The following is a 50,456-nucleotide window of genomic DNA, read 5'->3' as shown; positions in this document are numbered from 1 at the left end:
CGCCCGGCCTTCGGCCCCCTCCTCCGCACCTGCGGTGCTCAAATTCCTTCCCCGAAGGGGAAGTCGTTCCCCACCCCGAGGGGCGGGGGCAGTGCGTGGCGATACCCCCACGAAATCCGTACACGGGATATAGCAGGTAACAAGCACCACCGGCCCTACATGCCGATAACGTCCCCGGAAACAACCCTATGTTATTAGCAAGGGCGCGGCGAAGCCGCCGGATGGAGTGGGTCCAGCCAGAAAATGAGACTACCCCCCTCCCCCACCGGCACGGAACGGGCAGAAACTCCTGAGTGCATACAGCAGTCCCCCGTAGCCGAGGCTGACCGCGATGACCTGGACGATCGCCCCGAGCAGCGGAATGAAGGTGAGGATCTGCAGGATCACGAACCCCAGGACGAAGGTCCACGAACGCCCCGGCTTCCACCCTGCCCGGGAGGCGATGACGTCCCCGAGGGCGTATGCGACAAAGAGCGACGAGAGCATCAGGGCAACGATCAAGAGCAGCCCGCCGACGAGCGCGAGAGGGAGACCGATGATCGTGATTGCGACGATGACGAGGATGATCGCCGATACGATGATCGCAACGAACCCCACGATCGTCAGGACGACCGGGCTCTTTTCGACCTGCCGGACCACCGCCGCGAACGGGTCCGGGAATACCCTGATGAGGAGAAGCCCGAGGATGAGGAACCCGATGGCGGCGAGCACCGAGAAGAGGCCGGGTAACAGCAGTCCCGGCTCCTCGGGCTCCTCATAGGTCACGTTCCCGGCCGTGCCGGCGTTGTTGAAGGTTTCGCTCGAAACCGTCAGGTTGCGGAGAACCGATCCCGCGTTGGTGACCTCCCCCGCCGAGATGAACGCGTCGCGCTCGATGACGGCATCCTCCCCGATCCTGACCGTGCCCCCGGTAATGAGGGCGTTCGTCGCGTTCCCGTTCAACTCGATCTCGCCCCCGGCGGCAAGCACCTTCCCGCCGACATCGCCGTTGACGATCAGGGTGCCCCCCGCGGCGATGATGTCGCCGGCGACCGGCGCATCTACCGTCACCATGCCTCCGGCAACCGTCAGGCTGTCGACGGGGGCGCTGACGGTCACGGACCCGCCCGAGGCGACCACATCGTCGGGGATGGGGGTGTCGATCACCTGCTGATCCCCGCCGAGGAAGGTGAGCGCCTGGGCTCCGGACGGGATGAGCAGCAGACCGAGGATGATTATTGCCAGATGCTTCATACGGCCCGGATAGATCACTTCCCCTCAAAAAAGTTCGTGCTGGGCCCAAAGTGATCCCGGGGCGACATTGTTCACAGCCGGTATGGAAGCCGTCCCGGTGGTGTGCAAACGGTGAGGCGGCAGCCGGGATCGGCCCGACGGGCTTCCCGGCAAAAAATGCGTGGTGGACCTGCGCCTGCTACACCAGATTCTTAAGGCGGTTCTTGAGCTCGGCGATCGCCTCGTCCTTCCCGGAAATATCCGACTCCTGGAGCAGGCGAATGTTCTCCTCGACCGATGTAGCGAGCCACTCGTTCGGGACGCCGGATACGGGGAAGAGTTCCTGCCACTCAACGGAGCCGAACGGGATCACCTTGACCAGTTTTCCGAGGATGTTCCAGTCAACGACCCGGTAGTCCTCTCCGGTGCTGGTATCCGCGACCTGTATCGACCGGTCCTCGTTGCACCTGAGGACCCGGCCATGGATGACGTAGACGCTCACCTCATCCTTATCGGTGAAGGAGATCTGGACCACGTCGTCCGGCTGCGGACTCTCGGGCACCATGTAGAGGGCGATATCTCCCGGATACATCAGGTCAGGCTCGTAACGGTCTGCAATACCGATGTACCCGGTATCGGAGACATAGAGCCGGAGATATTCCTGATAAAACTTCCGGATGATCCAGTAGACCGCGCCCGGGTGCGTCTCCGCCAGTTTCAGGAGGAGATTGTGGATGGCGCTCGGAATGCTCTCCGGTCGCTCCAGCACCTCACGGGCCAGCCTCTCATATGCTTCTACAACACCGGCCTCTGTCTGCGTTGCTTCTGCCATTATCAACAACCCCGGTGCATAATACCGGTGGTAGAATAAAAGTGTTCCTCCGGTCATTTACGGTGCTCCGTCCCACCCGGGTTCCGTGCCCATCCTCCTGCTGTCCCGGGAGGGACGAGATCGCCGGTCGCCGCCGGGTTCGGATGGGACTGCCGGAGGCGAAGAGAACTATAACGCTTATATTCGACCGTGACAATACAGTAAAGCAGAGGAATTGATATGGGTGGCATAAAGGATTCTACGTATCTTGATGTCCAGAAGACCCTTGCCCGGCGGTTCTCTCCCCAGGAAGGGTGGCAGTTCGCATGGTCTCCCGCCGGCAGTGTGCAGCCGGAGTGCATGCTCTCCCGCCGGGTTGCCGGCAGGACGGAACGGGTGCTCGTGAACGTGAAGATGGCTCCCGAGGTCCCGGCAGGTGCCATCGAGGCGCTCGAGGCTGCCGCAAGCGCCGGCAAAGTCGATAAGGCCGTTCTCGTCGTACCCGGCGGGGCGAACGTCCCGGCGGTTCCCGAGGGGATCGATGTCCTGGAGATGGGTAACTGGCAGATCGTCGGCGGCCGCATCGCCTGGGCGAAGAACATCGAACGCACTGCGCTCCTCGAAGAAGAGCGCGCGAAAAGGGGTCTCGCGTAACGCGGCCCTCAAAACTTTTCTTACATTCCGAAATCAAAGAGCGTCGTCCGTGACGGGTCGACATCGTGCCAGTCCCACCCGAGCGGCTCTATGATTCGCGAGAGTGGACCTTTGAGCGTCTTTTCAAGCATCGTCTCCCAGTCGACGACGAACTCCGGCGGCACCTGGTCGGCGTACTCGAAGCAGACCACGTCTGTGCGCGGGTACTTCGCCGTGACGGTCTTGATGTAGACGCGTTTGGGCTTGCTGCCCCGCTTGAAGTCGGTCCCGAGGTACATGTTCGAATACTTGGCGCCCCGGATATGAGCGTCGTCGTTCTCGTAGTTCTCCAGGTTCTTCCCGATCCCGCCGGGAATACCTGCCTCGTCGAGGGAGTACTCCCCGCGGCGGTACTTCCTGATGACGTCGCGCAGGTATGCCTGCACGTCGCTGAAGGCGTCCCCGCGGAGGATCATCTCGAGGACGGCGCGCTGCACCTCCCGCGTGATCTGCGGGGAGTCGCTGCGCCGGATCTCGAAGCCGACGACGTCCACCTCGTCGACGTCCTTGCCCTCCTTCCAGATCAGGTGCCCGGCGTAGCGCTTCTTTTTGCCGGCCTGGAAGAAGCGGCGGTAGACCTTCTCGAACTTGATGGAGAAGTAGTGCGTATCGGCGTTCAGTTCGGCTTTCGCGAAGTCGCCGTAACTCGCGTTCAGCCGCGCCTCGATCTCCCTCGCCCGCGCGATGGTCTCCTCGAGACCCGCCGGGGGAACCTCGACCATGCAGGAGTCGGTGTCGCCGTAGATGACCGTGTAGCCGAGATCAGTGATGACGTCGCGGGTGTGCCGGATGATCGCCCGGCCGACCGACGTGACCGCCGACCCGATCTCGCGGTCGTAGAGCCTGAACCGGGTGTAGCCCGAGACCCCGTAGTAGGAGTTCATAAGCACCTTCAGGACGTTCTGCTGGAGATCGTAGAGGACGTACTCCGACGATCCGAAGGGGTACCGGTTACGAAGCCGCTTGCGTTCGTCGCGCTCCTCGAGAAGTTCGGCGATGATGCTCCTCGTTAACCCGTCCGGCTCCCGGGCGAACCGGATGCCGTTCGGTGCCCGCAGTTCGCCGTCGGGGTTCTTCGTCTCGGGCGAGGCGTTGATCGTCATCATCGCCATCGGGTAGAGCGATTTCAGGTCGAGGACCACCACATTCTCCCGGAGGCCCGTCGCGGGCTCAAAGACGGTCGCCCCCTCGAACTCGTCTCCGGCGGCAAGCCCTTTTGAGGGGAGGACGAACGTGCCCGACGCCTTCCGGAGAACGAAGATGTCGATGACGTTCGAGGAGTTCAGCGTCCGGTCGAGCGGGCACCCGACGTACCGGGCGATCTCCCGGTAGAACTCGATGATGTTGTTCTTTTGATCGATCCCGACGCAGAGCTCGACGTCGCGGTAGTTGTACTCCACGAGCCGGGCCGGGTCGGACCGCCAGAGGTCGGTGATCGTCCCGGTGTAGCGGACTTTCGTCTCTCCGAGTTCCTCCACGGCGATCGCATCGAGCCGGTAGGACTCCTTCTGGGCCTGGTGCATCTTCCGGTAGGCGGAAAGAAGGTCGAATACCGCCCTCCCGCGGACGGCGTTCCGTTCGGTCTGCCCCGGCAGGCGCGCGAGGTCCTCGGGCCGGAGACCGAGCGCCGCCATCCGCTTCAGGATGTAGGGAATATCGAACTCCACGAAGTTCCAGCCCGAGAGGATATCGGGGTCGCGCTCCCTGACGTAGGCGATAAGCCCGCGGAGCATCGAGACCTCGTCGGGGTACCCGACGACCCGGTGCCGCTCGTTGATACGGAGGTCGGGTGCGTCGCCCGGCGCCGCGCCGGGCTGCCAGAGGAGAGTCGTGTAGTCGTTGTCGAACGAGTCCCAGCAGGTGACGCAGATGATCGGGTCCCGCTCGGGCTCGGGGAACCCCTGCTCGTCCACGCACTCGATATCCATGATGCAGGTGCGCGCGGGAGCCGCAACATCGGACGGTGCGAGTTCGCGATAGTCGATCACGGAGGCGCCGGCGGGGAGCTCCACGCCGGCACGGAGGCCGCAGTCTATCATGAACCGGGTGGCAAACGGGATATCGGCCTCGTAGTGCTGCCGGAACAGGTCGCGGGCGTCACGGACGTCGCCGGGGCGCCGGGTGTAGAGGCGGCGGAGCGGCTCGCCGCGAATGGAGCGGTAGGCCGTCCCGGGCTCCGGTTCGACCACCTGCGGGAGGGATCTGCCGTCCACCTGATCGGCGGGCGCGTAGAAGTAGGGCCGAAATCCGGTCACGTCGATCTTGACCGCTCTCCCTACGGCGTCCCGGCCGAAGATGTGGATGACCGGGATATCGGCGCCGACGCTGTATTCCACCTGGTGAATGCCGACCCGGACCTTCCCGAAGTCCTCCAGGGTGGCCGGGGTGCTTATGCGAGACGCCAGCACCTGATCAGACATCGAATCTCCTGCAGAGAGCCCGGACGAACGCTCCCGCCTCCGCCATCTTCGCACCCTCCCACTCATCGAGTTCCCACTCCTCGATGCCGAGGATTCCTTCGCGGCCGATCCGGGCAGGAACACCGAGGGAGCAGCCGGAAAGACCGTATTCCCCGTCAAGCACGCACGAGCAGGGGAGGATCTCGCGCCGGTCGTCGAGGACGGCGCGAATCAGCATGGCGATGTGGTATGCGGGGCCAAAGACCGTCCCCCCTTTGCCGCTGATCACCTCCATGCTCGCCCCCCGCATCCGGGAGAGGCTTGCTTCGCGCTCTTCGAGGCCGAGATCGGCGCCGGTCTTCGAGAAGACCGGCACCTGGTGCTCGCCGTGCTCGCCGAGCACCCAGGCGGGACCCGTGACCCCCGCCTCGCCGAGGAAGCGGGCAAAGCGGGCGCTGTCGAGCTGGCCGCCGAAACCGATGCACCGTTGCCGGCCGATGCCCATCATCTTCCAGAGGCCGTAGTTGTTCGCGTCCATGGGGTTGGTGACGGTGATGACGACCCCGGGGAACCCTCGCAGGAGCTCGCTGCAACGCTTCGCCACGGGGATATTGGCCTCGAGGAGGTCCGCCCGTGTCTTGATCCCGGGCGTCCTCGGGGTGCCTGCCGCAAAGACGAAGATATCGGCATCCCGCATCGCCGCCGTATCGGTGGAGACCGTGACATCGATGCCCGTGTGCTGCAGGTCGAGCACCTGTGCCCGGAGAAGGGGCTGGTATACGTCGTAGACAACGATCTCGTCGACGAGACCGAGCGCGGCGGAGATAAATGCCGTCTCGCCCCCCACCTTTCCTACACCTAAGATTGCGAGCGAGGTCATGGTATCGGTCCTGTGCAAATATCGGTGAATATTGTGCGCGTGAAGAGGCTCCTGCTCGCACGGAGAATAATGATCCGGCAGGAAAAGCGACATCTTGCCTCTTTCCGTACCGGAATCCGGGCTCCGGAGAGCGGATCTCAACTGTCCCTCACCAGTACACTTGGCGCGAGAGTATAATAATACTCTACTCCCACCTTTTTTCAATGGTTGCGCTTTATCCAGGCCCCATCGAGGTCGGCGGCATCCGGTTGAAGAACCATCTTCTGCTGGCGGCCGGCATCCTCGGAACCACCGGGGCGTCGCTCGCGCGCATCCTGCACAACGGTGCAGGCGGCGTGGTCACGAAATCCATCGGGCCGAGCCCGAAAGAGGGGCACCCCGGACCCTGCCTGATCGTCGTCGACGGCGGTATCATCAACGCCATGGGCCTGCCGAACCCCTCGGCCGCGTTCGCGGATGAACTGGCCGCCCTTCAAGGGGAGCCGGTGATCGCGAGCATCTTCGGGGGGACGCCGGAGGAGTTCCGGACGGTCGCCGGATGGTTCGCCGGCAGGGCCTCAGGGCTCGAGCTGAACCTCTCCTGCCCCCACGCGGAGGGCTACGGGGCGGCGATCGGGAGCGACCCGGCTCTCGTGGAGGAATGCACGAGGGCGGTGGCCTCCCTCGGGGTCCCGACCTGGGTGAAACTCACACCGAACGTCGCCGATATCGCCGATATCGGGGCGGCCGCAGAGCGCGGCGGGGCGGATGCGATCGTTGCGGTCAACACCCTGAAGGCGATGCGGATCTCGACGGCTCTCCGCCGGCCGGTACTCGGGAACCGGTTCGGCGGGCTCTCGGGAAAGGCCATCTTCCCCGTCGCGGTCCGATGCGTCTACGACCTCTACGAGGCATGCTCCATCCCCATCGTCGGGTGCGGCGGAATCTCCACCGCCGACAACGTCGTCGAGATGATGATGGCGGGAGCGAGCGCCGTCGAGATCGGGAGCGCCGTCATCGACGATATCGGCATCTTTGGAGCAATTGCAAACGATCTTTACAGCCACGACGGCATCGACGCACGCGAGATCGTGGGGTGCGCCCATGCATGAGCAGATGCCCGCCGCCGTTACGATAACGGAGATAGTGGAGGAGACGCCGTCGATCAGGACGTTCGTCTTCGACCGCGAGATCGCCGCACGGCCGGGCCAGTTCGTGATGGTCTGGGTGCCGGGGGTGGACGAGATCCCGATGGCCCTCTCTTCCCCGTCCTCGATCACCGTCCAGAAGGTGGGGGACGCGACCGCCGCCCTTTTTTCGATGCACGAGGACGACCGGATCGGTATCCGGGGTCCGTACGGGAACGGGTTTACGGTCTCCGGGCGGACGCTTGCCGTCGCCGGCGGCGTCGGCACCTCGCCGCTGCTGCCGCTCATCACGGCCGGGCAGGTGGACACCTTCCTCCTCGGCGCCCGGACGGCCTCCGAGCTCCTCTTCGCCGACCGGATACGCGACGCGGCAACACTGATGATCGCGACCGACGACGGGACCGCCGGCCACCACGGGTTCGTGACCCAGCTCTTATCAAGGGTGGATCTCGCCGACTTCAACCACATCTGCGTCTGCGGTCCCGAAGTCATGATGGCGGCGGTGCTCGCCGTCCTTGACCGGGAAGGGTGTGCGGAGCGGGGACAGTTCTCCCTGCACCGCTACATGAAGTGCGGGGTCGGCCTCTGCGGCTCGTGCTGCACCGACCCGCACGGCCTGCGGGTCTGCAGGGACGGCCCCGTATTCTCCGGCGACGTCCTGCTCGGGAGCGAATTCGGGCGCTACACGCGCGACGCGAGCGGGAGCAGGCACCGGGTCTAATGGACCATTTCATCTTATTTTGCGCTATCTGGTGTTGGTCGTCGCTCCAGGATCACGGGTAGCCTTTTTTGCGCGAAACCATGTGAATGGAGTGGGGTGCGGTCATGCTGCACGGATGAAGACGACCTCTTCTCTGTCAGGCTCGTCCCCACCCCGCCCGCGCTCCGCGCTCCTCAGACGCACCTGCGGTGCTTGAACTCCTGCCGTTCGCTACGCTCCCGGCAGTCGTTCCCCGCCCCGAGGGGCGGGGGCAGTGCATGGAGATATCCGGTGGGAAGCCGTGCATGGTTCTTCTCCGGGATCGCCTCCATGAAGTGGACCGTGGGGATATCGCCATTGGGGGAGGGGCTGACGGGGAGGGGGCATGCCCCCTCCCCTGTCTCCACCTCACAGGTTGCTACCTGTAACCCCCACTCGAAGGCCTTCGGCCCCCCCCTTCCTGAGGGGGCGGGGGCAGTGCGTGGCGATAACCGGAGGTGAGCCGTATCCCAGGAGCAAGCCGGGACCCTGTTCTTCTTCGGGGTCCCCCGCTGATGGATACCCGCACACTTCTCTCCGCCCCCTGACAGAGCAAAACCGGGGCATTCGTGGCAACGCGAAAGGCAACAGCCAGGTAAAAATCTAGGTATAATGCTCCGCTAGCGCCCTGCCCCGCTCAAAAAGGGTTCAGGCGAGGAAGCCTTCCTGGGGTTCAAAGAGGAGAGAGACGATGTTCTCCACCCACCCGAGCACCCGCGTGGTGATCGGAACCTCCTCGGCCCGGGCCCGGGCGTTCGTTTCCGCAACCGTATCCGTGCTGTCGTCCGGAGAGGACGGGTTGACGGTCGCTTCGCTCGCGGTCTGGTTCAGGGGTTCGACTTCGTCCAACTCGGCCTCTATCGGCTCCTGGTTTCCGATCAGGGCTGCATCGTCCGTGAAGAGACGGATGGACCGGTCGCCCTCGCCGCCCCCGACGACGAGGAACGAACCGTCGGGGGTCACGGCAACGGACTCCGCACGCCCGTTGAGGCCGATCTTCTGGAGCTCGGCTCCCGCACGATCGAGGACATAGATCGTCCTGCCGGATGCGGCGAAGACCCTGTTCGCCTCGTTTGTCAGGGCCGTCGAGAGGACGGCATTTTCTGTGGGGTATTTCCAGAGGTGCTCACCCTCCCCTGTGGAGAGGTAGACGCACCGGTCGAGCGACCCGGCCGCCACGAACCGCCCGTCGAGGGTGAGGGCAATGCCTTCCACGCATTTGCCGGTCCCGTAACTCCAGGACTCTCCCTCCCTGCTGTTGAGAAGGTAGACCCCCTGGTCATCGCAGCCGATCGCGATCCTGCGACCGTTCTCCGATATTGCAATGCCGTAGCTGTCGGTCCCCATGTCGTAGTCCCAGAGTTGCTTCTTGTTCCGGTCAAAGATGTAGACCGCACCATTGTCGCAGCCTGTGGCTACATACATGCCGTTTGACGAGAGAGCCACACTCCGGTAGATGAAGGTCGTCTTCTCGGCCCAGAGCAGGTTTCCTTCCCGGTCGAAGAGATAGAGCTTGTCTGCAGCGACGCCGATGCGCGACCCTTCGGGCGATATCCCGACATCCTGCACCCGGGACCCGACAGCGGTCTTCCAGAGGACATCCCCCTGCCGGTCCAGAAGGTATACCGTCGAGCCCGCACAGGCAGCGATCGTGGAGCCGTCCTGCGTCACTGCCACAGAACTGACGGCATCGTTGGCCCCCAGCTCCCAGAGAGGAGCATAATCCCCCTCATCCGCGGAGACGGTCCCGCACAGGGCAGCGATAAGACAGCAGAACAGAAGGAGCGACGTTATGATGCGGCCGGCTCGAGGCATCCGGGTTTCACGGCAGGAGTGCGCTGCCTGCACGATTCCGAGAGCCGCCCGATCTTCGGCGGTAGAATTGGATGAAGTCACTTCCCCCGATGACATCAGGCCCTGACTTCTCGGAGAACCCATATAAATGTTGTGGAGGGCGGACCTGCCTCGTTCCCCGGGACGGTTCGCCGGCTCCTCCCCGACCCCAACCAGGGGCTGCACGGGGCCGCCGGGGTTCCGGGAATGCGTATGGGATTTTTAGAAGATCAGGGAATCCCGGGCAGGAAACGGGTGGGACCGACCCGCGATGCGGCAGGCGGGGTGGGATCCCGCCCGCTTAGGGATCGGGGATTTCGCGTGAACAATGGCCGGCGGCCGGCGAGTGTCAGGACGACTCCTGCCCGGGCCCACGCACGTCGTCCCGGCCCCGCCCTGCCGACGTGTCGATCAACTCCAGGTCTTCCAGGTTGTTGATGTTTGTAAACGTCATCAGGCCCGGATCGATCTTGCGGATCTCCTCCATATTCACGTAACGGGTATCCAGGCTCCATATCATCGCCCGGAGCGAGAGCGACTCGTGCTCCTCCAGGTAGCCGAGCAACGCGCTCCTCCGGTAGACCGCATGGAGCGGTTCGAGCATATCGGCGTTCCAGCAGGGAATGGCGGCATCGTATCCGGCAACGGTGTCGAAGAGCAGCCGGACCACCCCCGGGTGAATGCAGGGCATGTCGCAGGCGGCAACGAAGACGTACTCGCCGTGCACCGCGAGCGCCCCCGCGTGCAGGCCGCCGATCGGCCCAAGATCCCTCCTGATATCCGGTATGCACCTGATGTCGTCGAGATGGCCGAACCGTTCGCACTGTTCGGGGTCCCGCGCGACGACCACGATCTCGTCTGCCACCTCCCGCAGGGTATCGATGAGGCGGTCGATGAAGGTCTTGCCCCGGAACGTAAAGAAGTATTTCTCCCGCCCGCCGGCACGCCGTGCCGCTCCGCCAACGAGGACAATCGCAGACCTCATACTTCTCTCTCCGGCCGTCAAAGCTGCTCCCGGAAACGGATCAGTTCGGCGATGCAGGTGTTGTAAGGCGCATCGATGCCGTGTTTCCGGGCAAGCTCCGCCACCGCGCCGTTCAGGAAGTCGATCTCGGTCTTCCGCCCCAGAGTAAGGTCCTGGAGCATCGACGAATGGTGGGCGGCCGTCGCCGGGAGTTGTTCGGTCCGGAGATACTCCAGGTATGCCTCCGGCGTCTCCCAGGGGAGGGCGACGCCCTCGGCCTCCGCCACCCGGCAGGCCTCCTCTACAATCGCGGTGACGACCGCCCAGGCATGCGGATCGGTGAGCGCGCCGTAAGGAACGTTCATGAGAGCGCCGAGCGGATTTAACGCGCAGTTGTAGAGGGTCTTACTCCAGATATCGGTCCTGATCCCGGCGGTCGCTTCCGCCCGGATACCGGCCTCCCGCACGAGGGCGGCGAGAACTTCGACCGCGTCGTCCGTACCGGACGGGAACCGCCCGAGTTTCATGGGCGCCGCCTCCACCGAGACGTGGACTGATGCGTCGCCCCGCCACTCGAACCCGGTGATGATCATCCCGCCAATGACCCGATCGGTGAACCGCGCGATGATCTCCTCGTTTCCAATGCCGTTCTGGAGGCTCATCACCTCGCGCCCCCTGATGACGTCGGCAAACTGGCGGCAGACCGCCTCCGTGTCGGTGGACTTTGCGGCGATGATGTAGTAGTCGGCCTCCTGCCAGGCTTCGGGGAGAGCCTCGGAGCAGCTGAACCGGTATGCATCCTCTCCCCATATGCCGGTCATCAGAAAACCCCGTTTCCGCACCGCATCCGCGTGCCGCGTCCTCGCTACGGCGTGAACGTCCGCGACGCGGGACAACTTTGCGGCAACGGTCAGGCCGACCGCCCCGGCACCCAGGACCACGATCTTCATATCAACTGTTATAATATGGCGGAGTTACCTGTTAACTTCTCGCTTTTCCGGCGTGCAGGGTCCGGGCACACGGCGTTCCATGGCAAGCAGGGCCTCCTTGATTCCCAGGTCCGGGGAAAACCCGCCTATGCCGGTCTTCGCGACGACCCGGTGGCAGGGCACCACGAGTGGGGTAGGGTTTCGGGCCATCGCCGAACCGACCGCCCGGGGTGCGGTCCCGACCCTCCGGGCAACCTCGCCGTAGGTGACGGTCTCCCCGCAGGGGATTGCCCGGACCGTGCGGTAGATCGCGGCAGAGATGGATTCCCCCTCGGTTGCGATGCTCCGGAGGGAGGAGAGGTCCGCCGGCCGCCCTGCACAGTAGCGCAGGATCTCCTCCGGGACCGATCCCGCGATGCCAGCACGTGCGAAACGCACCCGGTAGACGATGTCGTCCTGCCATGCCACGTGGACGTGCCAGAGGCCGAACCGGCACGACCCGGTCACGATCGCCATTTTTCAGCCTCCTTTTTGAAGATATCGGCGGTGCATACCGCCATCTCCCCCTGCATCCACGGCGGCAGCCCGGCATGGACCCGGCGCTCTAGGAACCGCTTATCCCCGAGGACGAGCATCCCCCGGTCTTCCGGCGTCCGGAGCACCCTTCCTAGCGCCTGCAGGGCGCGGTTGACTGCCGGGAGGGTGTAACTGATGAACTCCCCCTCCTCGCCGAACTTCATCCGGAAGTAGTCGATCACCATCCGGCGGACGCGGTTGAACGGCGCGAGCGGAAGGCCGATGACGAGCGCTCCCGCGAGCATCTCGCCCCGGTAGTCCAGACCCTCGCTCCACTTGCCGCCGCAGACCGCAAAGAGGATGCCCGAGCGGCCGGTTCCCGGGAGGGCCATGAACTCCCGGAGCATGGCGGCCGAGGCCGCGGTGTCCTTGGACTCGATGTAGATCTGCTTTCTCCTGATCCGGGGGATGCACCGCTCCGCAAAGGTGTTCAGGAGGTCGTAGGAGGGGAAATAGACCGCGAGGTTCCCCGGAAGGCGGGCAAACGTGGTGATGTAGTCCTCGGTCCGTGCGAGGTTCTCTCTGTCCCGGCGCATCGAGTAGGCGGTGGTGATATCGTTTGCGCAGAGGATGCGGCGGTTCTCCGGGGGGAAGGAGTTCGGGAGCGACATCGCCGTGACGGGAAGGTCGCCGAAGTAGTAGCGGCGGTAACTCTCTATAGGGGAGAGCGTCCCCGAGATCAGAACGCAGCAGGCATGCGCCCGGGCGATATCCTGGAGCTTGGTGCTCGGGTCGATGTTCCTTACCTCGAGCGCCACCGCGCCGCCGTCCTCTTTGCGGTAAACGGTCAGGTAAGCCGGATCGGCGGCGGAACGGAAGATCCGGTAGAAAAACTCGGTCAGCCGCTCGATCGCGCTCTCCCGGAACTCGCCCGCCTGCATATTCTTCTCGCGGAGCCCCTCGCTGATCTTGAGGAGGTCGTCCACGATCTCCTCCATGCTCCGGTAGAGCGTGCCGGAGAGGATCATCCGCTGGAAGATGGCGGGGTCGAACCAGTCCTCGACCTCGTGCGAACCCTTGAGCGCTTCCATGAACCGGGTAATCTGCGGCAGGATCTGGATAATGGCGTCCGCCTGCCGCGATCGCCGGCGTCCGGAGAGTTCGTGCCCGGCCTGCACGATGTCGCGCTCCTCGATCGTCACGCTCTCGATGCTCTGGACGACGTCGCCGCAGTTATGGGCCTCGTCGATGAGCAGCAGGGCGTCGTGCCCCTCGATCCCGAGCGACTGGTAGAGCGGCTCCCGGATCATGTCGTCAAAGAGGTGGTAAAAGTTCACGAGCACCACGTCGGCGTCCCGGGCGGCATGCATCATCGTATCGTACGGGCAGACGTCGCCGCAGAACCCGGCGAGCTGGTCGGGCCAGATAAGCTCGGTGCTCACCCGGTCGGCCCGGACGCGCAGGGCCGCCGACGGGATCATCTTCAGCCCCGCGTCCTCGGGCTCCACAAACGATTTGCCGTGGATGAAGTAGGGGCAGATGAGCGGGTGCTCCGGGTCCATCTTCCGGATCTGCTGCTTGATCTGGCGGTCGTTCGCCGGGACGAGCGACCCCTTCTGCGCCCGTTCCCGCATCAGCGCCGTCGAGAAGGACTTGACACCCTCGCACCGCCGGTAGACATCACCCTCGCCGCCGAGCGGGCACATGCTGGACTTGCCGATGAGGTAAGCGAACCTGAGGTCGCCGCGTTTCTCCCGGACAAGCTGGAGCTCGCGCATGAACGTCGCAAGCTGGCTGATGGTCCGGACGGCGACGAGCACTTTCCGTCCCCGGCTCTCCGCAAGGAGCGCGGAGATCACGCTCGACTTGCCGCTCCCGGTCGGCGCATCGATCATGGCGATGCCGCCGTCGCGTGCGACGGATGCGGCCAGATCAAGCATCTCCCGCTGGTGGGATCGGTACTCCCGGTACGGGAACCAGTCGTCGAGGGTATCCATTGCATACAGGTCGACGGCTGACATCAATGTAGTTTGGGTGCCCGGGGCGAAAGTGAGCGGGACCGAGTTCCGGCAGGAGAGGAAAACGCCGACCGGGAACCTGCCGGGAGCGCTCCATGAGACGCAGATCCCCGTCCTCCGGAGGCGGGCGACTGTGGGCGCCCCCATGGCCGGGCCGGGGCCCGTTGACGAAAGTATTATATAACCGACCGCTTACCGCTCACCGGTGAAAATTATATGTCTTTCAAGACCGAGGTCATTGAAAAGATATCGGCCCTTCTCGCAGCCGCATTCGGCCTGATCGCCGCTCTCGCCTGGAACGGCGCCATCCAGGAACTCTTCACGCTCATCTTCGGGGATCAGAGCACCCTTGTTGCCATGTTCGTGTATGCTATCGTCGTGACGATCATCGCAGTGATCGTGGTCATCCTGATCGGCCGTGCCGCAGCGAAGGCGAAGAGAGAGGATGAGGTGGCGGCAAGAACGTGAGCCCCAAAGACTCCCTCTCTTTTCGGCAAATCCCTCCGAACCGGAACCTATCGGATCTCCGATGAGCCGGCATGACGAAGAGGGTCGGATGACGGGTGCCCGTACACGACCGGTCACCGTTACGGTCACCAATTACGACGAGGCCCGCTTCGACGAGCGGACCTGCACCCGGGCCGGGGAGATCGAGGGACTTGCCCTCCGCCCGGCGGTCACCTGGATAGACGCCGACGGCGTCCACGATACCGAAATGGTCCAGGCAATCGGGGAAGCCGTCGGGATCCACCCGCTGACCCTGGAGGACATCGCGAACACCCGTCAGCGGCCGAAGATCGAGGACTATCGCGATTACCTCTACGTTGCAGTCCGGATGCTCACTCCCGGCGACGGCGAGTTCCATAGCGAGCAGGTCAGCCTGGTGCTCGGGAAAGGCTACGTCGTATCCTTCCAGGAACACCCGGGCGACGTCTTCGAACGCATCCGGGAGCGGCTGCGTGCAGGAGCCGGGCGGCTCCGGAGCGAGGGGGCCGATTACCTCTTCTATGCCCTGCTCGACGCGATTGTCGACGGCTACTTCTCCGTGATCGAGGCCTTCGGGGAGCGTATCGAGGCGGTCGAGGAGGAGGTGGTGGCAGACCCCGACCGGGAGACCCTGCAGGCGATCTACGCCTTAAAACGTTCCCTTGTTGCCCTCCGGCGGTCGGTCTGGCCGCTCCGCGACGTGGTGGCGGAACTCGAACGGGGCGAGTCACCCCTTATCCGGGAACCGATGCTCGTCTACCTCCGGGACGTCTACGACCACACCATAGAGGTTGCCGAGACCGTGGAGACCTACCGGGACACGATGTCCGGGACCCTCGGCGTCTACCTCTCGAGCCAGAGCAGCCGGATGAACGAGATCATGAAGGTTCTCACCATCATCGCCACCATATTCATCCCGCTCACCTTCATCGCCGGGGTCTACGGGATGAACTTTGCATACATGCCGGAGATCAGGCACCCCTGGGGATACCCGGCGGCCCTCGCCTCGATGGCGGTCGTCGCGGCGATGATGCTCCTCTACTTCAGAAAGAAGGGGTGGATCTGATCCGCGGCCGGCACCTCCCCCCGCCGTAACCGGAATACCATTATATCCCGCCACGTCGAACCCCGCGTAAACCTGTTGCGAGCAGAAGCGGGCCGCGTGCGCCGCAGGCAGCAGGAAGTGGAGCATGCAGGCGAACCGACGGCACCCTGAGGAGCAGGAAGAGAAGCGTGCGACGCTGAGGACCGTTGCTGTCATCGTGATCTCCGCCACCGCCACAATCCTGTTCCTGCTTGCGGCACTCGCCTACCCCGACATTTACCTCGAACGTGTCTTCTACACGGCCCTTACGGTCAGCCTCGTCTACCTCTTCTTCTTCATCGTCGAATCCCTCACCATCCGGCGCATCAAGGACGAGCGGGAGCGTTACTCGTTTCGGAGAACGGTATCCATCTTAAAGATCGTCGTCATCGCCGTCATCCTCCTCCGGGTCTGGATCGATACGAATTATATCTTCGTCGCCTACGGTATCGTCGGTGCCGGGATCGCCGTCGCGCTCCAGGACCTCTTCAAGAACTTCGTCGGCGGGATCCTGATCATCGTCTCGCGCACCTACCAGATCGGCGATCGTATCGAGATCAGCGAGACGATGGGCGACGTGATCGATATCGGGATCCTCGAAACGAAGATCCTGGAGATCCACGCCCGCGACGTGAAGGGAGACCAGGCAACGGGCAGGATCGCCGTCGTCCCGAACGGTGCCGTCCTGTCGTCGCGGGTCTTCAACTACACGATGGACCACACCTTCGTCTGGGACGAGATCTCCATCCCCATCACCTATGGGTCGGACTGGCGGCGGGCCGTCTCCCTCTTCCTCGATATCGTTCGCCGGGAGACGGCGGCGACGTCCGGACGGGCCGAACGCGAGATCGAGACGATCGGCGAGCGTTACTACCTGCCGAAGAGAGAGGTGGAGCCGTCCGTCTATCTGACCCTCACCGACAACTGGATCGACTTTTCTATCCGGTACGTGACCGATGTCCGGAGGAAGCGGGTCACGAAAGACGATCTCTCCCGCAAACTCCTCGAGGCGGTCGAGGCGGCTGACGGTATCGCCATCGCGACCGAAAACATCATCGTCTACGACGGCGGGCCGTTCGAAGACGCATGATCGGCCCGACAGTGATGTTTTATACCATGGGACGAATGTCCCCTCCCGGGGATGGTGTCTACGACTCCTGCCGGGCGGCTCGCCAGGTGATTTGCCGGGACCGGCGAGGTGTATCCGCCTCTTCTCCCGGGAGCAGGCAGTCCGGAGGTGGCGATGCGGCCGGAAAAAACCTGTGGAATACTCTCGATCCGGGTGACCGACTACACAGAGGACCGCCTCGAGGAGCACGAATGCATCGAACTCACCGAGGCCTGGTCGTGGATCGGCCGGGAGACGGTCACCTGGATCGACGTCGTCGGGGTGCCGGAGCGCGACGAGCTCGTGATCCTCGGCAGACAGGCGGGGATTCACCCGCTCACTATGGAGGATATCACGGTCCCTGACCAGCGGCCGAAGGTGGAGGAGTTCGGGAGCTACGTCGCCGTCATCGCGAGGATGCTCTCGGTCAGGGACGGCAGGGTTGCAAGCGAGCAGGTCAGCCTGATCTTCGGGGAGAACTACGTCATAACGTTCCGGGAGCAGCCTTTCCAGGTCTTCGAACAGGTCAGGGGGCGGCTCAGGAACGAGCTGAGTGTCCTCCGGAGCGCTGGGCCGGATTTTCTCGCTTACACGCTCCTTGACGCCATCGTGAGTGCCTACCTCGCTATCCTCGACGCAGTCGACGACCGGGTTGAAGACCTCCAGGGCAGGGTCCTGGCCTCCGCGGACCCGCTTGCCCTGAAGCAGATCTACGAACTCAAGAAAGACCTCGTGACCATCCGGAGAGCGGCCGTCCCGGCACGCGAGGTTCTCGGGTCGCTCGCAAGCCGGGAGTTGAGCCTTGTCCGGAAGGAGACGATCCCGTACTTCCGGGATATCTACGACCGGTGCATCCAGGCGGCAGAGGTTGCGGAGTACTCCCGGGATACGCTCTCCGGCGTGATGGACCTTCACACCTCGAACCAGAACAACAGGCTCGCCGAGATCACGACGTTCCTCACCATCGTCGCAACCATCTTCATCCCCTTAAGTTTCATCACCGGGTTCTACGGGATGAATCTCCTGAATATACCGCTCGAAGACTCGCCGCTCGGGTATCCATTCGTCCTCCTCCTCATGGTAGGCGTCGCGGCCGCGATGCTCCTTTACTTCAGGAAGAAGAAATGGATATGACGGCGAGCCCTGCGGCGCGGGGAGAGGGGCGGCACCCCCTTTTTTGTAGCGAGAATGCCAACACTTCTCTATTATGGCAATCCATCCCATCGACTACCGGTACGGCACCCCGGAGATGCGTGCCGTCTGGAGTGAGGAGAACCGCTTCCGGGCGATCGTCACGGCCGAAGTGGCGCTGGCACGAGCTGAAGCGGTGCACGGGATGATCCCCCGCGAGGACGCGGAGACGATCGCGGCCTCTGCGCATGACGCGCGCCTCGAGCGGGCGAAGGAGATCGAGGCCGAGATCAACCACGACATGATGGCGATCGTCAAGGCCGTCACCGAGGTCTGCGGCGACGCCGGGCGGTGGATCCACTACGGCGCGACCTCGAACGATATCCTGGATACGGCGACCGCCCTGCAGGTCCGCGAGAGCCTCGCGCTCATCGAAGAGAAACTGGGCAAACTCCTCTGCATTCTCCTCACCCGGAGCGCCGAGACGAAGACCCTCGTCTGCGCCGGCCGCACCCACGGGCAGATCGGGGTCCCGACGACCTACGGCCTCCGGTTCGCCATCTGGGCGAGCGAGGTCTCCCGCCACATCGAGCGGCTCCGCCAGATGCGCCCGCGCCTCGTCGTCGGGCAGCTCACCGGTGCCGTAGGCACCCAGGCGGCGCTCGGCGAAGCGGGGATCGAGATCCAGGAGACGATGATGGAGTTCCTCGGGATCCAGGCGGTGGACGTCTCCAACCAGATCATCGCGCGGGACCGCTACGCGGAGTACTTCATGCTCCTTGCAAACGTCGCGACGACGCTGGATAAGATCGGGCTCGAGCTCCGGCTGATGCAGCGTTCCGAGATCGGAGAACTCGCGGAGGCGTTCGGGAAGAAGCAGGTGGGCTCGAGCACGATGCCCCACAAGAGAAACCCGATAAAGAGCGAGCAGGTCTGCGGCCTTGCCCGGATTGTGCGGTCCGCGGTCGAGCCGGCACTCCAGAACAACGTCCTCTGGGATGAGCGCGACCTGACGAACTCCTCCCCCGAGCGGGTGCTCTTCCCCGAGGCGTCGGTGCTGACCGATCACATCCTCAACGTGATGATCGGCGTGATGGAAGACCTCGAGTTCAACAAAGCAAACATCCGGAAGAACCTGATGATGCTCCGGGGCGTGAACCTCGCCGAGTCGGTGATGATCGACCTCACGAAGCGCGGCATGAACCGGCAGGAAGCCCACGAGGCGATGCGGACGGCGAGCATGCAGGCCCTCGCCGAAGACCGCGACCTCGCCGAGGTGCTCGGCGAGCGAGCCGAGGTCACGGCGTTCGTCACCCGCGAGGAACTCGACGCCCTCCTCGACCCGGACGCCTACATCGGGACGGCCGTCCGGCAGGTGGAGCGGCTGATCGAGAAACTCACGCCGCTCTGCCGGTGAAGGGATTTCGGGCGGCCCTTATAGTTTGAACCGGGGAGGGGCATCGAAGAGTTTGCGGTACAGCGAACCAAAGAGCGCGGTGTACTCCCCGGCCCTCTCGGTGGAGAGATACCGGGTCTTATCCCCCTCGGCCACTTCGACAAGATACTCTTTTTCCACAAGGAACCGGAGATACTCCTGCCCGGTCTTCGAGTTCAGGTCGCACCGGTTGATGATGCCGGTAAACGACTGCGGCGTTCTGCAGAAGACCAGGATCTCCCAGTAGATCTCAAACGCCGTCCTGCGCCCGCTCATCGCCGATCCATCTCCAGCGTTTCTTTCAGGAGAGCCTCGGACTCCTCGATCTCGTCGAGCCTCCCGTCCCAGACCCTTGCGAACCGGGAGAAGTAGGAGGAGGAGGTAAGGCTGACGAGGGCGATCCCGAGCGTGAGGAGCATGAACGGGATGACAAGGTAGTTGTTGAGGGTGAAGACGACACCGTCCGCTGAGACGGAGAGGTGTTCCAGGCTGCCGGCGACCCCGAGGAGAAACGAACAGACCCCGCCGAGCGTGCAGACCAGGATCATGGTGCGGATGGTCGCGCGGTTGTCGCGGTAGTGCGAGAGCATGCTTACGATGAGGCGGGTGAGGTCCTCGTCCGGGACCTCGCTTCCCATCCCGTCCAGGTCGTCCTTGATCGTCTCGATCCCTTCGAAAACCCGGATGCTGGTGAGAAGCCAGGAAAATCCGGTAAGGGCGGCAACAAGTGCGACGAACAGGACTACCGGGGAATAGAGTACGTACAGCGCGGTAGAGAACGTTTCGTACATAGAGACCGCCTCTCCGACGAGCACGCTGATGCCGAACGCCATCACGAGGGCGGCAAAGACGATATTCGCGATGGTAATTACATAGAAGTGCCGGATCTCGCTTTTGAACCGGACGAGTGCTGATTCGTGCATGGAGGTTTTCACCGGTCTATCTATCTATTCGCGTTCTGCAAATAAAGAGAATGAAACTAAGATACGTATTCCTGCTTGGGTACGACGCCGATCGATGCATGAGCACCCCGGTACGCCTTCACGGCTATGGAGAGATAGAAAGCAGGGCAAGAGAGAGGCCGGACGAAATTTCCTGGCGGCCACCTCCTGCAACGTGAGAACCCGTAAATCTAACCGAAATCACTCAAATAGTCTCAAACCCAGGCCAGTCAACGGGTATGATCAAAGTTTAGCAGTGCAGGTACTGAAGCGGGTCCACGTTTTGAGGCGGCCGGAGCCCTGACGGCTCGTCCGGCAGGTGGAACACCGGGTCGGGAAACTCCCGTCATACTGCCGGTGAAAAGGATTGGCGGCCGCTCAGGCAGGGTACACCGCCACATCCCGTTCAGCCGCCGTGATCTCCTGCAGGAGGCCAGCAGAGAGGTCGGCGATCGGGTAGTACCCGCCGCCAGCATGTTCCGCGACAACCCTGCAGTAGCCCAACCGGAACTCCAGAAAAGAGTTCCCCGCCTCCTCCGTGTCGATGACCACCATCCGGATGCCGTGCGATCGGATCTCCTCTGCTACACCGAGAACCTCGTTGCGCACGTCTCCCGACACAGGAACGTTTGCCCGACCATCGGAGATGACGACCATCATCGGGATCACCTCGCCGTTCTTCCGCCGCTCCTGCAGGAGAACCTCCATGCCTTTCATTAGCCCGGCGCAAAGCGGCGTCTTCCCGCCGGTGGGGAGATCCTCCAGTTGCTTCTGCGCGAGATCGACACTTGAGCAGAGCGGGAGGAGGGTTTCGGCGCCGCTTCCCCGAAAAGCCACAAGGCCGATGCGGTCGCGATGCCGGTAGGAGTCCAGCAGCATCGAGAGGACCGCGCCCTTGGCCGACTCCATTCTCTTTGCGGCACCCATCGAACCGCTGGCATCGACCACAAAGACGCACGCGACGGAAACCTTTCCCACCCGGACCCGCTCGCGGACATCTTCTTCGCGAACGGCGACCGCCATGCCCTTTCGGTCGCGCACCGACTGGTGCGGAGCGGCGGCCCGGAGCGTGGCGTCGAGTGCGACATCAGCAGTTCCGGTGGGAAACCGTGCAGAAACATATCTCCCCACGTTATCGGCTGAGAACGTCTCGAGTCGCCTGCCGGATGGTCTCAGCCGTTCAAGGGAATCCCGTCGTTCCGGCAGGCTCATCTTTCCGACATCGACCGGGTTTCCGACCTGGAAAACGGTTTCGTGCATACCGTCTCCTTGGGAAGGTGGCGGTTCCCCACTACGCCCGCCGGGGTGCTCGTCACCGCCCTGCTCCCCACCGTCCCGGGGAGAGTCGTCATGCTTCCTCCCGGCGCCATCCAGTGCTTTGTCGAGATCATTCGGATCGATTTTTGGCTCTTCAAACGGTTTTCGACGCATCCGGTGCGGGAGCGCAAGCTCCATGGCTTCCCGGACATCGTCGCGGGTAACCGCGGTTCGTCCGTCAAGAGCGGCGATCGTCTTCGCCGTGCGGACGACGGCGATATCGGCACGGTGGGTCCTGACTCCTAGCCGGATGCATGCTTCCGCCACAGCATTCAAAAGCGTGTCGTCGGTCGTGACTGCCGGGAGCAGCGCACGTGCATCGGTAATCTTTTTGCGCAGTTCCTCCTGTGCCGCGTGGTATGCCTCCCGACACCCATCGGGGTCGCACGCGAACGCCTCGGCGGTCCTGATGATCGCCACCCGCTCGGCGGCCTCCTCGATCCCCTCCACGACCACCTGCAGCCCGAACCGGTCGAGCAGTTGCGGCCGCAGTTCTCCCTCCTCCGGGTTCATGGTGCCGACCAGGATGAACCGAGCAGGGTGGGAGAACGATATACCTTCCCGCTCCACCACGTTGACGCCCATCGCGGCGGCATCAAGAAGCACATCGGCAACATGGTCGTCGAGCAGGTTGGCCTCGTCGATATAGAGGATGCCGCGGTTAACCGCCGCGAGAATGCCCGGATCGATGGTTACTTTCCCCTCCCGGATCGCTCGCTCCACGTCGACGGTGCCCACCACCCGGTCTTCAGTCACCCCAAGCGGGAGATCGATGACGCGGACACGGCGCCGTTCTACTTCCAGGTCATCGCCCGAGGCTTTCCTTTCGGCACAGGCCGTACACAGGCCACCGTCGCCTGCGGGATCGCAACTGTACGGACAGTCCCGGATCACGTCGATCTCGGGGAGCACGTCGGCAAGCGCCCTGACTGCTGTAGATTTTGCGGTTCCTTTCTCGCCACGGATGAGCACGCCGCCGATTCCCGGATTAACGGCGTTGAGGATGAGCGCACGTTTCATTGTCTCCTGACCGATAATAGCGGTGAACGGAAGGACGCTCCTTCGCGCCGAGTATGACATATGAGAGAATATGGTGCAATTGATGTTAAATATTTTCTATTTCGTAATAACCAATAGCGGGCAAGGGCGACCCTGCCCCCGCCCGGAACCATGTAGTCTCAGAACTCTTCCGCGATGCCGTAGCCGTACGACCGCAATACCTGGCTCCCCCTCTGCTCCGGGTATGCGGCAAGCACGAGCCCCCGCGACTCCAGAAACTCCTCGGCGGATACGATGGAGATCGGCTGAAGCTGTTCGTCCTCGCCGGGCTCCATCGACCAGGTGTGGATGTAGTAGACATCCGGCAGCCCCTCCTCTTCGTGCAGGTAGAGATCCCTTCCGCGCCCGAACGCCCCGCCTGCGTCACCGCCCCGCGGCGCGAGGTAGACCCAGGCGTCACGGTCGGTGTCGAGGAGGATCTCGCCTTTCTCGGATTGAATACGTTTCTTCATGGTCGGTCACCTCTGCCCCGCCGGCCGTGCAGGGCAGTTCGGCAGGCGGCGGCGATGAACTCCGGGAGCCCGGTGAGGTGGCCATGGCCCTTCCGCGGCCCGGGCCGAGGAACAGGAGGTTTTGCCACCGCCCGCCGGCCGGAGATAGAACGGCAAGTAACATATATTTTTCGTATAGTAGCACCTGATGTTATAAAATAATTTTTTCGTAACAAATAGCCCCGGAAGGCATGCCCACGGTCGCCCGAAGAATACGCTGCATGTACCCGCCGGGAACTGCAAATCCAGTCGAACCGGTAATTCTCCCCCCTGGAGATCTCCGTTGCGATCACCTCCGGGGTGCAACAGGTGATACCACACGCCGTGAAGCGAAAAACCTGCGATGCCGGTTCCCCCACTACGCACCGATAGGAGAACAGGATTCCGGAGGACGGAGCGACAAGGGTAAGGATCACGCCGAATAGATGGGGAAACCCCGGATCCGGCCTATCCGGGGGCGTTCACCTTCTCGGTACCCATCATCACCCTCACATCGACAAAACGCCCATCCAGGGTCACGATGTAGCGCCCCGGACTGTAGAGCTTGATCGACTTCTCCCGGGCGCTCCCATATATGCCGTTGTAGCCCTCATCGGCGATGAGCCGCAGGCTCTCCGCGTCGCGGACGGTGACGACGAGACGGGAGTACGCGCCCGGTTCGCGGACCCTCGGGGCCACGGTGAAATTGATGACGAACGGGACGTCGACCACATCCACCTGCAGCCCCCTGGCGGAATAGACGAGGGAATATTGCTCCTCGAAGAATGTCGTCGTCTCCACGAGAGGCTTTGCGACATCCACCCGTGTCATCGGCAGAGATGAGACGTTGCACGGGTTCGGATCCGGCAGGTGCTCGCCGGGCTGGACCGGCACCGGATCGACTGGAACCACCAGGTTCAAATTCTGCGTCACGGAGGCGACCGGGTGGTTCGCCCCGGCCGGCTCCAATGAGCCCGACCATGGCTGATCGACGTTACCGGAGGGGATCGGCTCATCATCCTTCTCGAGGGCGATACATCCAGAGCACGCGGCGACAAGGACGACGATCAGGAGGATAGCGGCGGTTCGGGCAGGTGCGCTATGGCAATCTCCGCCGCGCCGTGGCACATGTCCTTTTCCATCGTTCCGTCGGTAGAGTCCAGCATGCCTGCAGGACAGTGATCTCTTCCCCATACTCTTCATTCACCCTTCTGTCCCTTCCGAGACGCTCTCACCTCTTCGACAGTCACCACGCGAACCGCGCCTCCCTGGACATCGCCGCCGACATCTCCCATCCGATCCTCGATCCAGCCCTCCATCTCCAGGTATGCCGTCCGCAACCCCTTGAGAACGTCCGGGTCGGCATCCCAGAGACCGCGTTCGTGCGCCTCAAGCAGCCGCCTTCCGATCTCCTCGAGCGCCCAGGGATTCTCGTCTGCGAAGAACTGCCGCATCTCCGGGTCCAGCACGAACGTGCGAGTGATATCGTCGAAGATCCGGTTGTCCACCTCCTGCGTCGTCGCCTCCCACCCATAGACAGTGCCCACCTGCCGCGAAATATCACCGGCACCTTTGTAACCGTGCCGCTTCATCCCCTCGATCCACTTCGGGTTGAGAAGCCTCGCCCTGACGACCCGCCGCACCTCCTCGGCAAGCGTCCTGACCTCCACGCGATCCCGGTCGCGCGTATCGCCGTAATAGGCGGGCACGTCCCGGTTCGAGAGAGCCCGCACCGCCCCGGTCAGCCCACCGTGTGTCCCGAAGTAACAGCAGCACCCGAGGAGATCGTACTCGTCGGTCACCGTCTTGTTGAAGGTGAGGTCGATGGCGGCAAGTTGCGCGGAGAAGGTCTCAGGAGACTCTTCACCGAAATTACCCCGCCCATAGGCATAACTGTTCCACCGGACAAAGACCTCCGCAAGGTCCGCATCCTCCTTCCAGGCCGATGCATAGACCGCCAGGCTGACGCCGTTGCCGTAGGTTCCCGGCCGGCTCCCGAAGATCCGGGCCGTTCCGCTCCCCTGGAGAGCGTGCTTTCGTATGAAGTTCATCTCCAGCGGCTCTTCCAGCGCGGCGACCTCCCGGATAGCGTCGTCCAGGAGTTCAATGGATGTGTAGAAGCAGTCCCGGAGAATCCCGCTCATCCTGACGGTGACGTCGATTCTCGGCCGACCGAGTTCTTCGAGGGCGATCACCCGGTAGGACCTGACCCTGCCGTCCGTCCAGACAGGCTCGACCCCGATGAGGGAGAAGATCTGGGCAAGCTGTTCGCCGTCGGCCCACATGATATCGGATGCCATCCAGTACATGCCGACATTCTCCGGAATCCGCCCATTTTCATCGACGTATTTCGCAACAACGCTCTCCGCAAGCCGGGTCCCGATCCGCCACGCGGCACGGGTGGGAACCCGGAAGGGATCGAGCGAGTAGAAGTTTCGCCCGGTGGGGAGCACCTCGGGCTTGCCCCGGGTGATCAGACCGGAGGGGCCCGGCGGGATGTAGCCTCCGGCGAACCCCGACAGAAGGCTTCCGATCTCGTCGGAGGCGTCCATCCGTGCCGCGATATCGATAACACCCGAGTGGATTGCTTCGAGCGCCTCATGGTCGTGCCTGCACAGGCAGTCGGAGAGTGCCTGCTCCGCCGCCCGGTCAGGGGGCTCCCCCGCAAGGATCGCGGCTATCAGACTTTTTGCCGCAACGTCAGCATCCCGCAACCGGGCCTCGTCCGCAGTCAAGGCGTCATGCCCCATCATCCGGAGCACCGCTTCCCTCACCTTGCCGTCGTAGCGCATGACGGCATGAATGAACTCCACCCGGCGCTCGCCCTCCGGCACCTCTCCAAAGACATGCATTCCCTCCGGGATCCGGGTATCGGCGATCCGGGTTACGGCGGTATGGGCGGCGGCAACCACTTCCCCAAACGATTTCCCCTCTTCGCGCATGGCCGCAAACCCGATCTCGTCAGCTATGCCGGTCTGCTCAAGCAGGTCGGCGATGGTATGCTCGAGCGCGTGCGCCCTTGACCGATCGACGTCCTTCGCCCGGTGATAGTCCGCGATCTGCTCTTCGAGTTCTTTTAACCCCGCATAGAGGTCGCTTGCAACCATCACCGTCTGCATATGGTCGACCAGGGTTGCGTAACTCCGCCGCTTGGCGAGCGTCCCCTCCGGCGGGTTGTCGGCATTGTAGATGTAGAGGTGAGGGACAGTTCCGATGGCGATATCGGGGAAACAGGCATCCGAGGGGGCGACCGATTTGCCGGGGAGGAACTCGAGGTTCCCATGCGTGCCGACATGGACGATCACGTCCGCACCGAACGTCTCCTCGATGTAGCGGTAGGTCGCAAGGTACTGGTGAGTCGGCGGAACGCCCGGGTCGTGGAGGATCTTACAGACCTCACCGTCGCACCGCGCGCCTGCGCACCCGCGTTTGGGCTGGACGCAGACGACGGCGTTCCCGTAGCGTACCCCGGTGACGACGATCTTCCCCTCGTAGACCATCGCCGGCGGAACCCCGTCCACCTCTTCGCCCGGGGGCCGTCCCCACGCCTCACAGACGCTAGGTCGGATCTCAGAAGGCAGGGTTTCAAACCAGACGGCATAATCCTCGGGCTCTACCAGCGCGAGGGCGCCCCCTCTCTGGACGATCTCCGCAACCGACGTCCAGCGGAAGTCACTGATCGCCTTTCTCTCCATGATCGTCTCGATCAGGGCTTTCCCGCTCTCCGGGCATTTGACCGCATATCCCCTGTCGCACATCGCCTTGAGGATTCTTGCGACACTCTCCAGCGTATCGAGATGCGCCCCGGCCCCGACCGTCGCCTCGACCGAGGAACAGGGCTTGTTGTGGAGGATAAAGGCCACCCGCCTCTCTTCAGCCGGTTTTTGCGCAAGATCGACCCACTTCCGGACCCGGCCCACGAATTTCTCTACCCGCTCAGCGATAGGGACGTGCCGCTCTCCCTCGGTGCCCACCGGGTCACGGCTCTCCGCCGCGCCGACCGGCAGCATCTCGATCGCGCCCAGGAACTCGGGCAGCGCAACGTACCAGGAGACGTCGCTTCCACTCATCCCGTCCGTATCGGCCTTCCAATCGGCCTCGGTCCGGTGATAGAGGATCAGGGGGTGAAAGACCGGCACCCCGAGTTTCACGAGCGCCGCGGTGCAGGCATCGCCGTCACGGGGCGGCGTGAACGTCCGTGCATCAATGAGCGCAGAGATCCGGCCTTTGAAGAAGGCATCTATCACTTCCGGGTCGGAACGCGCCCCGATCCCCTGATCCTGTACCCCGAAGCAGAAGACCGGGAGGACGTCGTAATACTTCTCGAGCTCCCGGATCAGGGCATCTTCGACGGCCAGGTCCCCGTTTACCCAGTGCGTCCGGGAAAAGAGAAGGCCGACACGGACACTGTGCCGGGACGGATACCAGGCGAGGTACTCATCGGGATCATCAAAGACACACCCAACGTCCGGATGATAGATCCCTTCCCAGCGGGTCTCGTGCGGAGGATCGTAAGCGACGTCCATATCGGTAACTTCAGCCTGGACATACCTGATCAGGTTCCGGATGTTCTCGAGCCCCCCGTAGAGGAAGTAAGCGCTCACCGTGGAGACGACGGCGAGCGGCACGGTCGAGGCCGACCACGAGGCATCGGTGTAGCCGAACGGTATAACCGGAACACCTTCCCGGAGACCGCCTAGGATCTCGTCCCAGACCGGGTCGTGCGACGGGTGGATCAGGACTACGTCCGATCCGTTGCACGACTCGATGCACCTCTTCCACTTCTCTGAATCGTCCGTCAGTTCATGCACCTGCCACGCGGCAAGGTCGATCCCCGCCTCCCGCGCTGCACCGGAAAACTGCAGCAGTTCGCTGCCCCAGGCAACTATTGTTATTTTCATACGATCTCCACCAGATTATCATTCTCCGACGGCCGGAGAGGAACCACGTACGGAACCCCCATCTCGTCCTTCACGACCGCCTCGATACCATAGACTGCGCGCATCATTCCCCCGGTCAGGAGGGAAGACGGCGCCCCCTGCCCGAGCACCCGCCCCTCCTTCAGCATCATGATCCGGTGACAGTAGCGGGCGGCAAGGTTCAGGTCGTGGATCGCCGCCACCACCGCAAGCCGGTGTTCTTCCGCAAGCCGGCGCAGGAGGTCCATCACCTCGATCTGGTTGCGCATGTCAAGCGCGCTCGTCGGTTCGTCAAGAAGAATGAGCCGGGCATCCTGCACGAGCGCCCTTGCGATCAGCACCCGCTGCCGCTCTCCTCCCGAGAGCCGGTCGGCCCTGCGGGACGCAAAGTCACCGATACCGAGAAGGGAGAGCGCCTCCGAGACCTTCTGTTTATCCTCTTCAGAGACGCTCCAGCGCAGGTGCGGCCGCCTGCCCATCAGGACGGTCTCAAAGACCGTCGCAGAACCCAGAGCACCGCTGTTCTGTGGGACGTAGGCGATCATCCGCGCAATCTCCGGCCGGCTCATCGAGTAGAGGTCGCGCCCGTCAAGGCGGAAATCTCCTTCCGGGTCGAGAATCCGGTCCAGGCACCGGAGCAGTGTCGTTTTTCCGGATCCGTTCGGCCCGACAAGCCCGAGGACTTCCCCCCTGTCAAGGGAGAACGAGACGTCCGCAAGCACCTGCCGATCGCGGTACGAAAACGAGAGCCCGCATGCACAGAGCAGGGGCGTCATCAGGCGTCCCTCCTGCGCATAAAGAGGTAGAGGAAGAACGGGATGCCGAGGAACGCCGTCATGATCCCGACCGGGATGATCGTCCCGGGGATTGCTGTACGTGCGAGGCAGTCGGCGCCGAGGAGGAGGACGGCACCCACGAGCCCGGATGCGGGGAGAAGGGTGCGGTGGTCGGCCCCGATCGCCATCCGGGTGATGTGGGGCACGACCAGACCGATGAACCCGATGGTGCCGGTGAAGCAAATGATCACCGCCGTTACGAGCGATGCGGCGAGCATGAAGCCGGCCATAGACCGCTCCACCGGTACGCCGAGGCTTTTGGCCACCTCATCGCCCTCGGCGAGGGCATTGAGGTCCCACGCGCGCCAGAGGAGAGGCGGAACGATGGCAGCGACGACGACCGTCACGATCCCGAGTTTCGGCCAGGATGACTTGTCCAGGGACCCGAACATCCAGAAAACGACCTCCTGCACTTTATCGGATGTCCCCAGGTACTGGAGGAGCGAGGTGACGGCCGAGAAGAGGTACATGAGTGCGATGCCGGCGAGGATCATCGTCTCGCTCCCCATGCCCCGCAGGCGGGCCATGCCGTAGATGGCGCCGGCAGCAAGCATGGCAAAGAGGAAGGCATTTCCGGTGACGAGATAGCCGCCGGAGAGAAAACCGGCCCCGAGAATGATGGCTATCGATGCGCCGCACGAGGCGGCGGAGGCGATCCCGAGCGTGAAGGGACTTGCAAGCGGGTTTCGGAGGACTCCCTGCATCACCGTGCCGGCGATCGCAAGCCCGAATCCTGCCGCGATCGCGAAGAGCACGCGGTGCAGCCGCCATCCCCAGACGATCCCGACTGCATTGGACTCGATCATCCGTTCCGGCAGGTCGACCGCCCCGGGGAAGAGCCCGGCGAGGATGGCAAGGTAGGCGTCGGCGACCGGGAGGTCCGCCGACCCGAGGGTCACGGCAATCCCGACAAGCGCTACGAGGGCCAGGACGAGGGCCGTGATGAAGAGGGCTCTCTTCTCCATGAGCCGCGCATACTCTTCTCTGCCGAATTCCGCCATCATGCCGGGTACACAAACGTTCCGTGTTCGTCGAGGTCATAGTCGAGCCGCTGGAACTCGTCCAGGTACTGCCGGTGGATGGCGCGGGGATCCAGGTCGGGGAAGAGATCCGGGTAGAACCACTTCGCCATGTACGCGACACCGATGAAGTATTCAGGCCCTCCTATGACGTCGGTGTGGATGACGTACACCCGGTCGTCCCTGACCGCACCAATCCTGTCCCATACCGGGCGGCTCCCGATCGAGCGGCGAACCGTCTCGAAGGACGACGGGTCGTCGTCGCCGTAGCCGCCGAACACCAGTTCGCCGGCGCCCACGATCTTGACGATGGCATCGGGGTTCCTGCTGATGACCGCCTCGGGGTCGACCACAGGATATTCTATCGCGGTGTCGGCGAAGATGTTCCTGCCGCCGGCAAGTTCGATCTTCTCGTCGTAGCCCGAGCCCTTTCCGGCGCTCTTGTAGTCGTTCCAGTTCTCCAGGTAGACCGGCACCCGGTCTTCGGCCGGGATTGCGTTGACCACTTCTGCCACCGTATTCGTAACGTTCCCGTGGAACGCGAGGAACCGCCCGGCCTCCTCTTCTTTTCCGAGGATGAGCCCGAGCGTCCGCACCTCGTCGGCGTATACCGCCGGCCGGTAACTGTCGAACCGGAAGAAACGGATGCCGGGATCGATGGACCCGAGGGTCTCTTCGATCTCGGTGCACGAACTCTCGGAGAGGGTTGCGTAGAGGAAGACCGCATCGGGACGAGCCCCGGTAACCTGCTCGTAGTCAGGCGACCAGATCGATCCGAGGTTTGCCTTACCCTGGTACTCGGGGAAGAATGTCGGGTCTTCAAGGGTGTACTTGCTCACACCCACGAAACGGTCGGGTTCGATCCCGATCGACCGCATCATCTCGAGGGTATCGCTATTAAAGACCGCAATCCTCCGGAGCGGGCGGGAAAGTGTCGTTGTTCGCCCGGAGGAGTCGGTTATTGTGAGCGGCCGGCCGTCCCAGTGCTCATGGACGAACGCAGCGTCCCGGAGGTCGCCGGGCGTCGGACCCTCAACCGTTCCGCCCATGAACCGGGCATCCAATGAATCAAGGATTGCAGTCCCGAGTTCCGATGCTGTCAGGGTGCCGTCACCGTCACGGTCGCACGGGACTGTCGCCGCCGCTGTTGCTCCGGCCAGGAGGCAGATGCAGCAGGCGAGCAGGAGGAATCGCCGGGTCACCGACAGCACCCCCGCCCGAATACCACGGTAAGCGCCGCCAGGGCGACTGCATACCCGAAACCGGGTGTTTCCGGAGCAGTTGTCTGCGCAGCCTGCCCTGAGTCACGGGGTTCGTCCGAGCCCACGACGCCCGACTCACCGGTCAACAGGTCTTCCCACGTGCCGGCGAACGCTTCTCCAGCCTCCGGCGGCCCCTGCACCCGGTAGCAGATCGTTTCTTCGCCGATAACGGCGAAGGCGACGTGCTGGTCGGAGACCCGGGTGCGGTTGTCCGGGTGGTCGCACCCGGCCCACGTACAGCTGTCGGGGATGGTCTCGACGATACCCCCGACAGGGATATCGTTCACCGTAAGCGTCACCTCAAGACCACCCTCCGGGCTTTCCGGGAGGGGAGCGGCGATCCTTTCGACACTACCGGCCGCTACGGGAACCGCGAGGACAAGGATCAGAATATACAGGAGTGCTGCTCTGTTCGGTGTCACTGCAGGGAGTTTAGTGTGTAGTATTAAATATCTTATTACTTGTATTACTTATTCCGAGTAGTTCCAATTTTGTATGACATGATGCTAACAAATATCAAAAAGTCATTACATCCGAGTTTTTCGGCACATCGACAATCGTTGTGCAGGCCGGGAGTGCGACCGCGGGGTGTTGAGATTTGGAAGAGATCCCGAAGAAGTGGCGGTTGTCCTCTCCCGGTTTAGGGCTCAAATCCGGCATAAGTCAACGATATAGCAAGAATGAAATTTTCCGGCTGTCTGATAGGGAGGATTGACCCAAAGGAGCATGAGCACCAGGAGGCCGCGAGTAGGTTTTCCCCTCCCGGCGTCCATTGTACCGGAACACACCGGAGCGGATACAGGATGTTCAGGGATACCCCCTTCCCCCGGGCGGCACTCCGGACGGCTTTACTAAATAACAACATTAATATTCCACTTAGTGTTATTTGTCGATCGATCTGTAATACCAGATCTCACGAAACTGAAAAGGAGTAGAAACACATGAAAGAACAGCACATAACCGAAGACGCTGTTTCGCCAGTGATTGGGGTGATGCTGATGCTGGTCGTCACGATAATCATCGCCGCCGTTGTCTCCACGTTTGCAGGCGGCATGATGAAGAGCGAGCAAACAGCGCCTCAAGCCTCTTTCGAGTGCGTCATTTCAAACGACGGTTCCTGGGGCGGGAGCAGTTTCGACCTGACCTGCCTTGGTACCAGCGAAGGCATCCCCACGAAGGACCTGAGACTGGTGACCAGCTGGAAAGCATCGGACGGCACCACAGGAGGGGCAACGATCACCGGACCTTCGACAGAGCCGAATACACACTTCAAGAACGCTACCGGCACCCCGGAGAATGTATACCATTCACCACTGGGCTTCGGTCCCGGTGCCGGAGACTGGGTGGCATCCGGCAATTACGGATCATCGCAGCATTTCGGGAATTACACAATTATGGCCGGAACAGCGATGCACAACAGTGCATACGGATGGAACGGGGCTTACGGCGGTTATGGGGTCACAGCTGACACCCGGTACCAGTACACGGATGGTTCGGCGTTCAGCCTCGCAAACCATGACTGTGACGCGATGATGGCAATCCTCGGCGAGGACTGGTATCATCTCCGGCCGGGAGATGTTGTTTCCGTGAAACTTGCGCACATCCCGAGTGGGAAGGTCATCTTCGAGAAGAATGTCGTGGTGGAGGGATAGACGATGAAAAGACAATGTGACAATGCGGTGTCCCCGGTGGTGGGCGTGATGCTGATGCTCGTGGTGACGGTCATCATCGCGGCAGTGGTGAGCGCCTTCGCCGGTGGCCTGGGTAGCGGATCGGAGAAACCCCAGCAGGTGCAGCTCAGAGCGACGTACAGCCAGACTGACGGCATGACCATCGAACACCTCGGTGGCGACGCCATCGCAACAATATCAACCAACATCATCATCCGGCCCTCAAAGACCTTCGGGAACGCCGAGCACATGAGATGGGTCGTGAACAAGACCAGCATCACCGACGCAGACGGGACTCCCTGGTTGAAAGGAGACGGTGTAACCGGCGCGAAGGCTTTCAGACCCGGGGAGACGCACTACATCCTCCCACCCTACCACAACTCTACATTCCTGCAGCCCGGAGCCAGCACAACCTACCAGTTCGACAATACTGACAAAGACCAGGTCGGACGGACCTTCTTTGTAGAGTTTATCGATGATGCAGGCCGGGTCTTTGGACGGACAGAAGTGGTCATCAAACCCTGAACCCACCACATTTTCTGTACCTATTTCTCTCAGAACAGAACCATCACCAGCGCAATCGTGACCACCTTCGCGGTCATACTCGCCGCATACGTGACCAGCGATATCCGGACGCCGAAACGGCCGAAGAGCGAGAGGTAGAGCGGCACGGAGTACTTGACGTAGATCATGGTGATGACCACCATGCTCCCGAGGACGAGCGTGACGAGCGCCGTTTCAAGCGTGAGGGTGCCGCTATCGAGCAGGGAGGCCACGATCGCGTAGCCGGCTGAGAAATGGACGAACTGCGCCACCAGTGCCGCGGCGCTCTCGCCGGGGAGGCCGACAGCCCGGAGGAGGGGGTCGAACGCAGCAGCGACGCCGTCCATGACCCCCGTCGCGGAGAGAAGCGAAAAAACGATCAGCGCAGCCAGGGTGATGGGAACGACACGCCGGAGCGTCGGAACCGCCTTCCTGCACCCGGCAAGGACAACCTCCCGGTTGAGCGCAAGAGCGGCCGCGGGTGCGGGAGGGACCGGGGCGATCATGCGTCCGGGATTCGCGAGGAACCGGCGGCTGTAGAGGAGGGCAACAAACGCCTGGATGCCGCTCGAGAAGAGGTTCAGTCCCGTGTAGGTCGCCCCGATGACGGGGCCGAGGAGGACCAGTGCCGCAGGAAGCTGGACGCGGAAGAGCGACTCTCCGACGACCACCGGGAAGGTGCCCATGAGGAGAACCGGAATCACCTCCCGCTCCGTCACCTTCCCGTCGTGATAGTATTCGGCGAGCATCGACTTTCCTGCTGTGGCGTTGACCCCCATGGCAACGACCGAGAGGAGGCACGCATCGGAGAGACCGGAGACCCTGCAGAACGGCCCGACGAATGACGAAAGCCGGGAAAATACCCCGGTCTCGGCAAGAATGTTCGCGGTAACGATGCCCGCGGTTACCAGCAGGACAGCGTTCACCACGGAGGATATCACCAACATGCCGGATACAGCCTCCCCCTACCTCCGTCAGCCATTCTCCACACTCCCGAGAAACTCGTAATACGATCTACCATAATTTATATAATAAGTATTACCATCCATATCGTTGATAGAACCTGCAGGAAGCACCCATTCTGTCCGAGACCATGCCGGTGCGATTGGTGTTATGATCGAACGCCACCGCCGCCGCGTCGGAGAAGACCGTGCTCAGAGAAGCTCCTGCAGACATAACGCAAACACCGACCCGAACAAAGAGACGAGTGATGAGATTGTTGCGGCACCAGGGATCTGATTCGACAGGAGAGAGCGAAATCACCCCAACCGCAGGGTTCCCATCGAGAATGCTCGACAGCATCAAAACACTGAGCGCACGCATCGGGATGCGGCGAGAGACGCGGGCGGCAGACGAACCCCTCGATGGTCGGGCACTCCCCGCCGTCGGCAACGGTACGATCGCGTCTTACTGGCTGCAATCCGGGTTCTCGTACGCCGTCGTCGCCAGGGACGGCAACGCAAGCCTCAGCTACAGGGTGTTCGAGCCGCCACTGGGGCCCTCCGAATACCTGCTCCTCACCGAGGCGCATGAATACATACGGGACGTCTTCCTCTTCGATTCACCCAGGAGCCAGAAAGAGATCGACCTCGCCTACAGCGACGTGGTGCCGATCCTGCGGCGGTTCGCACCGAAGCTGACGGATGATAGGGTTGACGTCCTCTACTATTACCTGAAGCGCAACTTCCAGGGTTTCGGCAGGATCGACCCCCTGATGTACGACGATCAGATCGAGGACATCAGCTGCAACGGCGTTGGCATCCCGGTCTACGTCTACCACCGGCGCTACGGGAGCATGCCGACGAACATCGCCTTTGCAGGCGACGAACTGAACCGTTTCGTCCTCAAGGTCGCCCAGAAGGCGGACCGGCAGATCTCGCTCACGACGCCGCTCGTCGATGCGTCGCTTCCCGACGGCTCCCGTGTCCAGCTGACGTTCTCCGACATCGTCTCCACGAAAGGGAGCTCGTTCACCGTCCGGAAGTTCAGGAAGGACCCGATGACGCCCGTCTCGCTCATCGAGTACTGGACCTACAGCCCGGAGGTGCTCGCGTGCATCTGGCTTGCCGTCGAAAACCGCAAGAGCATGATCGTCGTCGGCGGCACGGCGAGCGGCAAGACCTCGACGATGAACGCAATCTCGTTCTTCATACCCCACCACGCAAAGATCGTCTCCATCGAAGACACCCGCGAGATCCAGCTCCCGCACGAGAACTGGCTGCCGACGCAGACCCGCGATATCAACGTCAGGGGCTCGAAGGGGGACGTCGACATGTTCGCCCTCCTCAAAGCGGCGCTCCGCCAGCGCCCCGAGTACATCATCGTCGGGGAGGTTCGCGGCCGTGAGGCGCAGACCCTCTTCCAGGCGATGAACACCGGGCACACAACGTTCTCGACCCTCCATGCCGGCAGCATCGACGAGGCGATCAATCGTCTGATAAGCGACCCGATCAACGTGCCGGTCGCGATGCTCGGAGCGCTGGACCTGATTGTCATCCAGTCCCTCCGTCACACGAAGGGTGGGGCCGTCAGGCGGTGCGACTCACTCCACGAGCTCAGGGTCGACCGGGGGAAGGAAATCGTCCACGACTGCCTCTACCGCTGGGACCCCGCCACCGACCGGTTCTGCCGGGAAAACAGCAGTTCGCGGTTCCTCGACGATATCGCCAGGACGCACGGGTGGTCAGGCGACGAACTGGAGAGGGAGATCTCGCGCCGCGCGGAATTCCTCTCACGAATGCATGCAGGCGGCTTTAAGGACGTGGACGACCTGATCCGCCGTATGTCCGCATTCAGGGGTGAGGGGGACGACAGTCTTTCCTGATTTCCTCCTCCCGGAGAGCGGCCAGCTCCGGAAGGCGCTACGCATGGCGCACATCCCCGTTCCATACAGCGCCTACCTGCGGCGGGCCGTCCTTGTCACCGCTGTTGCGGCAGGAATATACCTCGCCTGCATTGCATACCTCTCCCATGCCGGATACAGGATTCTCCTCTTCTCCGTCGTTCCCGACGCCGTCACAAAGATCCTTCTCTTTCTCATCCTGATCGCCGGGGTCTTCGGCACGCTTTACTGCTACCCCTTCCTCGTCGCACAGGGGAGGAAGACGAAGATCGATCTCGACCTCCCCTACGCTATCACTTACATGGAAGCCCTCTCCACCACGATGACCGTCTACGAGGTCATCCGCAAGGTCTACGAGGAGATGGACCTCTTCGGGGAGGTCTCGAAAGAGTTCGGCATGACCGTGCGCGACGTGGAGCTCTTCGGGGAAGACCTGCATACGGCGATGAAGAACCTTCAGAACACCACCCCGTCGCCGAACCTCGCCGACTTCTTCAACGACCTCGCCCTCCTCTCCGACAGCGGGGGAGACATCACCGCATTCCTCGGGGCCCGTTCCGGGTTCTTCCGGGAGATCGCGGAGCGCGAACAGGAGATGGCGCTCAAGACTATCGAGATCATGGCCGAGGTCTACGTCACGGCGTTCGTGGCGGGCCCGATCGTCGTCATGATCATGATCCTCTCGCAAAACCTCGCCGGCCAGAGCGATCTTGCGGGCTGGATGCCGCTGATCACCCTCGGCATCCCTGCCGGGGCGATGGCGATGATAGGGATCCTCTATACTCTCCTCCCCGCCGAAAACCTCCAGATCAGCCGGAGGGAGGTAGGCGGGCGCGAGCACCTCGACGTCCCAGACCCAGGCGGAGAGATCGACCCGTGGCTGATCCGAACCTTACGGGCGCGGAACCGCGCCCTCAGAGTGATGAAAGTGCTGAAGCAGCCGTTCCGTCACTATATCTCGAACTACGACTGGAGCCTCGTGCTCGCGATGCTCTGCGGCGGCGCCGCCACCGCACTCTTCCTGCTCGGCTACTTCGACGCATGGTTCCCGATGTTCGTCCCCGAAGTCGGCATCTGTGCCATCATCTGCGCTTCTTTCTTTCCCGTGATGATTGCCTACGAGGGGAGGCGGGGGTACGTCAACAGCGTCGAGCGGCAGATGCCGGAGTTCCTGCGAGAACTCGCCGACATGAAGGATATCGGGATGACGCTCCAGTTGGCGATCCACCGGATCGCGAACACGAAACTCGGGCTCCTGAGCTCGGAGCTGCAGATCACCTCCGAGGAGATCCGGCGGGGCGTCAGCATCGGTAACGCCCTCGTTCGGATGGAAGAGCGGATCGGGCTCGTCTCGGTGAAACGCGCGATATCGCTTATGGTGAAAGCGAGCGAGATCACCGATCACCTCAGGGAGACCCTCATGGTCGCCATCAACGACTTCGAGCACTACCTCAGGATGAAGCGGGAGAGGTTCAACTCGGCCTTCACCTACGTCGCCGTCGTCTACCTCTCCTTCGGCGTCTACCTCTACACTGCCCTCGAACTCAACACCCGGTTCGTGTCGAGTTTCACAAAGTTCGACGTCACCCTGGACATCGCCGGGAACACGACCGACATGTTCCACATCGCCATCGTCCTCGGGGCGTTCTCGGGCATCATGGCCGGCCAGCTCAGTGCAAACAGCATCATGGCCGGGTTCAAGCACAGCATCGTCTTCCTCATCGCGACGGTCGTGGTCTTTGTCGTGCTCATCGGGGGTGCGCTATGAACGATGAAGCAGTATCCGGGGTCGTCGGGGAGATGCTCATGATCTCCCTCGTGCTCCTTCTCGTCGCCGTCTTCGCCGCATCGCTCGGGAATCTCCTCCCCACCGAGCGGGCGCCGACGGTCACCGTCATGATGGCCAGCACGGCGGACGACATCACGCTCTACCACAAGGGCGGCGACTGGGTGCGGGCGGCCGACCTCGAGGTCGTCGTCTCGAACGCCACCGCGACCCGGAAGTACCGCTCCGATACGTTCGTCCTGTCGCCTGAAAAGCAGGTCTTCGACCTCGGAAGCAGCATCGTCGTGCCGTACCAGCCCGGCGACAGGCAGGTGCGCCTCGTCATGCCGCGGGCGGTCCTCTTCAACGGGGAGGTACGGTGATGGATGATCGTGCCGTCTCGCCGGTCGTCGCGGCGATGCTCCTCCTCGCCGTCCTGGTGATGTTCCTCTCCGTCTACAACGCCGTCGTCATCCCCTCGCTCAAGCAGCAGGCGGAGGTGGAGCACCTGCGCGCAGTCGAAGAGTCGTTCCTCGCGTTCGGGTCGGACATCACCACCGCCGCGGCGCTCAAACAGGACCTGCACCTCTCAAAACGCATCCCCCTCGGTGGGGGCGAGACGATCCTCGACCCGGTCAGGTCGGCGGGGACGCTCCGGGTGGACCCCGGGGGCCCGCTCGCAAACGTGACCCTGAACGGGACGACCTACACCTGCAACCTGACGAAGTTCTCCTACACGCCGATCGGCAACTTCTGGCGCAACCAGGGGTATGCCTGGCAGTACGGCTACACCAACGTCACCGACGAAGTGCTCCAGACGCCGCTTGATTACCCGGGCATGGACGAGGTTTGTGAGGCGGCAAGTGCCTCGGGGTTCGCCAGATCGCTCATCGGGATCGAGCACGAGGGTTCGGAGAACTGCACCAAAATCACGATATCGCTCGTGACGTTCGAGCTAGGAGAACGCAACTTCACGAGCGGGAATGGCGTGGGGACGCTCTTCCTGGACGCGACGGTGGAGGATATACCGGTCAACCTGACTGACACCGGAGCCTCAAAAACTATCGAGATCGCGGTTAACACGAGTCTCCCGGTCCCGCTGAACGCGTCATTGTGGCAGAAATGTAACGAGACACTCTCTAAGATGAATGGAACCTACGATAACGTCGAAGACTACATGACCATGCCCGAAGAGGGCCGGGACCGGGTGACGCTCTCCTTCGACGAAGAACACGTGCCCGAGGTGACGCTGCGCCTGGTCAGGGTCGTCGTATCCGCCCGGGGATGACAGATTCCGGCTGAAACCCTCCAAACCGCCCGCATTTTGCGCCGGCCGGTGTACGCACATTTATTGTTCATCAGTGCAAACACTGAAACTGATCCGTTTTTTGAGGCGATCGCGTACCGTGTGAACCTCATGGCGATAACTGCCGGATTACGGAATATGCCGACCATGAACCTGAAGGGCTGGATGGAACATGACGGGGTGCGGCTCTCCCCTGTCGACGTGGAGCGGATGCTCGGAGAGGGACCGGAGGCCATCGCCCGGTGCGGTGGTGAGTTCGCGCTTGTCTGGGACGACTGCATCGCCCGCGACACCTTCGGCATCATGCCCGGCCCGGTCCCGCCGGGAACCGTATACTGCAGCGGACGCGAGGTGGCCCGGATAGCCCCCGAGCCGGAGGTCTGCACGCTCGAGGAGGCGATCGTCGCCGCGGTCGGTCTCCGAAGCGACGAGGGCGTGGTGGCGTTCTCCGGCGGCGTCGACTCGGGCCTCGTCGCCCACCTCGCCCACCTCCCCTGCGTGACGGTGGGGATCGGGGGGTCGCACGACGCCGGGTGGGCGGCGAAGGCCGCCCGGACGATGGGACTTGACCTCACAACCGTTTCCCCGACAGAAGACGAGGTCGCGGAGGCACTTGCCCGGGTGGTCCGGGTGATCCCCGATCCGACGAACCCGGTCGAGGCCTCGATCGCGACGACCCTGTACTTCGTCGCCGCGTGGGCAGAAGACCACGGACATACCCGGATCCTCGCCGGACAGGGGGCGGACGAGCTCTTCGGCGGCTACGCCCGCTACCTCACCTCCCCGGACCTCGCGACGGAACTCGAACGGGATTTCGCGGATCTCGGCCGCCAGGGGACGCGGGACCAGGCGGTGGCGGCGCTTCACGGGGCATACTTCTCGATGCCGTATCTCGACATCCGGGTGGTGCGCGCCGCGAGAGCGATCCCGGCCGCCGAGCGGGTGCGCGGAGGGGTGAGAAAATATCCCCTGCGTGTGGTCGCAGAACGCCACATCCCCCCCGAAATCGCCCGGGCCGAGAAGAAAGCGATGCAATACGGGAGCGGGATCTGGAGAGCAATGCAACGGCTCGCACGTAACAATGGTTATAAAAAGTCGGTACAAGGGTACTTAACGGAGATCAGTAGGGCGCAACATGATTACTGAGAGCGATATTGAGCATATAGCAGAACTTGCGGATATCGGCATTTCAAAGGACGAGGTGCCGGAGTTCACCACCCAGTTCAACGCAATCCTCGACTACTTTGAGGTTCTCGACACCGTAGTGGGCGAAGGCGCCCCGGCGGCCGGGATCACGAACATCTTCCGGGACGACGAGCCCCGGCCCTGCCTCTCGCAGGAAGAAACCCTCGCGAACGCGGGGTCGACCGAGGACGGGTTCATCAAGGCTCCGAGGGTGATGTAAGTGGCGGGGACGCTCGACTTCTCGCCCGATGACCGGTACAACGCCTTCATCACCACCTGCCGGCAGGCGACGTTCTCTGAGGGGACGCTCGCCGGCACCGCCGTCGCGGTCAAGGACAACATCTCGACGGCACGGATACAGACCACCTGCGGGTCGAAGATCCTCGAAGGCTACGTCCCGCCGTACGACGCCCACGTCGTGGAACTCCTCCGGCAGGCAGGAGCCGCCATCGTCGGCAAGACCAACATGGATGAGTTCGGCATGGGCACCACCACCGAGACGAGCGCGTTCGGCCCCACCAGAAACCCGGCGGACCCCGAACGGGTGCCGGGCGGATCGTCCGGCGGAAGCGCCGCCGCCGTCGCCGCGGGCCTCGTCCCGATGGCGCTCGGCACCGATACCGGCGGCTCGATCCGGTGCCCCGCAGCGTTCTGCGGGATCGTGGGGCTCAAACCCACCTACGGCCGGGTCTCCCGTTACGGCCTCATCGCCTACGCGAACTCCCTCGAACAGATCGGGCCGATGGCACGGACGGTGGAGGATGTATCGAGACTGATGTCGGTGATCGCGAAGTACGACCCCCGCGACTCGACGATGCTCGACCGCCCGTACGACCACCGGCCGTCGGCCGATATCAAAGGGCTCAGGGTCGGGATACCGGAGGAGTACTTCGGCGAAGGCGTCGACCCCCGCGTCGCGGAAAGCGTCCGGGACGCGATCGGGGTCCTCGAAGGGCTCGGAGCCGAGACCGTCCCGGTAAGCATCCCCGGCATGCAGCACGCGCTCGCGGCCTACTACGTCATCTGCACGAGCGAGGCCTCCTCGAACCTCGCGCGGTTCGACGGCGTCCGCTACGGCCCGGCGGTCGATACCAGAAAGACCTGGCACGAGGCCTACCAGGACCTGCGGCTGGAGTTGTTCGGCGCCGAGGTCAGGCGCCGGATCATGCTCGGGACCTTCGCCCTCTCGGCGGGCTACGCCGGCCGGTACTACGCGAAGGCGCAGGTAGCCCGCAGGAACATCAAGGAGGACTTCGAACGGGCGTTTTGCGATGCGGACGTCATCGCCGGCCCGACGATGCCGACGACGGCCTTCCGCCTCGGCGAGAAGTCCGACCCGCTCTCGATGTACCTCTCCGACATCCTCACGGTGCCCGCGAACCTCGCCGGCATCCCGGCGATATCCGTGCCGTGCGGCAGGGTGGACGGCCTTCCCGTAGGGCTCCAGATCATGGGACGGCAGTTCGAGGACGAGCGCGTCGTCGACGCTGCGTTTGCTTACGAGCAGGAGGTGCGGGCATGAAGACGATCGTCGGGCTTGAGATCCACGTCCAGCTCTCGACCGCGACCAAGCTCTTCTGCGGGTGCTCGACGGACTATCGGGACGACGAGCCGAACACCCACTGCTGCCCGGTCTGTCTCGGCCTCCCGGGGGCGCTTCCGCGCCTGAACAGAAAGGCGGTCGAATACGGCCTGAAGGTCGCAAAAGCCCTCGACATGAGGGTCCCGGAGGAGTCGGAGTTCGCCCGGAAGAACTACTTCTACCCCGACCTTCCGAAGGCCTACCAGATCACGCAGTACGACAAACCGCTCGCGGTCGAAGGGACGGTCGAGATCGAGGACGACGAGGGGCACGAGAAACTCATCAGGATCACCCGGGTGCACCTTGAGGAAGATCCGGGGAGGCTCGTCCACGTCGCGGGCGGGTCGAAGTACTCGCTCGTCGACTATAATCGGTCGGGGATACCCCTCCTTGAGATCGTCACCGAGCCGGATATGCGGTCCCCGCAGGAAGCCCGCCGATTCCTCAACAGGCTCCGGACGATCCTCGAGTACCTCGGGGTCTTCGACGGCGAACGGGAGGGCGGCCTCCGTGTGGACGCAAACATCTCTCTCGAAGGCTCCGAGCGGGTCGAGGTCAAGAACATCTCTTCCTACAAAGGCGTCGAGAAGGCCCTCACCTTCGAGGTGACCCGGCAGAAGAACCTGCTCCGGCGCGGCCAGAAGGTGACGAGAGAGACCCGCCACTTCATGGAAGGCCGCGGGATCACCACCTCTTCGCGCAGCAAGGAGGAGGAGCACGACTACCGCTACTTCCCCGAGCCCGACCTCCGACCGCTCCGGGTCGCGGACCGGGTCGCGGCAATCGACCTTCCCGAACTTCCCACCGCCCGTAAGAACCGGTTCATGAAGCAGTACGGCATCTCGCTCAATCACGCCCGGACGCTGACCGGCGACCCGAAACTCGCCGACTTCTACGAGACGGTCGCACACGTCGACCCGGTTCTCGCCGCCACCTGGGTGGCCGACACACTCCTCGGGGAACTCAACTACCGCGACATGAGCATCGCCGCCGTCCCGGCCGACCGCATCGCGGAACTCCTCGCGCTTCTGCGGACGGAGACCATCACCGATACGGCCGGCGTCCAGATTCTGCGGGAGATGCTCGATGCCTGCGCCGCCGGCAAGCCCTGTGAGCCTCCCGCCGTGATCGTGGAGCGCGAAGGGCTCGCCAGGGCCACGGGAGACGAGTTCACGCAGGTCGTCGAGAAGGTGGTCGCCGCAAACCCACAGGCGGTGGAGGATTACCGGGCCGGAAAGAAAGGTGCCCTGAACTTCCTCGTGGGGCAGGTGATGAAAGAGACCCGCGGGCGGGCTGACCCGCGGGAACTCGGGAAGATCGTATCCGGGTATATTGATACAGGCGGGGTGTAATCCGCAGTGCATCTTATCATCGCAGAGAAGAACATCTCGGCAAACCGGATCGCGCAGATCCTCGCCGGCAACGAGAAAGTGAGAGCGACGAAGGACGGGAAGGTATCCACTTACTCCTTTGACACAAAGACTGTGGTGGGCCTCAAAGGGCACGTGGTGGAGGTGGACTTCGAGCCCGGCTACACGAACTGGCGAAGCGAAACCCACACGCCGCGAACCCTCATCGACGCAGGCATCGTCAAGAAGCCGACCGAGAAGAAGATCGTCAACCTCATCCAGAAACTCTCGAAGAAGGCCGATCTCATCACCATAGCCACCGATTACGATACCGAAGGGGAGCTGATCGGAAAAGAGGCCTACGAACTCGTCCGTGCGGTGAACCCCTCGGTTCGGATCAACCGGGCCCGGTTCTCCGCGATAACCCCGGCGGAGATACGGTCGGCCTTCGAGAACCTGACCGACCTCGACTTCGACCTCGCGGCTGCCGGCGAGGCCCGCCAGACGGTCGACCTGATGTGGGGGGCGGCGCTGACCCGGTTCATCAGCCTCGCAGCCCGGCGGGGCGGCAAGAATATCCTCTCCGTCGGGCGGGTGCAGAGTCCGACGCTTGCCATGATCGTCGAGCGGGAGCGCGAGATCGAGAGTTTCGTCCCCCAGACTTACTGGATGCTCTCGCTTGCGACCGAAAAAGACGGCATACCGGTGGAGGCGCGGCATACCGCCGGGCGGTTCACCGACCATGAGGCGGCCCTCGCCGCGAAGGCGGGGACGAAAGAGCCGCTCGTCGTCACGGACGTGAAAGAGGGGCAGAAGAACGACCGGGCGCCGACGCCGTTCGACACCACGACCTTCATCGTCGCGGCGAGCCGCTTGGGCCTCTCGGCGGCGAACGCGATGCGAATTGCCGAAGACCTCTACATGAACGGGTACATCTCCTACCCGAGGACCGACAACACGGTCTACCCGAAGTCGCTGAACCTGAACGCGATCCTCGAGACGCTCAAAGGAGGGACGTTTGATAAGGACGTCGCCTGGGTGCAGCAGCACCGGCGTCCGGTTCCGACCCGCGGCAAGAAGGAGAGCACCGACCACCCGCCGATCCACCCGACGGGGGCGGCGACGCGCGAGAGGCTCGGGCAGGACCGGTGGAAAGTCTACGAACTCATCGTCCGGCGGTTCCTCGCGACCCTCTCCCCCGATGCGAAGTGGACGACCACCAAGTGCCTCTTCGATGCGTCGGGAGAGCCTTACACCGCGACGGGCGGGCGGCTCCTTTCTCCCGGATGGCGCCGGGTCTACCCCTACTCGGAGGCGAAGGAGAATATCCTCCCGGTCTTCGCCCCGGGTGAGGTGCTGCCGATCAAGAACGTGAACCTCGAGGAGAAGCAGACGCAGCCGCCGGCGCGCTACTCCCAGAGTCGGCTCATCCAGGTGATGGAGGAGCTAGGCCTCGGCACGAAGAGCACACGGCACGAGGTGATCGGCAAACTCGTCTCCCGCCGCTACGTGGAAGGCAACCCGCTCCGCCCGACGCTCGTCGGCCGGGCCGTCATAGACGCCCTCGACAACCACGCGGAGACGATCACGGAGCCGGAGATGACCCGGACGCTTGAAGAGCACATGCAGCTCATCAAGCAGAGCCAGCGCTCCCGCGAAGACGTCGTCACCGAGTCCCGCGAGATGCTGCATAGAGTCTTCGACAAACTCGAGGCGCACGAGAAGGAGATCGGCAGCGAGATCATGGAGCAGACCACAGAGGAGCACACCGTCGGCCCGTGTCCCGTCTGCGGTCACGACCTTCGTATCCGGCACATCGGCGTCTCCCAGTTCATCGGCTGCACCGGTTACCCGGAGTGCCGGTTCAACATCAGCCTGCCCGGCAGCACCTGGGGACGGGCAATCCGGGTCGAGGAGACCTGCGAGAAGCACAACCTCTCCCACGTCCGCCTGATCCGGAAGGGCTCTCGCCCGTGGGATATCGGCTGCCCGCTCTGCAGCCATATCTCCTCGAACGTCGAGGCGCTCCGGATGATGCCCTCGATGACCGACGATCTGGTGCAGCGCCTGCACGCACACCACGTCTACACGGTCTCCGAGATCGCGGGCATGCCGCCCGAAGAACTCGCAGGAACCGTCGATGTCGATACGGGAGAGGCAGAACGGCTGGTCGAGGAAGCAGAGGGTGCGCTCGACATCCTCCGGCGCCGCTCGGAACTCAGGAAGTTCGTCCGCAAAATCGTCCCGCCAAGAAAGGGCCGGAGCCACGCAAAGATCGTGAGAAGCCTCCTCGAGCAGGGGATAGGGGACATACACGCGCTCTCGCTGGCCGACGTTGCGGCCCTGAAGAAGGCCGGCATCGGCGAGGCGGCCGCAGCCGAACTCCTGGAAGCGGCCCGCGGGATCTGCAACGAGCGCGCTCTCCGGGAGGCCGGGGTTCCCGCGGTCAGCCTGAAGAAGTACCAGGCAGGGGGCGTCGCAACTCCCGACGACCTCTGTTACCTGCCCATCCCCTACCTCTCAAGCAAAACCGGCATTAATCCGGAAACCGTACATAAACATGTGGAACTGGTCTGCAGGCACCTCGGGCGCCCCACCCCGCAAAAGATCACCAAGGCGATGTTTGAGCGCGGGCGAAAAGAACTCCTGGAGATCCCCGGACTCGGCGAGGCGACCGTGGACAGGCTCTACCTTGCAGGCATCTACGACGCCGCAACGCTCCGTGTTGCCGACCCGGAGGAGGTCTCCTCCATCACCGGCATCCAGAAGGCCAGAGTCCGCGACTACATCGGCCACCTGAAGTGACACCATGCACGCGAACTGGAAGACCTGGGTACACGTAACGAAGCTTGACCCCGATAAATGCCTCCCGAAAGGAGCCGTCGAGGAGATCGTAACGAGCGGGACCGACGCCCTGATGCTCTCGGGCACCCTGAACGTGACGCGGGAGAACCTCCACGAACTCCTGGATCTGGTCTCCGCCTACGGGCTGCCGCTGGTGGTGGAACCGGCGAGCCCCGACTGCGCCATATTCGACGGGGCGGTCGACCACCTCTTCGTGCCGAGCGTGATGAACACGAACGACGTCCGCTGGATCGTCGGGAAGCACTACGCCTGGCTCCGCCACGCAAGCAGCGTCGACTGGGAGATGGTGGTGCCCGAGGCCTACATCGTCCTCAACCCGAACTCCGCCGTCGGGCGGGTGACGGGAGCGGACTGCAGCCTCTCGGCAGAGGATGTGGCCGCGTTCGCGGAGGTGGCGGACCGCTACTTCCGGTTCCCGATCGTCTACATCGAGTATAGCGGAACCTACGGAGATCCCGCAATCGTGCAGGCGGCGTCCGGGGCGGTCGAGCACGCCGCCCTCTACTACGGCGGCGGGATCCGTTCGGCCGAGCAGGCAGCGGAGATGGGGCGCTATGCCGACACGATCGTCGTAGGCAACGCGGTCTACGAGGAAGGGATCGACGTGCTCCGGGCGACGGTCCGGGCGGCACAGTGAGGCATGCCTGAGATTTCAGTCGTCCTGGTCGAACCCCTCTACGAGGGGAACGTCGGGTTTACCGCCCGGGTGATGAAGAACTTCGGGTTCACCCGGCTGGTTCTCGTCAACCCCTGCACGCTCGGCGACGACGCGATCATGCGCGCCTCCCACGCCCGCGACGTTCTCGATAATGCCCGGCGAATGACGATCAAGGAGGTCTATAACGAGTTCGACTTCGTGGTCGCGACGACCGGCGAGGTGAGCAAGTCGGTCTGCACCCCGATGCGGATGCCCTACTACGCGCCGGCGGAAGTCCGGGAGTTCGTCGGCGACATCGACGGGACGGTCGCGCTACTCTTCGGGCGGGAGAACTGGGGACTCGCAAACACCGAGCTTAAGCGGGCAAACCTCATCTGCACCATCCCTACCTCAGAGGTGTACCCTATCCTGAACCTCTCCCACGCGGTGGGCATCCTCTGCTACGAACTCGCGAACCTGCCGCGCGGAACCTATCCCCTCGCGAGCCCCGTCGAGATGGATTCGCTCTACCGGCATATCGACGCGTTCCTGAACCGTATCGACCACCCGGACTTCAAGCGTGAGAACACGATGACCCTCATCCGGCGGGTGCTCGGCCGGACGAAACTGACCATCCGCGAGGCAAGCACGCTTCACGGGCTGATGCGCAGGACGGAGTGGCATCTCGAAAACAAAGAATAGTTTGCGGGAGAGACATAGTAGAATGATTCTTGTCGACTGGCAGATCGAAGACCACATCAGGCACGGATACATCAAGGTAGACCCCTTCGACCCCGGCCTGATCCAGCCCAATTCCCTGGATATCAGGCTCGGTTCCCACTTTGTCTGGTACGTTCCGGGAGAGACCGTGATCGACCCTTACGAAAAGGAGACCGTCTGTTCGGACATTGAGGAGACGGTGGCCGACTCGATCGTCCTTGCACCGGGACAGTTCCTCCTCGCCGAGACCCTGGAGGCGATCGAACTTCCCGACGACGTCGTGGCGAGCATCGAGGGGAAGAGCAGCATCGCGCGTCTCGGGGTCGAGCTCCACCAGACGGGGGGCTGGATCGACGCGGGGTTCCGCGGGACGATCACGCTCGAGATGTGCAACGTGAACTCCCGGCCGGTCCGGGTCTACGCAGGGATGCCGATCGGACAGCTGGTATTCTACCGCACGGATCGCGCCGCGCACCCGTACAGCCAGAAGCGGGACGCGAAGTACATGGACCAGCGGCAGGCGACCCTCTCCCGCTACCACGAGAATGCGCGCCGCGCACAGGAGTGATGCCGGGAATCCGGCGAAACTCGACGCCTCCCGCCGTACCGCGGCGAGGGTGGCGGCCCGGGGCACGTGCTCCCCGGCCGACAAGCGTTATGCACTATATAGCAGGAAAACAGATATTGAACGATTCAACTGGGGATACCAATGCGACTTCTTCTGATCCACTCTGATCATATCGAATACGAGGCCCGGAAGAAGACGAAGGTCGCCGAAGAGGATGCCGTCCAGAAGGACGCCCTCGACGAGGCGCTCGCCGTCTTCTGCGCGGTTGAGTCTGTCGACGAGGAGAACATCGAGGATGCCGTCCGACAGGCGGCTGACGAGATCGCCGCCACCGCCCGGCAGCTCGGCACCACCAATATTATGATTTACCCCTACGCCCACCTCTCCTCCGACCTTGCATCGCCGGAAGCGGCTGTGAGCGCTCTTAAGGGCATCGAGGAAGGGCTCGTCGGGAAAGACGACTTCGTCGTGAAACGGGCACCGTTCGGCTGGTACAAGGCATTCTCGCTCTCCTGCAAGGGCCACCCGCTCTCGGAGCTCTCCCGGACGATCGTCCCGGGCGAAGGAACGGCGGCCGCCGAGAAGAAAGAGATCGAGCACGAGTTCTTCGTCATCACTCCCGAAGGGGAGCGGAGAGACGCGGCCGACTACGCGAACGAAAACACGCCCTTCGCCTCTCTGGTCCGGAAGGAACTCGGCTACCCGGGGCCGGAGGGGGCCGAGCCGGTGCACGTCGACCTGATGCGGGCCAAGGAACTCGTGGAGTACGAGCCGCGCTCGGACGTCGGGCACCACCGCTGGATGCCCCGGGGCAAGCTTCTCCGGGACCTTCTTTCCGATTACGTCCTTTCTCAGGTGCTCGACTACGGCGGGATGCCGGTGGAGACCCCGGTGATGTACGACCTCGGCGATAAGGCGATCGCGGAGCACGCCGCCAAGTTCGGGGAGCGGCAGTACCGGTTCAAGAGCGGCAACCGCGACATGATGCTCCGGTTCGCGGCGTGTTTCGGGATGTTCTCGATCATGCACGACATGCACATCTCCCCGAACACCCTCCCGATGAAACTCTACGAGCTCTCGACCTACTCGTTCCGGCACGAGCAGAAGGGCGAGGTGATCGGGTTGAAGCGGCTCCGCGCCTTCACGATGCCCGATATGCACACCCTCTGCCGGGACGTGGACGGCGCGCTTGCGGCGTTCGAGGAGCAGCTCGCGATGGGCTGGAAGAGCGGCGAAGACCTCGAGACTCCGCTCGTCGGAGTCTTCCGGTGCACCCGGGACTTCTTCGAGCAGTACGAGCTCTGGGTGAAGGAGATAGTCGCGAAGTCGGGCGTGCCGATGCTGATCGAGATTCTTTCGGAGCGGACCCACTACTGGATCGCGAAGGTCGACCTCGCGGCGATCGATGCACAGGGGAGACCCATCGAGAACCCGACCGTCCAGATCGACGTCGAGAGCGCAGACCGGTTCGATATCAAGTACTACACCCCTGACGGGACGGAGGTCTACCCCCCGATCCTCCACTGCTCGCCGACGGGCTCGATCGAGCGGGTGATCTGCGCGCTGCTCGAGAACACCGCGGCCCAGGAGGTCCCCTCGTTCCCGACCTGGCTCGCCCCGACCCAGGTCAGGCTGGTGCCGGTGGCTGAGCGGCACGTCTGTTTCGCGGAAGAGATCGCCACCCGGCTGAACGCAGCCGGCATCCGGGCGGACGTCGACGACCGGGACGAGAGCGTGAACAAGAAGATCCGCGAGGCCGGGATGGACTGGGTCCCTTACGTCGCGGTGATCGGCGACCAGGAGGCCGAGACCGGCCGGCTCATGGTCACCATCCGGAAGCTTTCGGAGAAGAAGAAGCCCTACAAGGAGACGATGACCGAGAACGAACTCGTCCAGGCGGTGAAACTGGAGACCGCCGGAAAGCCCTTCCGCCCCCTCTACACCCCGAGGCTTCTGTCGCGCAAGCCCCGGTTTATTTAATCACTCTTTTTTTGCGAGGAAGTTTGAGGCGCGACGACCCGAGGGGTGCGACGTTTCAACGGAGCGGCGCATGAGAAGCCAATCGGGCTTCGATTCAGGTGTTTGAGGGGACTGAAGGTCTCTGGGTGATGACTCACCTGAAAAAGGAGCATTGGATCAACGGCGGAGACTGCGGAACCTCGGTTTGAGATAAACGGAGCGATTGAATCGAGGACTAATCCCGGTGTAGTGGACCGTGGGGATATCGCCATTGGGG

Annotated in this window: 44 protein-coding genes; 23 read left to right on the top strand and 21 right to left on the bottom strand. The window is 63.1% G+C overall.

From position 1 onward, the window contains the following. Nucleotides 1-249: 249 nt before the first annotated feature. The gene (locus tag BRA62_RS09575) at nucleotides 250-1,233 is read right to left on the bottom strand and encodes a hypothetical protein (protein WP_292366347.1); all 984 of its coding nucleotides are present in this window, start codon (nucleotides 1,231-1,233) and stop codon (nucleotides 250-252) included. A gap of 178 nt (nucleotides 1,234-1,411) precedes the next feature. Next, a complete protein-coding gene (locus BRA62_RS09570) occupies nucleotides 1,412-2,044 on the bottom strand; it encodes a hypothetical protein (protein WP_292366346.1) in 633 nt (210 codons plus the stop codon). A gap of 219 nt (nucleotides 2,045-2,263) precedes the next feature. On the opposite strand from BRA62_RS09570, the gene BRA62_RS09565 reads away from it, so the two are divergent. Then, nucleotides 2,264-2,677, top strand: a complete 414-nt coding sequence (locus BRA62_RS09565) for a hypothetical protein (RefSeq protein ID WP_292366345.1) — start codon at nucleotides 2,264-2,266, stop codon at nucleotides 2,675-2,677. A 20-nt stretch (nucleotides 2,678-2,697) separates the two neighbouring features. Here the strand turns inward: BRA62_RS09565 and BRA62_RS09560 are convergent, their stop codons facing one another. Together BRA62_RS09560 and BRA62_RS09555 are read right to left on the bottom strand one after the other, a co-directional pair. Next, nucleotides 2,698-5,136: a DNA-directed DNA polymerase gene (locus BRA62_RS09560; protein ID WP_292366344.1), complete on the bottom strand. Its 2,439-nt coding sequence runs from the start codon at nucleotides 5,134-5,136 to the stop codon at nucleotides 2,698-2,700. After that, nucleotides 5,129-5,995: a malate dehydrogenase gene (locus tag BRA62_RS09555; RefSeq protein WP_292366343.1), complete on the bottom strand. Its 867-nt coding sequence runs from the start codon at nucleotides 5,993-5,995 to the stop codon at nucleotides 5,129-5,131. Before BRA62_RS09555 ends, BRA62_RS09560 begins: the two co-directional genes overlap by 8 nt. A gap of 203 nt (nucleotides 5,996-6,198) precedes the next feature. Here BRA62_RS09555 and BRA62_RS09550 point away from each other — a divergent pair, with 203 nt between their 5' ends. Next, the gene (locus tag BRA62_RS09550) at nucleotides 6,199-7,086 is read left to right on the top strand and encodes a dihydroorotate dehydrogenase (RefSeq protein WP_292366342.1); all 888 of its coding nucleotides are present in this window, start codon (nucleotides 6,199-6,201) and stop codon (nucleotides 7,084-7,086) included. Next, the gene (locus tag BRA62_RS09545) at nucleotides 7,079-7,843 is read left to right on the top strand and encodes a dihydroorotate dehydrogenase electron transfer subunit (RefSeq protein ID WP_292366341.1); all 765 of its coding nucleotides are present in this window, start codon (nucleotides 7,079-7,081) and stop codon (nucleotides 7,841-7,843) included. The genes BRA62_RS09550 and BRA62_RS09545 overlap by 8 nt, the downstream gene beginning before the upstream one ends. Nucleotides 7,844-8,016: 173 nt before the next feature. Here BRA62_RS09545 and BRA62_RS09540 read toward each other — a convergent pair whose 3' ends face one another. The 6 genes from BRA62_RS09540 to BRA62_RS09515 all read right to left on the bottom strand — a co-directional run bounded on the left by BRA62_RS09540 (nucleotide 8,017) and on the right by BRA62_RS09515 (nucleotide 14,100). Next, nucleotides 8,017-8,229 (bottom strand): hypothetical protein, encoded by a 213-nt coding sequence (locus BRA62_RS09540; RefSeq protein ID WP_292366340.1) that lies wholly within the window; start codon nucleotides 8,227-8,229, stop codon nucleotides 8,017-8,019. Nucleotides 8,230-8,509: 280 nt separating this feature from the next. Then, a complete protein-coding gene (locus BRA62_RS09535; protein WP_292366339.1) occupies nucleotides 8,510-9,772 on the bottom strand; it encodes a WD40 repeat domain-containing protein in 1,263 nt (420 codons plus the stop codon). A 271-nt stretch (nucleotides 9,773-10,043) separates the two neighbouring features. Next, nucleotides 10,044-10,679 carry a molybdenum cofactor guanylyltransferase gene (mobA, locus tag BRA62_RS09530; RefSeq protein ID WP_292366338.1) on the bottom strand — a complete coding sequence of 212 codons (636 nt, stop codon included), beginning with the start codon at nucleotides 10,677-10,679 and terminating at the stop codon, nucleotides 10,044-10,046. A gap of 17 nt (nucleotides 10,680-10,696) precedes the next feature. After that, complete coding sequence (locus BRA62_RS09525; protein ID WP_292366337.1) at nucleotides 10,697-11,608, bottom strand: ketopantoate reductase family protein; 912 nt, start codon at nucleotides 11,606-11,608, stop codon at nucleotides 10,697-10,699. A gap of 24 nt (nucleotides 11,609-11,632) precedes the next feature. Then, nucleotides 11,633-12,103, bottom strand: coding sequence for a methylated-DNA--[protein]-cysteine S-methyltransferase (locus tag BRA62_RS09520; protein ID WP_292366336.1), 471 nt, complete (start codon nucleotides 12,101-12,103; stop codon nucleotides 11,633-11,635). After that, nucleotides 12,091-14,100, bottom strand: coding sequence for an ATP-dependent DNA helicase (locus tag BRA62_RS09515; RefSeq protein ID WP_292366335.1), 2,010 nt, complete (start codon nucleotides 14,098-14,100; stop codon nucleotides 12,091-12,093). Before BRA62_RS09515 ends, BRA62_RS09520 begins: the two co-directional genes overlap by 13 nt. Before the next feature lie 237 nt (nucleotides 14,101-14,337). On the opposite strand from BRA62_RS09515, the gene BRA62_RS09510 reads away from it, so the two are divergent. From BRA62_RS09510 to purB, 5 genes are all read left to right on the top strand, one after another. Continuing rightward, nucleotides 14,338-14,589 (top strand): DUF5654 family protein, encoded by a 252-nt coding sequence (locus BRA62_RS09510; RefSeq protein ID WP_292366334.1) that lies wholly within the window; start codon nucleotides 14,338-14,340, stop codon nucleotides 14,587-14,589. A gap of 61 nt (nucleotides 14,590-14,650) precedes the next feature. After that, nucleotides 14,651-15,673 carry a magnesium/cobalt transporter CorA gene (corA, locus tag BRA62_RS09505; protein WP_292366333.1) on the top strand — a complete coding sequence of 341 codons (1,023 nt, stop codon included), beginning with the start codon at nucleotides 14,651-14,653 and terminating at the stop codon, nucleotides 15,671-15,673. A 124-nt stretch (nucleotides 15,674-15,797) separates the two neighbouring features. Further along, entirely contained in the window at nucleotides 15,798-16,781 is a 984-nt protein-coding gene (locus BRA62_RS09500; protein WP_292366332.1) for a mechanosensitive ion channel family protein, read from the top strand. 153 nt (nucleotides 16,782-16,934) lie between these two features. Further along, nucleotides 16,935-17,933, top strand: a complete 999-nt coding sequence (corA, locus tag BRA62_RS09495; protein WP_292366331.1) for a magnesium/cobalt transporter CorA — start codon at nucleotides 16,935-16,937, stop codon at nucleotides 17,931-17,933. Between the two features lie 73 nt (nucleotides 17,934-18,006). Further along, on the top strand, nucleotides 18,007-19,347 hold the full coding sequence (gene purB, locus BRA62_RS09490; RefSeq protein WP_292366330.1) for an adenylosuccinate lyase: 1,341 nt from the start codon (nucleotides 18,007-18,009) through the stop codon (nucleotides 19,345-19,347). 18 nt (nucleotides 19,348-19,365) lie between these two features. Here the strand turns inward: purB and BRA62_RS09485 are convergent, their stop codons facing one another. From BRA62_RS09485 to BRA62_RS09440, 10 genes are all read right to left on the bottom strand, one after another. Next, nucleotides 19,366-19,641 (bottom strand): winged helix-turn-helix domain-containing protein, encoded by a 276-nt coding sequence (locus BRA62_RS09485; protein WP_292366329.1) that lies wholly within the window; start codon nucleotides 19,639-19,641, stop codon nucleotides 19,366-19,368. Continuing rightward, on the bottom strand, nucleotides 19,638-20,288 hold the full coding sequence (locus tag BRA62_RS09480) for a hypothetical protein (protein WP_292366328.1): 651 nt from the start codon (nucleotides 20,286-20,288) through the stop codon (nucleotides 19,638-19,640). Before BRA62_RS09480 ends, BRA62_RS09485 begins: the two co-directional genes overlap by 4 nt. A 396-nt stretch (nucleotides 20,289-20,684) precedes the next feature. Further along, on the bottom strand, nucleotides 20,685-22,703 hold the full coding sequence (locus BRA62_RS09475) for a magnesium chelatase subunit D family protein (protein WP_292366327.1): 2,019 nt from the start codon (nucleotides 22,701-22,703) through the stop codon (nucleotides 20,685-20,687). Between the two features lie 98 nt (nucleotides 22,704-22,801). Further along, the gene (locus tag BRA62_RS09470) at nucleotides 22,802-23,134 is read right to left on the bottom strand and encodes a hypothetical protein (protein WP_292366326.1); all 333 of its coding nucleotides are present in this window, start codon (nucleotides 23,132-23,134) and stop codon (nucleotides 22,802-22,804) included. Nucleotides 23,135-23,620: 486 nt separating this feature from the next. Beyond that, nucleotides 23,621-24,085 carry a hypothetical protein gene (locus BRA62_RS09465; RefSeq protein WP_292366325.1) on the bottom strand — a complete coding sequence of 155 codons (465 nt, stop codon included), beginning with the start codon at nucleotides 24,083-24,085 and terminating at the stop codon, nucleotides 23,621-23,623. Nucleotides 24,086-24,351: 266 nt separating this feature from the next. Further along, nucleotides 24,352-28,053 carry a cobaltochelatase subunit CobN gene (gene cobN / locus BRA62_RS09460; RefSeq protein ID WP_292366324.1) on the bottom strand — a complete coding sequence of 1,234 codons (3,702 nt, stop codon included), beginning with the start codon at nucleotides 28,051-28,053 and terminating at the stop codon, nucleotides 24,352-24,354. Next, nucleotides 28,050-28,847: an ABC transporter ATP-binding protein gene (locus BRA62_RS09455; protein WP_292366323.1), complete on the bottom strand. Its 798-nt coding sequence runs from the start codon at nucleotides 28,845-28,847 to the stop codon at nucleotides 28,050-28,052. Before BRA62_RS09455 ends, cobN begins: the two co-directional genes overlap by 4 nt. Then, complete coding sequence (locus BRA62_RS09450) at nucleotides 28,847-29,911, bottom strand: FecCD family ABC transporter permease (protein WP_292366322.1); 1,065 nt, start codon at nucleotides 29,909-29,911, stop codon at nucleotides 28,847-28,849. Before BRA62_RS09450 ends, BRA62_RS09455 begins: the two co-directional genes overlap by 1 nt. After that, nucleotides 29,908-31,128 (bottom strand): ABC transporter substrate-binding protein, encoded by a 1,221-nt coding sequence (locus BRA62_RS09445; RefSeq protein WP_292366321.1) that lies wholly within the window; start codon nucleotides 31,126-31,128, stop codon nucleotides 29,908-29,910. Before BRA62_RS09445 ends, BRA62_RS09450 begins: the two co-directional genes overlap by 4 nt. Beyond that, on the bottom strand, nucleotides 31,125-31,610 hold the full coding sequence (locus BRA62_RS09440) for a hypothetical protein (protein WP_292366320.1): 486 nt from the start codon (nucleotides 31,608-31,610) through the stop codon (nucleotides 31,125-31,127). The genes BRA62_RS09445 and BRA62_RS09440 overlap by 4 nt, the downstream gene beginning before the upstream one ends. A gap of 519 nt (nucleotides 31,611-32,129) precedes the next feature. Here BRA62_RS09440 and BRA62_RS09435 point away from each other — a divergent pair. Next, entirely contained in the window at nucleotides 32,130-32,840 is a 711-nt protein-coding gene (locus BRA62_RS09435) for a type IV pilin N-terminal domain-containing protein (protein WP_292366319.1), read from the top strand. Between the two features lie 3 nt (nucleotides 32,841-32,843). Further along, nucleotides 32,844-33,383, top strand: coding sequence for a type IV pilin N-terminal domain-containing protein (locus BRA62_RS09430; RefSeq protein ID WP_292366318.1), 540 nt, complete (start codon nucleotides 32,844-32,846; stop codon nucleotides 33,381-33,383). 29 nt (nucleotides 33,384-33,412) lie between these two features. Here BRA62_RS09430 and BRA62_RS09425 read toward each other — a convergent pair whose 3' ends face one another. Beyond that, nucleotides 33,413-34,348, bottom strand: a complete 936-nt coding sequence (locus BRA62_RS09425) for a nucleoside recognition domain-containing protein (protein WP_292366317.1) — start codon at nucleotides 34,346-34,348, stop codon at nucleotides 33,413-33,415. Nucleotides 34,349-34,689: 341 nt separating this feature from the next. On the opposite strand from BRA62_RS09425, the gene BRA62_RS09420 reads away from it, so the two are divergent. The 13 genes from BRA62_RS09420 (at nucleotide 34,690) to BRA62_RS09360 (ending at nucleotide 50,200) form a co-directional block, all read left to right on the top strand. Then, nucleotides 34,690-36,225: a type II/IV secretion system ATPase subunit gene (locus BRA62_RS09420; RefSeq protein WP_292366316.1), complete on the top strand. Its 1,536-nt coding sequence runs from the start codon at nucleotides 34,690-34,692 to the stop codon at nucleotides 36,223-36,225. After that, a complete protein-coding gene (locus BRA62_RS09415) occupies nucleotides 36,200-38,011 on the top strand; it encodes a type II secretion system F family protein (protein ID WP_292366315.1) in 1,812 nt (603 codons plus the stop codon). Before BRA62_RS09420 ends, BRA62_RS09415 begins: the two co-directional genes overlap by 26 nt. Beyond that, on the top strand, nucleotides 38,008-38,391 hold the full coding sequence (locus BRA62_RS09410; RefSeq protein ID WP_292366314.1) for a type IV pilin N-terminal domain-containing protein: 384 nt from the start codon (nucleotides 38,008-38,010) through the stop codon (nucleotides 38,389-38,391). Before BRA62_RS09415 ends, BRA62_RS09410 begins: the two co-directional genes overlap by 4 nt. After that, on the top strand, nucleotides 38,391-39,296 hold the full coding sequence (locus tag BRA62_RS09405) for a hypothetical protein (RefSeq protein WP_292366313.1): 906 nt from the start codon (nucleotides 38,391-38,393) through the stop codon (nucleotides 39,294-39,296). The genes BRA62_RS09410 and BRA62_RS09405 overlap by 1 nt, the downstream gene beginning before the upstream one ends. Before the next feature lie 129 nt (nucleotides 39,297-39,425). Continuing rightward, nucleotides 39,426-40,460 carry an asparagine synthase C-terminal domain-containing protein gene (locus BRA62_RS09400; RefSeq protein WP_292366312.1) on the top strand — a complete coding sequence of 345 codons (1,035 nt, stop codon included), beginning with the start codon at nucleotides 39,426-39,428 and terminating at the stop codon, nucleotides 40,458-40,460. Continuing rightward, complete coding sequence (gene gatC / locus BRA62_RS09395; protein WP_292366311.1) at nucleotides 40,450-40,719, top strand: Asp-tRNA(Asn)/Glu-tRNA(Gln) amidotransferase subunit GatC; 270 nt, start codon at nucleotides 40,450-40,452, stop codon at nucleotides 40,717-40,719. The genes BRA62_RS09400 and gatC overlap by 11 nt, the downstream gene beginning before the upstream one ends. Further along, entirely contained in the window at nucleotides 40,720-42,021 is a 1,302-nt protein-coding gene (gatA, locus tag BRA62_RS09390; RefSeq protein WP_292366310.1) for an Asp-tRNA(Asn)/Glu-tRNA(Gln) amidotransferase subunit GatA, read from the top strand. Continuing rightward, nucleotides 42,018-43,433 carry an Asp-tRNA(Asn)/Glu-tRNA(Gln) amidotransferase subunit GatB gene (gene gatB, locus BRA62_RS09385; protein WP_292366309.1) on the top strand — a complete coding sequence of 472 codons (1,416 nt, stop codon included), beginning with the start codon at nucleotides 42,018-42,020 and terminating at the stop codon, nucleotides 43,431-43,433. The genes gatA and gatB overlap by 4 nt, the downstream gene beginning before the upstream one ends. A gap of 6 nt (nucleotides 43,434-43,439) precedes the next feature. Beyond that, on the top strand, nucleotides 43,440-46,235 hold the full coding sequence (locus tag BRA62_RS09380; RefSeq protein WP_292366308.1) for a DNA topoisomerase I: 2,796 nt from the start codon (nucleotides 43,440-43,442) through the stop codon (nucleotides 46,233-46,235). 4 nt (nucleotides 46,236-46,239) lie between these two features. Next, entirely contained in the window at nucleotides 46,240-46,932 is a 693-nt protein-coding gene (locus BRA62_RS09375; RefSeq protein WP_292366307.1) for a phosphoglycerol geranylgeranyltransferase, read from the top strand. A gap of 3 nt (nucleotides 46,933-46,935) precedes the next feature. Further along, nucleotides 46,936-47,634: an RNA methyltransferase gene (locus tag BRA62_RS09370; protein ID WP_292366306.1), complete on the top strand. Its 699-nt coding sequence runs from the start codon at nucleotides 46,936-46,938 to the stop codon at nucleotides 47,632-47,634. Between the two features lie 22 nt (nucleotides 47,635-47,656). After that, nucleotides 47,657-48,220, top strand: coding sequence for a dCTP deaminase (dcd, locus tag BRA62_RS09365; protein WP_292366305.1), 564 nt, complete (start codon nucleotides 47,657-47,659; stop codon nucleotides 48,218-48,220). A gap of 141 nt (nucleotides 48,221-48,361) precedes the next feature. Continuing rightward, on the top strand, nucleotides 48,362-50,200 hold the full coding sequence (locus BRA62_RS09360; protein WP_292366304.1) for a threonine--tRNA ligase: 1,839 nt from the start codon (nucleotides 48,362-48,364) through the stop codon (nucleotides 50,198-50,200). The last annotated feature ends 256 nt before the right edge of the window (nucleotides 50,201-50,456 follow it).

This window comes from Methanoculleus sp. UBA208 (assembly GCF_002498065.1).
Taxonomy (GTDB): Archaea; Halobacteriota; Methanomicrobia; order Methanomicrobiales; family Methanoculleaceae; genus Methanoculleus.
Note: the sequence above shows the minus strand (reverse complement) of the source record. Positions and strands in the feature narration are given on the sequence as shown.

What these genes read in the sequence shown, in the direction of transcription:
- BRA62_RS09545 (WP_292366341.1), top strand. Translation starts at nt 7,079, where the DNA reads ATGCATGAGCAGATGCCCGCCGCCGTTACGATAACGGAGATAGTGGAG.
- BRA62_RS09370 (WP_292366306.1), top strand. Translation starts at nt 46,936, where the DNA reads ATGCCTGAGATTTCAGTCGTCCTGGTCGAACCCCTCTACGAGGGGAAC.
- cobN (WP_292366324.1), bottom strand. Translation starts at nt 28,053, where the DNA reads ATGAAAATAACAATAGTTGCCTGGGGCAGCGAACTGCTGCAGTTTTCC.
- BRA62_RS09420 (WP_292366316.1), top strand. Translation starts at nt 34,690, where the DNA reads ATGCTCGACAGCATCAAAACACTGAGCGCACGCATCGGGATGCGGCGA.
- BRA62_RS09535 (WP_292366339.1), bottom strand. Translation starts at nt 9,772, where the DNA reads ATGTCATCGGGGGAAGTGACTTCATCCAATTCTACCGCCGAAGATCGG.
- BRA62_RS09375 (WP_292366307.1), top strand. Translation starts at nt 46,240, where the DNA reads ATGCACGCGAACTGGAAGACCTGGGTACACGTAACGAAGCTTGACCCC.
- BRA62_RS09475 (WP_292366327.1), bottom strand. Translation starts at nt 22,703, where the DNA reads ATGTCATACTCGGCGCGAAGGAGCGTCCTTCCGTTCACCGCTATTATC.
- BRA62_RS09405 (WP_292366313.1), top strand. Translation starts at nt 38,391, where the DNA reads ATGGATGATCGTGCCGTCTCGCCGGTCGTCGCGGCGATGCTCCTCCTC.
- BRA62_RS09575 (WP_292366347.1), bottom strand. Translation starts at nt 1,233, where the DNA reads ATGAAGCATCTGGCAATAATCATCCTCGGTCTGCTGCTCATCCCGTCC.
- mobA (WP_292366338.1), bottom strand. Translation starts at nt 10,679, where the DNA reads ATGAGGTCTGCGATTGTCCTCGTTGGCGGAGCGGCACGGCGTGCCGGC.
- BRA62_RS09400 (WP_292366312.1), top strand. Translation starts at nt 39,426, where the DNA reads ATGGCGATAACTGCCGGATTACGGAATATGCCGACCATGAACCTGAAG.
- corA (WP_292366333.1), top strand. Translation starts at nt 14,651, where the DNA reads ATGAGCCGGCATGACGAAGAGGGTCGGATGACGGGTGCCCGTACACGA.
- BRA62_RS09570 (WP_292366346.1), bottom strand. Translation starts at nt 2,044, where the DNA reads ATGGCAGAAGCAACGCAGACAGAGGCCGGTGTTGTAGAAGCATATGAG.
- BRA62_RS09425 (WP_292366317.1), bottom strand. Translation starts at nt 34,348, where the DNA reads ATGTTGGTGATATCCTCCGTGGTGAACGCTGTCCTGCTGGTAACCGCG.
- BRA62_RS09550 (WP_292366342.1), top strand. Translation starts at nt 6,199, where the DNA reads ATGGTTGCGCTTTATCCAGGCCCCATCGAGGTCGGCGGCATCCGGTTG.
- BRA62_RS09515 (WP_292366335.1), bottom strand. Translation starts at nt 14,100, where the DNA reads ATGGATACCCTCGACGACTGGTTCCCGTACCGGGAGTACCGATCCCAC.
- BRA62_RS09435 (WP_292366319.1), top strand. Translation starts at nt 32,130, where the DNA reads ATGAAAGAACAGCACATAACCGAAGACGCTGTTTCGCCAGTGATTGGG.
- purB (WP_292366330.1), top strand. Translation starts at nt 18,007, where the DNA reads ATGGCAATCCATCCCATCGACTACCGGTACGGCACCCCGGAGATGCGT.
- corA (WP_292366331.1), top strand. Translation starts at nt 16,935, where the DNA reads ATGCGGCCGGAAAAAACCTGTGGAATACTCTCGATCCGGGTGACCGAC.
- dcd (WP_292366305.1), top strand. Translation starts at nt 47,657, where the DNA reads ATGATTCTTGTCGACTGGCAGATCGAAGACCACATCAGGCACGGATAC.
- BRA62_RS09455 (WP_292366323.1), bottom strand. Translation starts at nt 28,847, where the DNA reads ATGACGCCCCTGCTCTGTGCATGCGGGCTCTCGTTTTCGTACCGCGAT.
- BRA62_RS09565 (WP_292366345.1), top strand. Translation starts at nt 2,264, where the DNA reads ATGGGTGGCATAAAGGATTCTACGTATCTTGATGTCCAGAAGACCCTT.
- BRA62_RS09555 (WP_292366343.1), bottom strand. Translation starts at nt 5,995, where the DNA reads ATGACCTCGCTCGCAATCTTAGGTGTAGGAAAGGTGGGGGGCGAGACG.
- BRA62_RS09485 (WP_292366329.1), bottom strand. Translation starts at nt 19,641, where the DNA reads ATGAGCGGGCGCAGGACGGCGTTTGAGATCTACTGGGAGATCCTGGTC.
- BRA62_RS09410 (WP_292366314.1), top strand. Translation starts at nt 38,008, where the DNA reads ATGAACGATGAAGCAGTATCCGGGGTCGTCGGGGAGATGCTCATGATC.
- BRA62_RS09510 (WP_292366334.1), top strand. Translation starts at nt 14,338, where the DNA reads ATGTCTTTCAAGACCGAGGTCATTGAAAAGATATCGGCCCTTCTCGCA.
- BRA62_RS09500 (WP_292366332.1), top strand. Translation starts at nt 15,798, where the DNA reads ATGCAGGCGAACCGACGGCACCCTGAGGAGCAGGAAGAGAAGCGTGCG.
- gatC (WP_292366311.1), top strand. Translation starts at nt 40,450, where the DNA reads ATGATTACTGAGAGCGATATTGAGCATATAGCAGAACTTGCGGATATC.
- BRA62_RS09520 (WP_292366336.1), bottom strand. Translation starts at nt 12,103, where the DNA reads ATGGCGATCGTGACCGGGTCGTGCCGGTTCGGCCTCTGGCACGTCCAC.
- BRA62_RS09525 (WP_292366337.1), bottom strand. Translation starts at nt 11,608, where the DNA reads ATGAAGATCGTGGTCCTGGGTGCCGGGGCGGTCGGCCTGACCGTTGCC.
- BRA62_RS09480 (WP_292366328.1), bottom strand. Translation starts at nt 20,288, where the DNA reads ATGCACGAATCAGCACTCGTCCGGTTCAAAAGCGAGATCCGGCACTTC.
- BRA62_RS09470 (WP_292366326.1), bottom strand. Translation starts at nt 23,134, where the DNA reads ATGAAGAAACGTATTCAATCCGAGAAAGGCGAGATCCTCCTCGACACC.
- BRA62_RS09450 (WP_292366322.1), bottom strand. Translation starts at nt 29,911, where the DNA reads ATGATGGCGGAATTCGGCAGAGAAGAGTATGCGCGGCTCATGGAGAAG.
- BRA62_RS09560 (WP_292366344.1), bottom strand. Translation starts at nt 5,136, where the DNA reads ATGTCTGATCAGGTGCTGGCGTCTCGCATAAGCACCCCGGCCACCCTG.
- BRA62_RS09360 (WP_292366304.1), top strand. Translation starts at nt 48,362, where the DNA reads ATGCGACTTCTTCTGATCCACTCTGATCATATCGAATACGAGGCCCGG.
- BRA62_RS09430 (WP_292366318.1), top strand. Translation starts at nt 32,844, where the DNA reads ATGAAAAGACAATGTGACAATGCGGTGTCCCCGGTGGTGGGCGTGATG.
- gatB (WP_292366309.1), top strand. Translation starts at nt 42,018, where the DNA reads ATGAAGACGATCGTCGGGCTTGAGATCCACGTCCAGCTCTCGACCGCG.